Origin of the sequence: Paenibacillus nicotianae (assembly GCF_042681745.1) — a bacterium.
Lineage (GTDB): Bacteria > Bacillota > Bacilli > Paenibacillales > Paenibacillaceae > Saccharibacillus > Saccharibacillus nicotianae.
This window is the reverse complement of the sequence record NZ_JBHUGF010000002.1, coordinates 1-56,176: the sequence shown is the minus strand read 5'-3', so window position 1 is coordinate 56,176 and position 56,176 is coordinate 1. Positions and strand designations below refer to the sequence as shown.

Genomic DNA, 56,176 nt, shown 5'->3' with positions numbered 1-56,176 from the left:
GATGGCGGAGGGGTTCCACACGTACCCATCCCGAACACGACCGTTAAGCCCTCCAGCGCCGATGGTACTTGGACCGCAGGGTTCTGGGAGAGTAGGACGTTGCCAAGCAGCGAGCAAGACCGAAAGAGTGATTCCTTACTAAGGAGTCGCTCTTTTTTTGTGTTGAAAATCTTTTATTGAGTGGTAAAGCAGTGAGGGACAAGGGTCTAAGAAAGAGAGAGTGGAGTTGGGGAAGATAAGTTATAGGGCATGTGGGTAGGATGTTGTTGCTAGGTAGCTTACAACTAAGGTGGTACCCAAGCTTGTGATCTCTGGGATCTCTTGGTATGGGATGAGTAGGGCTCTGTAGTGTTGGGGTTATTGTTCTGTGTAGCTATGTATCCTGTGTCACTTACCTATGTTATCTCTTGTCTCTCTGCTTTTCTTGCTATCCTTACCTGTAGTATCCTCATTTCAGTATCTTCTATTGACTATTTCTTTCCTTATAGGTACCTCTGTAAGTACCTTGTAACGTTCTTTTGTCTTGCTGCTCTGGAGAGATTTCTATAGGCATCATTCGCTCTAATTATTATTCTTTCCTTTACTTTGATGGGCTTTTTGTTGTGCGGGAAGAGGACATCGATTTTTAATACAAGTTATTGTGATTAATCTTTGCAAATTACTCAGTAAATTGCTTTGTAAGTTGTTTGGAACTAATGATCAGCAGCCTATAAAAGTCAGTATTATGGTGATTATCATTTTAATTGAATTGGTTTGGTTTATGAAAAAGACACAGTAAGTCTAAAACAAAACGATAATTGATGGTAATAGACTGCGATAGAGTTTCAATACAGATTAAATAGAATTTTTCACATTTTAATTTCAAATAGCTCTTAATAGTAAGAACATTAAACGTTTCAGAAGATCTTTTAAGCGATAAATCAATACTTACTTAATATTAGAAGAAATATATAAGATTTTGTATCTTCATCTCTTAGAAGTGTAACTGTTTTGTTACAGAAGTTGTTGAAACAACAGTTATAATAGATAAAAGTAATAGATAGGTCTAAGGTCATGATGACTGAAAAAAGTATTTTTGAATTATGTACTGAAATTGTAGAATTGATTGAAAATAATCGGAAAATATTTAAAGCGTAATTACGTAGTATTTGAAATGCGTTAAGTGTATAATTATACATTATGCAATCGTCTTATTCATTAACGACTTATTAAGTAGAAAATGAACTGAATATAAGTGGATGATTGTGTTAGTAAGGGGGACGATGTGATGTGGGGGAAAAGCAAACATCGAATATGGAATATAGTATGGGTAGGTGTTTTTTTAGGAATATTAGCAGGTTGTTCTCAATCTAATATTTCATGGACTCATTATCAAGGTGCTTTTGTAGAGTCCAGCTTTCCTATTCCAGAAGAAGTTAAAGATATGGATACAATCATTAATAATAGTAAAATGAACTATGTACGTTATGAATTGCCAGGTATTGAATCTTCTACTTTGCCAGAATCATATTTGCAAGAGATCAAAAACTGGGGCTGGAAACAACAACAGGAAAGTGTAAGTGAAGGTAAGACTAATTTGGTATTTATTCAAGGGGATCGTACGTTACAATTGGTATTGCAAAAAAATTACTTAACAGTGATTGTACCTGATAAAAGTTCACGAGCACCTATTGCTGAAGCTACGATTAATCCATAATATGAAGAAGTGATTAAAGCTATTATGCTTGATACAAGGCATATAGAAATAGACATCAACAACAAAAGTAACACAAAAAAGACGGTATCTCTTTTGGTAGAAGATACCGTCTTTTTTATGCGTATTCTATGTAATTGTTATTTATGTTTGGACTACCAATCTCAACATGTACATAACAAACAGAATACTTTTTTCAAAGAAATGACTGTTTACTAACTACTATATTATGAACGTTTGATTTTATTATTCGTGTGCTATTGATACAGTAATCGAATATTAATATTGTATTATCTTATGAATTATATTGCTGTAGTATCCCGTTTACAACTTTACCTAAATGGATAGTTTTAGCTAAAGTGAAAATTGCTAGGCACCATGAATTAGTATGTGGAACGTTATTAATTATGATCATACAGGATGAATAAACAGTATGAATAAAATAGTAAAGCTACTGAATATAATAAGAGACTTCTTCTTTTGTTAATTTAATAATCCCATCTTTACGTTTACGGAATAAACGAATCAAGATAATCAAACGAGGCAAGCAAAACCAAATATGCCACATAACTAAAGAGATTGAGAAGTCGAGTGGAAGCCACATCCATAAAATAGCGGCAAAACAAAATCCGATCCACGTTGTATGTAATAACACTCTGCGGAATGTAGAATAGCCCATAAATTGATCTGGTAAGTAACCGATCCATGGAAATTGTATTTGAAATTTCCAACGTTTACGCAAATGATTAACCGTCATGATCAATACAGAGCGAGAAATGACATATTGAATCCATAACACTAACGGAAAAGAAAGTAACCAAAATCCAACACTAGACCATGAAAAGTAATACAGCTCAATGATTAACGTTACAATAGGTACTAATAAATAAATCCAGTTCCACACTCTAGTAACTGGCCATTTTTTGATAAGTTGGTATTGATAAAATGTTGCATTTTGTTGAGCTTCTGTTACCATTCAATGCGCCCCTCCTTTTAGTTATAATTTGCTATTAAAAATTACAATATCGGAATGTTTATTATTGGTAGTATTCGTAATAAACATCATGTATTGAAGTGACTGGTTATTATCATTATATCGGTCAAATATGTATCTTTTGAAATACACAAGCTTAAATTATAAGTCTTTTTGAATATCAAAGCGAAGTTGAGACGATATCTGTTATTTTGATTATAATAAGAATAGGGAACAATACACAATAAATATTATGGGAATGACGATATGAACAATACATGGATACCTTCTACAACGAAACAGTGCAAAGCTCCTTTATATGATGCTTTATCTCAGTATGCTTCTTCACCTCAAAAAAGCTTCCATGTACCTGGACACAAAAATGGTATGATCTATACTGATGTACTCCAGCAAATGGCGGGGCTAGAACTATTCTATCCTGTATTACAATGGGATGTTACTGAAATTAGCGGTACTGATGATCTTCATCATCCTGAAGGCGTTATTCAAGAAGCGCAACAGTTAGCCGCACAGTGTTTTGGCGCTGAAGAAAGTCATTTTCTTGTAGGTGGTAGTACGGTTGGTAATTTGGCTCTTATTTTAACAGTATGTAGTCATCCTGGGGATATTATTATTGTACAACGTAATGTACATAAATCTGTTCTAAACGGATTAATGATAGCAGGAGCCAAAGCTGTCTTTTTGACACCAGAGACTGATCATGCAAGTGGGCTAGCTGTAATTCCTAGTATGGAAACTATAGAAGCAGCACTTATACAATACCCTACTGCTAAAGCCGTTTTTCTTTCGTCTCCTAATTATTATGGAATGGGGAAAGACTTGAGTCATATTGCTGCTACTTGTCATCGTTATCAGATCCCTTTATTGGTAGATGAAGCACATGGAGCACATTACGGTCATCATCATCGTTTTCCTACCAGTGCACTAAATGCAGGGGCTGATGGTGTTGTACAATCAACTCATAAAATGTTATCGGCGATGACTATGAGTGCAATGGTACATGTACAGGGTGATCTACTACATCGTTCTTTATTGAAGCAACGGCTAACTATGGTTCAGAGTTCAAGCCCTTCTTATCCATTGATGGCTTCTTTAGACTTGAGTCGTTATTTATTAGATTGTTATGGAGAGCAAGTCTTTGACACCGGACTACAAGCTAGAGATACTTTTATTCATGAATTAGAGCATCAGCAAAGATTTGGTTGTTTATCGTTCTCCGAGGGAAATTATACACAAGATCCTTTTAAAGTAGTGATCTATGATCGGAATGGTTGTTTATCTGGTGAAGTCTTGCAAGAGCGGTTAGAGTATTATGGATGTGTGCCGGAGATGAGCGATGATCGCTATGTTGTGTTGGTATTTAGTATGGGTTCTACATTAGAAGATAGTTACTGTCTGTTAGAAGCTCTTACCAAGATTGCTCAAGAGCCTCTGCAATCGATGATGTCAGGCGATACTGCTTATACTGGACAGCATAGCAAGCTTATCATAGCAGAGCGTACAGACGGTTCTGAGGTTGCAAATGACAATTATGTCCAACAGAAAGACCATACAGTTTATACAGATCAACATCTAGCTAATCTATCTGAGCCTATTTTGTTTACACTGACACCGATTGCTGAAGATAAAATAGAAGTGATTCCTTTAGAACAAGCAGAAGGACGAATATGTGCAGAAATGGTGATTCCTTATCCTCCAGGCATTCCAATTTTGTATGCGGGAGAAACGATACATCCATCTGTATATGCTAGTCTATTAACGTTGCGAACACATGGTCATAAAATACAAGGTACTGCTGATGCTACATTAAATACATTGCGTGTCTATCAATAGAAGTCTACCCCAACGTAGTCTACAGAAAGCAGGAATAACAGTGAAGTCAAAAGGTTTATTTATTGTATTAGAAGGTATGGATGGTAGTGGTAAAACAAGTCAGCTTGAACATATTAAACGTTATCTAAATGAACAAGGCATTGATTTTTTATCGACTCGTGAACCAGGAGGAATCTCTGTTTCTGAACAGATTCGTGAAGTGATTTTGAATGTAGATAATCATATGAGTGGTCTAACCGAGTGTCTGCTATATGCTAGTGCGCGAAGAGAACATTTGATTCAGAAAGTGATTCCTGCACTGAATGATGGACGAATCGTAATCTGTGATCGGTATGTGATGTCTTCTTTGGCTTACCAAGGGTATGGACGTGAACTGGGTAAAGCTGTACTGGATATTAATCAATTGGCTATAGATGTAGATGGTCAGCAGTATTGGGCGGATATGAATATCTATATCGATGTTAAGCCAGAAGTAGGTTTAGAACGCATTATGTCCAAATCAGGTGAACGTGAAGTCAACCGGCTTGATCTGGAAACGCTGGAATTTCATCATCGGGTACATAAAGGATATATGGAACTGTCCGAGCAACATGCAGAGCAGTTTGTAATGATCAATGGTGAACAGGATGAGGACAGTGTTTTTGGCGATATTAAGCAGGTGTTAGATCAATTAATTCAAGAGTACCGCGTATAACAATAAGGAATATGCTTCTGATTTGGAGCAGTCGGTTACAATATGAATAAAGAGTAAATAGAGGTATTATCCGTACAGATGTCGAATAAACTAAACAGGGCTAGGTGCCTTACAGATCTGTAAAAGGAGGGCTATTATAATGAAACTGATTATTGCGATCGTGCAAGATAAAGATAGTAACCGTCTATCAGGCGAATTGGTAAAAGCTAATTTTCGGGCTACCAAACTAGCCAGTACAGGTGGATTTCTACGTGCTGGAAATACAACATTTATGATTGGTGTGGATGATAGCCAGATTGAAGCGGTTATGGAAGTAATTCGCAACAGTTGTAAAATTCGTGAGCAACTGGTTACTCCGGTCACTCCAATGAGCGGTACAACCGATTCATATCTTCCATTGCCAGTGGAAGTACAAGTGGGCGGCGCTACAGTATTCGTGATGCCTGTTGAACGCTTTGAGCATTTCTAAAAAATATTTTGATATTTATTTCAAAAAATACGCAAAAATCGTTATATCTTTAAACATAATAGAATAATAAAGAGTATAATTAAGAAATAAACAGAGGATCGGTTACGTTATTGAGAACCGGTCCGTCTTTATTATCTGCTCCCAATCGGTTATTGTTCAGCAAGCCAATACGTAAAAATTGAAGTTTTTTCATTTTACTATTCGCAAATCATACCATTTGAACGATACTAATTAATAACGACTCTGTTTAGCAACTGCTAATTGATATATACAACACCCAAGCATGTATACAGAAACGTCTGTCATATACAGCTAGAAGTCTAATGCCAGCAAAGAAAGGAAGAGAATAATGAAAATCAACCCCGGTTATCCTCCATTAAAAAGTAATCCAATCGTATCCGATACTCCCAATAAAGTTGTACAGCAAAAGAACTTTTCAGATGTTCTTCATAATCATGGTGCTCAAGCAACCCATGATGATATTCAACGTCAATTTAAAGAAATTCAAATGCAGGGTGACCGGCTTGCAAAATCAATGACACTACGCGAACTCAAATCGTATCAAATGTTAGTGAAACGTTTTTTGGAAGATACGGTTCGGCGCGGTGTTAAAGTAAAAGAAACGCAAAGCTTTGATCGTCGGGGTCGGGGCAAAAAATATAAATTGTTAGATGAAGTGGATTCGATGTTGCTGAGTATGGCAGAAGAATTGCTTCAAAGTGAAGAAGGAAGAATAGAATTATTACAACGCATGGGCGAAATTCGCGGTATGCTGATTAATTTTCTATATTAATAAAGTATAATAGATGTGTTGAAGTGAGTGGTTCAGTAAGGAGGCACCATGTCTTTTCAAGAAATTATCGGGCAAGATATTGCCAAGCAGATGCTCCAAAATGGTCTGCGTAATCAAAAGATTTCTCATGCGTATTTGTTTAGCGGACCGGCTGGTAGTGGACAAATGAAAATGGCTAACAGCTTTGCTCAAGCTTTGGTATGTATTCATAAAGGTGATGAAGCCTGTGGAGAATGTATCCAATGTCGCAAAATGAAAAATGGTAATCATCCTGATTTTCATGTGATCGAGCCGGATGGTGCTTCGATTAAAATTGAGCAAATCCGCGATATTCAGCGGATTTTTTCGTATCGTTCAGAATCGGGAAACCGTAAAATATATATTATTAAAGATGCAGATAAAATGACGATACAAGCGTCTAATAGTCTGTTAAAATTTCTAGAAGAACCACCCGCACCGGCAGTTGCTATTCTTTTAACCGAAAATGCACAGTCGGTATTACCTACGATTCGTTCTCGGACACAACCTATAGTATTTACGCCACCTGATCCTCAGAAAATGGCTCAAATCTTAGGAGATGAAGGATTTCCAATGCCTTTAGTACGATGTGTTGTTCATATTGCGTCTGATCTAGATGAATGCCGAGAATTGCTAGCAGAGAATTGGTTTGCAGAAATCAGAAACGTAATGTTACAATTAGGGAAGGAATCCGCAGGTAGAGGGAGTATGAGCCTTATTACCGCTCAGCAAAAGCTGTTCAAAGGCGGACTTGGAGATCATATTGAGCCTGTATTTGATCTTTTCCACCTATGGTTTAAGGATATGATTCATATCCAGATTGGAAGGCACGAGAGTATCGTTTTTATAGATCAGTTAGAGTCTCTCTCCAAAGTGGCTACCACTCGTGATATGCAGCATTGGATATCTTGTATGTCGCTTGCTGCAGAGTGTAAGAAAATGCTTCGTTCTCATGTGAATCCACAGTTATGCATGGAGCAATTTCTTATAGGCGTTAGCGGTTGAAGGAGCTTCATCACAGACCGGACGGTGTATAACATCATGCGGAGCGCACAAGCTTACCAAACGCACACTTTTTGAATACGTCATGTCAGGTGAACACAAGAAGTAATTCTTCAGATCGGAATTTTTGCCGTAGAGTTGAAAAACGGTATTGGCAAATGAGGGGGCTTATCTTTTGTATAGTGTAGTAGGAGTCCGCTTTAAAAAAGCGGGTAAAATATATTATTTCGATCCGTTAGACTTTCCAGTCGAAAGTGAACAACACGTTATTGTAGAAACTGCACGTGGGATTGAATATGGTAAAGTAGTGATTGGAAAAAAAGAGGTAAATGAGTCTGACGTTGTTCTTCCTTTGAAAAAAGTGATTCGGATTGCAGAAGATCATGATGCTCAAGTAGTTGAAGAAAATCGGATTGCAGCTAAAAATGCTTTTACAACCTGTTTAAACAAAATCAGAGAGCATGAGCTGAAAATGAAGCTTGTCGATGTAGAATTTACATTTGATCGTAATAAAATCATTTTCTATTTTACAGCAGAAGGTCGAGTCGATTTTCGCGAACTGGTTAAAGATTTAGCAAGCATTTTCCGTACCCGTATCGAATTGCGTCAGATCGGTGTGCGTGATGAAGCTAAAATGCTAGGCGGTATAGGCCCTTGTGGACGTATTCTATGCTGTTCTTCATGGTTAGGTGATTTTGAGCCGGTATCGATCAAAATGGCTAAAGATCAAAGCTTGTCCTTGAATCCGACCAAGATTTCTGGATTGTGTGGACGTCTAATGTGTTGTCTTAAATTCGAGCATGATAATTATGAGAGCGTGAAGGAAGAACTTCCGGCTATCGGTAAATTTGTCGTCACTTCGCTAGGCGATGGTAAAGTGGTCGGTATCAATGCCGGTTCGCGTACTGTACATGTTCAGATCTTTGATATTAGTAAAGTCAAAGAACTGCCATTGGATGACGTGGTCGTGAAGTAAACCCGATCAAGGCTGCTTTTGAGGTGGGAACTTGGAGAAGAAAAATCTTTTTACACACATTCACGAATTGGAAACAAAGATGGATCATATGCATGGCGATATGGGCAAAATGAAGCAGGCTGTGAAAGAGTTGTTAGAAGAAAATCAACGTCTAAGTACTGAAAATGAACAATTGCGTCGAGTTCTAAAAAAAGAAGTTCCTGTTATTGAACCGAAATCAGTAGGAACATACTCTTCTAAATTGTATTCAGACTTACCTGATCTCGAAGTTGTTGGAGAAGGTTATGATAATCTAGCACGTATTTATCACGAAGGCTTCCATATCTGTAATGTGTATTATGGACATTTGCGTACAGAAGGCGATTGCTTGTTCTGCCTTTCTTTTTTGAATAAATCTGAATAGTCTTATTATCCAAACCGCGGACAGCAATATGCCGCGGTTTTTATATAGTATAGCTCTAAAAGTGTAGAATCATTGCTAAACAAAGCAAGATCAGAAAGGAAATACCATGAACGAACAACCACTTCTGGCAGATGAGCGTATTGATGATCTGCTCACGTATAATCTTAAAATTATTCAAAGTCGAGAAGTATTTAGCTTTTCGATGGATGCAGTATTGTTAGCACGATTTGCAAGTATTCCGAAGCGCGGGAAAGTGATTGATCTATGTACAGGCAATGGAGTGATTCCTATTCTGTTGTCTACACGTACTCAGGCTAGTATTGAAGGAGTAGAAATACAAGAACGCTTGGCAGATATGGCAATCCGTAGTGTCATGATGAATGGCTTACAAGAACAAGTGAAGATTCGCGTCCAAGACCTTAAAGAAATGCCTCTTGTTGGCGAGCGAGAAGCGTATGATGCGGTAACAGTAAATCCACCTTATGCGCCTGTAACCGGTAGTGATATGAAATTGAATATCCATCATGCGATGGCAAGGCATGAGATTGGTTGTACATTAGAAGATGTCATTCGCACAGCTTCCAAACTGCTTCGTAACGGCGGTAAACTGTCTATGGTTCATCGTCCTCATCGATTAGCAGATATTATTCTGTTGATGCGTCAATATGGAGTAGAACCGAAGCGTATTCGATTTGTACATCCTCGTCAACATATGGAAGCTAATATGGTATTGATCGAAGGATTACGTGGAGGTAAGCCTGAAATGCGTATATTACCGCCACTGATCGTATATGATGAGCAGGAGCAATACACACCAGATCTCAAAGCAGTCTATTACGGGTTAAAGGAGTCACTATGAGCATACAGATTCAAAAAAGTTTTGCCAAAGGAGAGTCTGCTGTTCTGCATGAAGGAGCAGGTACATTATATTTAGTTGCTACTCCGATTGGTAACTTGGAAGATATGACTTATCGTGCAGTACGAACATTGCAAGAATGTGATATCGTAGCTGCTGAAGATACCAGACAGACACGTAAATTATTGACTCATTTTGATATTACTCCAGGTAAATTACTTAGCTATCATGAGCATAATAAAAAAGCGAGTGGGCCTGAGCTGATCCGTCTTATTATAGAAGGAAGTAATCTTGCACTTGTAAGCGATGCAGGATTGCCTGCTATTTCCGATCCTGGTCAAGAATTGGTGAAGTTAGCACTAGAACAGCAAATTGCGGTTGTACCTATTCCTGGAGCAAATGCGGCTTTGTCTGCTTTGATTGCTTCTGGATTATCGACAGATCGCTTTACATTTGTAGGATTTTTGCCAAGAGATAGCAAAGGTCAAGAAGAAGTACTGGGTAGTGTCAAACATGGAGCAGGTACATTATTGTTATATGAATCTCCACATCGAATTATCAAAACTTTACTGGCGATTGTACATCATTTAGGAAATCGTAATATAGTGTTAGCACGTGAGCTGACAAAGCGTCATGAAGAGTGGACACGAGGCAGTGTAGAAGAAGTACTGCAATGGTTAGAAACGCACCCACCTATCGGTGAATATTGCGTTGTGATTGAAGGGCAATCACTGATCGAAGCCAAAGCAGAAGCCAGTGAATGGTGGCAACATATGAGTATCGAAGAACATGTGATACATTACGAAAACAAAGAAAATATTTCACGTAAAGATGCTATGAAAAAAACAGCTAAAGACCGCGAAATTTCTAAACGTGACGTGTATCAAGTTCTTTTGCATGAACAAGAGTAAAATCTCTAAAAAAGCTGTATCAAAAGTCCATTTTAGATCATCTATTTATAATAGAAGAAACTCGTTATATCTATTGTTTTTTTACGAAAATAAATATCAAAATAAGTACTATCAAAAAGGAATCTTAACTGTTTAAGATTCCTTTTTGATGTGTAAATTGGAAGTACTATGCAAAAGGAAGTATAATAAACGCCAAGCCTTTTTTTGAAAACTAAAAGAAAGCAAAAAAATACCTTTACCCAGACAAAATGCTGAGTAAAGGCCCAAGGAGATATTAAAAAGGTTAGAATTAATAAGTTGATAGTTCTAGTATAACCTATTTTATTTATTTTGTCACAGGGACAGGAATTTCGGAAATACACTCATTACAAACGATTTTTCCTTTAAAATAAGTTACATTTTCAGCGTTACCACAGAAAATACAAGCAGGCTCGTATTTTTTAAGCATAATGCGTTCGCCATCAACGTAGATTTCCAAAGCGTCTTTTTCTCCGATACCTAGTGTACGGCGAAGTTCGATAGGAATTACTACGCGGCCCAATTCGTCTACTTTTCTTACAATACCAGTTGATTTCATCATTACTGATCAATCCTCTCAAATTTAAATATATTAGTTGTTATTGTTTTGTTTGATGTGCTATCATTCGACAAATTTCTATGTTTTATGATATTCATAATACCAACGTTTCCCAAATCAGTCAACCTATAAATTGAGAAAAATAGAGTTTTTTTCTGATTTTTTTGAAAAAATATTTTTATATAGCGGTATTATCAGGTATTATAAGCATAAAATTATTTTGTCGATTTGGAAATTCGTAACTTGTATATACCGACATCATTCGACATTATAGACGAATAAATTATTTTTAATTTTAAATAGTTATGGTTTAGAGATAGAAGGAGGAGTTTGTTTTGAAGCCTGTACAACCTTTAGGAGAAGAAAAAGTATTTAAAGATCCTGTACATAATTATATCCACGTGCAAGATCGTTTAATCTGGACATTGATTAATACACCTGAATTTCAAAGATTACGTCGTATAAGACAACTGGGAACTTCGTATTTAACTTTTCATGGAGCAGAGCATAGCCGCTTTTCTCATTCATTAGGTGTATATGAAATTACACGTCGTATTATTTCTCAATTTGAACGTGGTGGTTATGAAGATTGGCCACGAGATGAAAGTTTAGTTGCTTTGTGTGCTGCTTTATTACATGATCTCGGTCATGGGCCTTTTTCACATTCTATAGAAGAAGCATTCGATATGGATCATGAAGAATGGACATGTCGCATTCTACTTGGTGATACAGAAGTGAACCGGGTACTGGAAGAAGCAGAAAGTGGTCTGGCTGAACGAGTCGCTTCTGTTATTCGTAAAGATTATGAGAAAAAAATCGTTGTGAATCTGGTGTCGAGTCCACTGGATGCGGATCGTATGGACTATTTGTTACGTGATGCTTATTTTACAGGCGTTAATTATGGAACGATTGATGTGGATCGTATTTTGCGAATGCTTCGTCCTCATAATGGTAGAGTCGTTGTCAAAGAATCAGGGATGCATGCGATAGAAGATTATTTGATGGCACGTTATCAAATGTACTGGCAAGTATATTTTCATCCGGTGACTCGAAGTTCGGATATTGTTTTGCGACAGATTTTCCGCCGGGCGAAAGAATTGTTTGATCAAGGATTTGAATTTAAATTTTTACCTTATCCATTACCTGCTTTATTTGAAGGTAATATTCAAGTACATGATTATTTATTGCTAGATGAAGCATTAGTACAGACTGCTTTTATGCAATGGACACGAGAAGAAGATGAAATTCTTGCAGATGTGTGCCATCGATTTATGCAACGTAGACTGTATAAATATGTAGAAACCGATTTGATTGATTTGGAAACGATTGATAGTATTCGAAATGAATTTGCTAGAGTAGGATTGCATCCTGAATATGATCTAGAAATCGATTTTCCAACAGATCTTCCTTATGATGTATTCCGTCCGGGTGATCCTAAAAAAGAAAAACAAATTCTATTGTTAGATCGCCAAAATCGGATTCAAGAAATTTCAGAAGTATCGGATATTGTACGTTCGATCAGCGGTATTCATCGTGGTCGATATCATCTTTATTATCCGCAAGATAAATTGGAAAAAGTTATTCATCAGTTATCAGAAGAAGTAGCGGCGATATTTGAAAATAAAATCAATCCGCCTCAAATGGAGTTTGAAATCTAAAATAAAAGAAAAAAGTGTGTAAAACAGAGAAGGAGCGAGAAAAACATATGTTATTTGATACACATACTCATTTAGATTCGATTGAATTTGCTGATGATCGCAAAGAAGTCATTGAACGTGCTTATGCACAAGGTGTAACCCGTATGATCAATGTTGGCTTCAACCGCGAAACGATTCCAACTACGATGGAATTGGTAGAAAGTTACGAATTTATATATGCAGCGATAGGTTGGCATCCTGTAGATGCGATCCATATGCAACCTGGCGATCTGGAATGGATTGAATCGTTATGCAAACATGAAAAAGTAGTCGCTATTGGCGAGATTGGTCTTGATTATCATTGGGATACTTCTCCAAAAGAAGTACAACACAAAGTATTACGGGAACAAATTGGGCTAGCGCGTTCAATTAATATGCCAATCGTGATTCATAATCGTGATGCACACGAAGATATTGTGAAGATTTTGCGTGAAGAAAAAGCACATGAAGTAGGAGGCGTGATGCATTCGTTTTCAGGGAGCTGGGAAACAGCCAAAATGTGTCTTGATATGGGCTTCCATTTATCGTTTGGAGGACCAATTACTTTCAAAAATGCAAAGCAACCTAAAGAGGTGTTACAAAAGGTTCCTATGGACCGTCTTTTACTTGAAACAGACTCCCCATTTTTGACACCACATCCTTATCGTGGAAAACGAAATGAGTCCGGTTATGTGACACTTGTAGCCGAAGCGGCTGCGGAGCTAAAAGGGATATCACTGGAAGAAATTAGTACAATTACAACTAAAAATGCACTGGAACGATTTGGCATTCGATGAAAAACAGAGTAAATCACGCAAAAAACATCGTTAAATCGATATATGAATAAATTATCTTTAAAAAATCGGAGAATATGACAACTTTTTAACCATTTATTCAGAAAAACGTGCTTGCTGGTCGCTTTACATGAGGGTTGGGTTCGGGATATTATTTCATCAGTGATTTAATCTTGCTGTTATCACGCAAGATTCCATGATTCGGTCTCGCTGAGTTTCCTGCATAGGAAAACGGGGGAACCAACATATGTCTTCAAGCCATTATTATCAGAATACCGAAGTCATTATGTATGATTCCTTTTACAGGGTCTATGGGGTGAATTGGAGGTACTCGCGCCATGAGCGGAGGATCCTTCACAGGGCAGGCAATATGATATGTCCGAATCCGACAGCTAACCCCGTAAGCGATGCAGAGGCAACCTCGTATTTTCTAACGTTTTCCGAACTGTATTCAAATACGTCGGGAGCCAAGGAAAAGTTGCTCTTGCTCTTTTCCAGAGGCTTCTTTTGTTTTGGCTAAAAGGAAAAGATACAGAGATACGATATTTGAAGCTTGATCTTTCAGATATTAGGTATGTCCCTTAGACTGACCATGGCGCAGGCATTTTTGAACATCACGAAAGATTATCACACAGATTCGATAATCTTATGCTTACGATCAGCCTGTGAAAATTCTGTTATATAGTCGCGTCATATACTATTACGTCACAGCTAGACGGCGAGACTATGAAGGAGGACGGAAGAAGTGGCAATTGCTCCTTTCGAAAAAACCCATGGTTCGCGCTCATCCAGCATGTCTTACGCGCTGAGTTGGAAGCAACAAAACCTACGCTATGTATTGTGGGCTGCATTATTGGTCATCGCTCTTGCAGTGATGCTATTGTCCCTACTTTATAATCAAGCGGGTAAAAATATTTCTGTAGTCATTGACGGCAAAGCACAAACGGTGGAAACACGTAAATTGATGCTTTCTCAACTGCTTGATGAAAATCAAATTAAAGTCGCACCACAAGATAAAGTATCTATGCCGATGAATGGCGCGCTTCAAGATGGGGATAAAGTTTATATTAACCATGCGGTTGCAGTAAACATTACGGCAGATGGTGGCACTAAGAAAATCTATACCACCTCTAAAACAGTTGGTAACACATTGGAGCAAGCTGGATTAACATTGTCAGGTGAAGATCAACTTACACCAGCAATGGAATCTTCAGTTCATGACAATATGGATATCAAGATTGTTCGCACCAAATCTTTTGTAGCGAAAAAAGTTGTAAAGATTCCTTATCAAACGGTTAAAAAAACCGATGCTTCTCTGGTTGAAGGTAAAACAAAGCTAGTACAAAGTGGTCAAACAGGAAAAGTGGTTCAATACATCGAGAAAGTATACGAAGATGGAGAATTCGTCTCCAAACGTATGGTTGATAAAAAAACAACCGCAAAAGTGCAAGACAAGATTGTAGCAATAGGTACGAAAAAAGAAGAGCCTAAGCTTCTTGCAGCTGCTTCATCTAGTGGAGGTTCCAGTAATAGTACTTCCAAAGCAGGTGTAGATTTCTCTTATGCGAAAGTACTGAACAATGTATCTCTTACTGCTTATTCGTCTCAAGAACCCGGTCTAGGTACAGTGACTGCTTCTGGAGCACGTGTAACAGAAGGTCGTACGATTGCAGTCGATACGAGTGTCATTCCGATGGGATGGTGGGTATACATTGAAGGCATTGGCTTCCGCCGTGCTGAAGATACCGGTAGTGCTATTAACGGTAATAAAATCGACGTATATATAGACAGCTTGAGCCAAGCGAGAGCATTTGGACGTAAATCCGGTTACACTGTATATGTAATCGGTCCGGTTAAACCCTAAGTAGGGTGTTGATTGGGATAACGCCATTGCTTAAGCCCAGTCATCTGTTATATGATATAAATAATATTAACCATGAGCGTGAATAAGGAAAACAAAAAGAAGAGGAATATTCCTCTTCTTTTTGTTCTGTTAAGATCAATTTAGAGTGAATCGATAGAGGTCATTATTTACAGAGTGAAGGGAAGCGTACAATCAACGTGATTAAAGAAGTGATTGTGGTGGAAGGTAGAGACGATACAGTAGCCATCAAACGAGCTGTAGACGCAGATACGATCGAGACAGGCGGTTCAGCGATAGGAGCTCATGTAATTCGTCGGGTGAAGTTAGCTCAAGAACGTCGCGGTGTGATTATATTAACAGATCCTGATTTTGCAGGTGAACGGATACGGAAAATCGTCGCGCAGAAAGTACCAGGCTGTAAGCATGCTTTTATTCCTGAAAGCGAAGCGACGCTCAAAGGTGATATCGGTGTTGAAAATGCTTCTCCTGAAGCGATTCGTGAAGCACTGGCACGTGTACATTCGGAGATGCCAGAAGCGGAAGTTTTGATCGATTGGGAAGACTTAATTATGACAGGACTTGTGATGAGTGCTGATGCGGCAGAGCGAAGAATGAAAATGGGCAATTTGTTAGGGATAGGATATGGCAATGGAAAGCAATTCCACAAGCGTTTGCGTATTTTTGGCATTAGCCGTGAAGAATTTGCAGCAGCTCTTTCACAAATGGAAGCGGAGGAAGAATAATAATATGGATGAACGACTAGATATAGCGACACCCAAACGAACCAAAGAAATTATTAATAAATACGGCTTCTCGTTTAAAAAAAGCTTGGGTCAGAACTTTTTGATCGATTCGAATATTTTGAACAAAATTGTAGAAGCAGCCGAATTAACACCTGAAAATGGAGCGTTAGAAATTGGGCCGGGGATTGGTGCATTAACAGAACGTCTTGCTCAGGAAGCAGGCGCAGTCACAGCAGTTGAGATTGATCGTCGCTTAATTCCAATTTTGAAAGAAGTGTTAGAGCCTTATCCGCATGCTAAAGTACGTCATGATGATGTACTTAAAGTAGATCTACATCAACTATTTCGTGAAGACTTTAGTGAAGTCGAAAAAGTAAGTGTAGTTGCTAACTTGCCTTACTATGTAACGACACCGATCGTGATGAAGTTGTTAGAAGAACGTTTACCGTTAGACAATATCGTCGTCATGATCCAAAAAGAAGTCGCTCAGCGCATGGCAGCTCCTCCTGGAGGCAAAGACTACGGAAGTCTAAGTATTGCGGTGCAATATTATTGCGTGCCTGAATTGATCTGTATTGTGCCCAAAACAGTATTTATCCCACAGCCTAATGTAGAGTCTGCGGTAATTCGTTTAAAACTGCGTGATCGTCCGGCAGTCGAAGTGGAAGATGAAGCTTACTTTTTTGAATTAATGCAATCTTGTTTTGTACAACGTCGTAAAACGATTGCTAATAACTTGCGTAGTCGTTACTTTGAAGGCGGAGACCGTACGCAATTAGAGCAGCTTTTGGCAGAAGCAGGAATTGAACCTTCTAGACGTGGAGAAACGCTTAGTTTGCAAGAATATGCGACTTTGAGCAGTGTATTTTTGAAAGCAGGTATCCGCTAAAAAAATTCGTTGACAAGATAAATTTAATACTGCTATAATTTAATGTTCATTTGACAAACTATCTTTTCTTTGATATAATTAAGGAGGAAAGAGGTGGTTGTAGTCAATGGCTAACAATGCGCTTTTGGAAATCAAACGTAGTCTTGATGCTCATGTAGGGCACAAAATTACGTTACGTGCTAATGGTGGTCGTAAGAAGACCATCGAACGAACCGGAGTTTTGGAAGAGACCTACCCTTCTGTTTTTATTGTCAAGCTCGCTGAAGAGCATCAGACATTTGAACGTGTGTCTTACAGCTATGCCGATATATTGACAGATTCTGTGGAAGTCACCGTCTGTGATGACGATTGTCAGACACGAATCGAATATGTTGGGAATTGAATAACTGTTTTATCATAAGACAGTCTTTATCTCCTTTCGGGGTAGAGACTGTTTTGTTTTGTGACTACATTTTATAGATATGAACGGAACCCGATACCCATATTAATAGACTTTATACTTCATTTTTTTTATAATATGGATTATTCGCAATGATAAGCACAGGAACCCGTACGCAGCGTATCAAATCGTTCGGATGGAATGTTGAGGGTGGAGGAACAGCATGAAGATATATGAAAAAGCGCCAGCGAAGATTAACCTGATGCTGGATGTGTTACATAAACGACCGGATGGTTATCATGAGGTCGAGATGATTATGACGATGGTCGATTTAGCAGATCGGCTGACGATTACTGAATTATCTCGAGATACGATCCAAATTTCCAGTCAAGCCGGATATATTCCTTTGGATGAGAAAAATCTTGCTTTTCAAGCTGCTCAAAAAATCAAAGCAAAATATAATATTAAGCATGGCGTACATATTCATATCGACAAGCAGATTCCAGTTGCTGCGGGTCTAGCTGGAGGTAGTAGTGATGCCGCTGCTGCACTTAGAGGATTGAATCGTCTCTGGAACCTTCAGATTCCTCACAACGATATGATGGAGCTAGGTGCTTCAATCGGTTCTGATGTGCCGTTCTGTATTACAGGCGGTACAGCGTTAGCAACAGGGCGTGGAGAGCTGTTAACCCCGCTTACCAGTCCACCGGATTGCTGGGTTGTTCTCGCGAAGCCACCGATCAATGTATCGACTGCTGATGTGTACGGACGTTTCCGCGCTGATAAAATAGCCAAACACCCTTCTGCTATCGAAATGCAGAAAGCGTTAGAACATAAATCATTTGATGAAATCTGTCATCAGCTTGGCAATGTACTCGAAGATGTGACGCTGACTCACTATCCGCAAGTACAGCAGTTGAAGCAAGCGATGATCCAGCTTGGAGCTGATGGCGTATTAATGTCAGGCAGTGGACCTACAGTATTTGGATTAATTTCAAAAGAATCTAAAGTAGCTCGTGTATACAATGGGTTAAGAGGATTTTGTAAAGAAGTATATGCTGTACGAATACTAACGTAACTGATTTCAAATCGCAGTCTTTTTTACTCCATATGGTGCTCGATAAGAAGCCATAAGAGAAAAAGATTGCGATTTTCTTTTACAAACACGTACAAAAATGTTATATTCACTTTAATTATTCGGGTTTAGGGTATAAAATGTCAATATTTTGTAGATAGCGAGGCGTTACGGTGAAAAAATTAAAGAGAAGCGCGCGGTTAGTTGAATTAACTCAATATTTAACTTCACGACCACATACGCTAATTCCATTAACCACTTTCGCTGATCGATACGGAGCGGCCAAATCATCGATTAGTGAGGATCTGACCATTATCAAAGAAGTTTTTGAAGAAGATGGCACAGGAGAGTTGTTAACACTTGCAGGAGCAGCAGGTGGAGTGAAATATATTCCCAAGCTTGCTAAAGAAAAAGCATTTTCTTTTATGGAAGAACTATGCGGTCAATTGGGACAACCTGATCGTCTACTTCCAGGTAACTATATTTATATGTCTGATTTGCTAGGGCAACCTGCTATTTTGAATGAAGTAGGTAAGATTTTTGCTTCTGCGTTTGCAGATACGCCGATCGATGTGATTATGACGGTAGAAACAAAAGGGATTCCGCTAGCTCATGCGACAGGTACACAATTGAATTTGCCTGTAGTATTGGTACGACGTGATCATCAGATGACAGAAGGATCGGCTGTAAGTATTAATTATGTATCCGGTTCACATAAGAGCTTACACACGATGACGTTGTCGCGCCGCGCTCTAAAAGAAAAATCCCGGGTATTGATTATCGATGATTTTATGAAAGCTGGCGGTACGATTCAAGGCATGGTTGATCTTTTGGGAGAATTTAATGCAACTGTCGCTGGTGTAGGGGTACTACTGGAATCGGGTTCTGTCGACACTGATGATCGTTTGTGGGCGGATTATGTATCACTTGCGAAAGTAACAGATATTGATCCTAAAAACAAAAAAATTACGGTACAACCTGGAAACTACTTTGAAAATGATTCTAATTAAGCTTGTTCACCAATGATTTTCATTTTAGTAATGAGAACGAATATCATTAAAATCAGGTGAAATCGGTAGAAATCGAGCTTAAAAATAAATAAAATAAAAAAATACACAATTAATTTGGAGAAAAAAGAAGGAATTTGACTTCTGTGTGTGGAATTACACAATCTAAGTCTTTATAGACAAAGGTGGTGAACACATATGGAAATAACGGATGTAAGACTCCGCCGAGTGAATTCCGAAGGCCGAATGAAAGCAATCGCATCCATCACAATTGATAGCGAATTTGTCGTTCATGACATTCGCGTAATTGATGGTAATAATGGAATGTTTGTTGCAATGCCAAGCAAACGGACACCGGATGGTGAGTTTCGCGACATAGCGCATCCTATTTCTTCTGGCACTCGCGAGAAGATTCAGTTAGCTGTATTGGCTGAGTATGAACGTGCAGGAGTGGAAGAAGAAGAAGTGATCGAAGAAGGTGCTTAACGTTTACTTATTGGGGTTTGAAAGAAAAGGGAGCCACAGGGAGCTACATTGTGGCTCCCTTTTCTTTTTGTCTGGAATAAGATATATTCATTAGGGAGTTTTAACAACATATCTAATAAACAATGATCTAAATATATGAGTTTTACAAGGAGGTCTGTAGTGTTGGATTCGAAAAGAATGGCAATTATACTTGCAGCAGGTAAAGGCAAACGCATGAAATCCAAATTGTACAAAGTACTCCATCCGGTATGCGGTAAGCCGATGGTCGGTCATGTACTAGATGCTGTACAACAAGTACAGTGTGAACGAAGTGTAGTTATTGTGGGTCATGGCGCTGAAGCAGTACAAGCTTATTTGGGAGATCGTGCTGAATATGCACTGCAAAGTGAGCAGTTAGGAACAGGTCATGCGATTCAACAAGCGGAATCATTGCTTGGTACTGAACAAGGAACAACGATCATTATTTGCGGAGATACACCTTTGGTTACTCCTGAAACGTTAGAAAACATTATTGCGAATCATGAAAGTCAGGGTGCAGCAGTAACGATTTTAACAGCTTCGATGACTGATCCTACAGGATACGGTCGTATTATTCGTGGAGCAGATGGTAGTGTACAGAAGATTGTTGAGCAAAAAGAAGGTACACCTGAAGAATTAGCTGTTCAAGAAATCAATACAGGTACGTATTGTTTTGATAACAGTAAATTGTTTCAGGCGCTTTCTCAGATTACCAATGATAATGCGCAACAGGAATATTATTTGACCGATTGTATCAAAATTTTGCGTGAACAAGGCGAAATGGTCGCTGCTTACGAAACATTTGATCTGGCAGAATCGATCGGTGTTAATGATCGTCTAGCATTGTCTGAAGCAGAAGGCTTTATGCGTGCACGTCTTGCCAAAAAACATATGTTAAATGGCGTTACTATTATCGATCCATCTGCTACTTATATTGGAGCTGATGTGGTGATTGGTTCGGATACTGTACTTTATCCAGGAACGATCCTAAATGGTCATACTGTTATCGGTGAAGATTGTATCATTGGCCCGAATACAGAGATCGTAGATTCAACGATTGGACATGGTTCGACTGTACGTCAATCGATTCTTTCTGAAGCAGAAGTAGGGGCTGAAGGTAATATTGGTCCATTTGCATATTTGCGCCCGGGTACAAAGTTAAGCGATCAAGTGAAAGTTGGCGACTTTGTAGAACTCAAAAATGTAACAGTAGGACAAGGCTCCAAAATTCCTCATCTAAGCTATGTAGGTGATGCGGTTGTAGGTTCAGGAGTGAATATTGGTTGTGGAGCGATTACAGCTAACTATGATGGACTCAACAAAGCGATTACTGAAATTGGCGATAATGTATTTATTGGTAGTAATTCTAACTTAATCGCTCCTGTACGTGTAGGCGATGGTGCTTATGTAGTAGCTGGTTCTACAATTACCCAAGATGTAGAAGCAAACGATATGGCAATTGCTCGTCAGCGCCAAGAAAACAAATCAGGATATGCTGAGAAAATTCGTGCAAAAGCGAAAGCAATCCATGATGAAAAGAAATAATTAACAGTTATAGCAAAAAATAATGCGCTAGAACTAAAATTATTATCGATTCTTACCAACAAAATGCCACTATTCGCTAAAGAATTATTATATAATATGAAATATATAATGCTTGTTGTATGATTTGACGGATCTAAAGAGAAATGAACGCCGAGTTGATAAGCATTCCAATGAACCACCACGGAGGGTTTTAACCATTATGACTTATTGTGATTCTAAATTAAAAATTTTCACTTGTAATTCTAACCCTAAGTTGGCGGGACAGATTGCTGACTATATTGGTATTCCTATGGGTGAATCTCGTACGACTGGATTTAGTGACGGAGAGATTCAGGTGAAGTTGTCTGAAAGTGTTCGTGGTTGCCATGTCTATGTAATCCAATCTACTTGTGCACCTGTCAATGATAATCTGATGGAACTGCTAGTTATGGTAGATGCCTTAAAACGTGCTTCTGCTAAAAGTATTAATGTGGTAATTCCTTATTACGGATATGCACGTCAAGACCGTAAAGCACGTTCACGTGATCCAATTACAGCTAAATTGGTAGCGAACCTGATTGAAAAAGCAGGCGCTCACCGTGTAATCGCTATGGATTTACATGCTATGCAGATTCAAGGATTCTTCGATATTCCTGTAGATCATCTACTTGGAGTGCCGATTCTAGCTCAATATTTCCGTTCCAAAAAAATTGAAAACCCTGTTGTCGTTTCTCCTGACCACGGTGGTGTAGTACGCGCGCGTAAGCTTGCTGATCTACTAAGTGCTCCGCTTGCGATTATCGATAAGCGTCGCCCTGAACCGAATGTGAGTGAAGTAATGAACATTATTGGTAATATCGAAGGCAAAACAGCGATTTTGGTAGATGATATTATTGATACAGCAGGTACAATTGTGTTAGGTGCAAATGCTTTGATCGAAGGTGGAGTCAAAGAAGTGTATGCTTGTTGTACACATCCAGTATTGTCTGGTCCTGCGATGGATCGTCTGGAAAATTCACCACTCAAAGAAGTTATCGTAACTGATACGATTCCAATTACGCATCCTAATCCTACAAGCAAATTAAAAGTATTGTCGGTAGCACCTCTTATGGGTGAAGCGATTATTCGTGTTCATGAAGAACTATCGATCAGTAAACTATTTGAAATTGAATAAGCGTTGATGTAATAAAAGGGTTACTTGCCCCATCTGAGGCGAGTAACCCTTATCGGCGTATCTATTAATACCCAGGTCTTGAAAGAAACACATGACGTTGCCGATGATACAATACACGATTCACCTCGATAAACTGGTGATCATACGCCGTAATCATTCCGATATCGACAGGAATATCACGACGATAAATCTGCACAGGCACTTCCTGTTTAAAATGATCATAAAAATGACGGTTTTTCAGCAATTGCTGCCCAAAGGTGTACATGCTGAATCCCCCTCTCTATACTGGTTAGTCGTGAAGTTGATCATTTGCAGATAAGTATCAAAAGGATGATACGTATTCAATAATTTGATTTTAGCAAAAAATGTTAGTGACTGCACGATAATATAGCATCCTTTACATTTTGCATGATTGTATATTTCCAAAGAAAAGAGGATATGCACCAATGAAATGGATTGTAGGTTTGGGCAATCCCGGATCTGAATATGCCAAAACCCGTCATAATGTTGGTTTTATGGCATTGGATCGTTTAGCAGATCGACACGGGATCGCTATTAATCAAGCTAAAAGTAAATCACTGATCGGTGAAGGACATATTGATGGCGTAAAAGTCGTTTTAATTAAGCCAATGACCTATATGAATTTATCTGGTGAAGCAGTCAGAGGCTATATGGATTATTATAAAGTGGCTTTAGAAGATATGATTGTAGTCTATGATGATATGGACACCGAAACAGGTAAAATTCGTCTGCGCTATCAAGGTAGTGCAGGTGGACATAATGGGATCAAGTCTATTATTCAACATACAGGCACACAGACATTTGATCGTATTCGCATGGGTATTTCAAGACCAGCTCCTGGTTATGCGATTGTCGATTACGTGCTTTCTCCTTTTGCCAAAAAAGAAAAAGAATTGCTAGATGAAATGATCGAAAATGCTTGTAATGCGATGGAATATAGTCTGAAGCATACCTTTGAGCAGACAATGGCTAAATTTAACGGTTGATGCTATAATAAGCCTTAATTCATAAGCAATTACAGACATTGACAACTGTCCCAAATTCATAAGTACCGCCTTTGATGCTGATCTGTAATACAGGTTAGAGAAGAAGGCGGTTGTTTGTAGGCAAATCGAGATGAATCCGATTTGTCGTTTTACCGTTTTTACCTAAGGATAAGTGAGGTGCCGTTTTGTTAGAAACTCTGATACAAGCATTTGCCAAAGACAAGGATTTTGGTTCTGTTACATCTGGTATTGTGTCCGGGATGAAAGAACAACTCATCTCCGGTTTATCCGGTTCTTCACGCCAGATCATGATGGCTAGTCTGTTCACAGAAGTCCAAAGACCATTATTGGTCGTCACTCATAATATGTTTGCTGCTCATAAGCTTGCTGAAGATTTACAGGAAGCGCTAACACCTGAGCAGGTTTTGTTATATCCAGCTAATGAACTGGTAGCCGCAGAATCAGCCATATCAAGCCCGGAGACATTAGCACAACGTATCGATGTATTGATGAAATGTGCTGCTGGATTTAGAGGCGTTGTTGTTGTGCCTTTTTCCGGTATTCGACGTTTTGTACCTGCGCCAGAGTCATTAGCAGGAGCTGAGATTGAATTAAAAGAAGGCGGTACACTGGTTCTTGATACGTTTTTAACCCGTATGATTGAACTTGGATACGAACGCGTAGAACGTGTAGAATCGCGTGGTGAAATGAGTGTGCGCGGTGGGATTATCGACTTTTATCCTGCTACAGCGAGTTTGGCTTATCGGATTGAATTATTTGATGAAGATATCGATTCGATTCGTACATTTGATCCTGATGATCAGCGTTCTATCGATAAAGTGAAATCGATCACAATTACACCTTGTCGTGAAATTATTGCAGATCGTACCCGTATGAACAATGCAGCAGATTTGGCTTCTGCTCGTCTTGAAATGCAAATCGAAAAAATGACAGATCGCCAGGCGAAAATTCGTCTACGTGAAGAAATTGGTCGCGAGATTGAATTGATGCGCCAACATATTTATTTCCCGGAAATTTATAAATACATCAGCTTGCTTTATCCAGAGCAGGTCACTTTGTATAACTACATGCCTGAAGATACGATTCTAATTATGGAAGAACCTGCACGATTGCTGGAAACCGCTAAGCAATTAGAGCGTGATGAATCCGAATGGAATATGCATTTATTACAAAATGGCAAAAACTTACCTTCGCTTGAACTGGCTGGAGATACAGACGATATTATGTATCGCAGTGGCTTCCAAACGATCTGGACATCGATCTTTTTACGTCAAGTTCCGCATGTGCTTCCAGGCAATATCGTTAACTTTGTTAGTCGTACAATGCAGGATTTTCATGGACAAATGAACGTACTCAAGTCCGAGATGGAACGCTGGAAAAAAGCAGGCATTCAAGTATTAATGGTTGCGAATGGCGAAGAACGGATGGAGCGCGTACGCCGGGTACTTGATGATTACGATATTGAGACCCCTATTATGATAGATGGTAGTCTACAAACAGGATTTGAGTTGCCATCGATTAATCTAGCCGTTATTACCGAAGGCGAAATGTTCTCCAAAAAGCAACGCAAAGTTCGTAAAGTGAGCAAAAATGTAGATAATGCAGAACGGATTCGTAGTTATACCGAGCTTAAAGTGGGGGACTATGTGGTTCACCAGAATCATGGTATCGGTAAATATATGGGGATCGGTACGCTTGAAGTAGCCGGTATTCACAAAGACTATATGCATATTATGTATGCAGGTGGTGATAAGCTATCTGTACCGATTGAACAGATTGATCTGATCCAGAAATATGTAGGCTCAGAAGAAAAAGAACCTAAAGTCTACAAGCTTGGTGGTAATGAGTGGACTAGAGTCAAAAGTAAAGTTCGTTCTTCTGTGCAAGATATTGCAGATGATCTTATCAAATTATATGCAGAGCGTCAGGAAGCTTCTGGGTATGGATTTGAAAAAGATACGGCTGAACAGCAAGAGTTCGAAGATATTTTCCCTTATGATGAGACTCGTGATCAGTTACGTGCGATCGATGAGATCAAAAAAGATATGGAAAAAACGCGTCCAATGGATCGCTTGCTTTGCGGCGATGTAGGATACGGGAAAACAGAAGTTGCTATTCGTGCAGCATTTAAGTCTGCTATCGAAGGCAAGCAAGTGGCTATTCTTGTACCAACTACGATTTTGGCGCAACAGCATTATGAGACATTCCGAGAACGGTTTGCAGAGTATCCTTTTAATATCAGTGTATTAAGCCGATTCCGTACGCGTAAAGAGCAGAACGATACGATTAAAGGAATCAAACAAGGGACAGTTGATATTGTTATTGGTACCCATCGACTATTATCTCAAGATATTATTTTCAAAGATCTAGGTCTGTTGATTGTCGATGAAGAGCAACGGTTTGGTGTGTCGCATAAAGAAAAGCTCAAACGTCTCAAAACCAATGTCGATGTACTGACATTAACAGCGACACCGATTCCACGTACACTTCATATGTCGATGCTAGGTGTGCGTGATCTTTCTGTTATTGAGACACCACCAGAGAATCGATTCCCTGTTCAGACATATGTTGTTGAACATAGTTATACATTGGTTCGTGAAGCAGTAGAGCGCGAATTGATTCGTGGTGGTCAGATTTATTACCTGTATAACAAAGTGCAAGGGATTCACGAAATGGCAGCTCAAATCTCAGAACTGGTTCCAGATGCAAGAGTCGCTGTTGGACATGGACAAATGTCTGAGCAAGAATTGGAAAAAACGATTCTTGATTTCTTGGATGGCGAATTCGATGTACTTGTAAGTACCAGTATTATTGAGACAGGCGTCGATATTCCAAACGTGAATACGCTGATTGTACATGACGCTGATAAAATGGGGCTTTCTCAGTTGTATCAGTTGCGTGGGCGGGTTGGACGTTCGAATCGAATCGCGTATGCTTATTTTACGTACCAACGGGATAAAGTGTTAACTGAGGTCGCAGAGAAGCGTCTACAATCGATCAAAGAGTTCACAGAACTTGGTTCAGGCTTCAAAATTGCGATGCGTGATCTATCGATTCGTGGAGCAGGTAATCTACTGGGGGCAGAGCAATCAGGCTTTATTGCTTCAGTCGGGTTCGACCTGTATTCGCAGATGCTAGCTGAAGAAATTCAGAAACGTAAAGTAACTATGCTGGGTGAAGAAGATACCAAAGCGAACGATTGGAATACCGTTATTGATCTATCTATTGACGCGTATCTTCCAGCTGATTATATTTATGACAGTATCCAAAAAATAGAAATTTACAAAAAGGTCGCTGTACTGTCTGCATTTGACGATGTCGGCGAACTTGAAGATGAACTGTTAGATCGTTTTGGCGAATTGCCTGAAGCGGTATTACAGTTGTTACAAGTGGCAAGACTCAAGCTGTATGGCAAACGCTATGGTATCGAAAATATTTCGCGCCGTGGAGACGATGTGTTGCTGAAGTTCCATACAGGGCAAGAAAAAGCGTTCAATTTGAGCAAACTGTCCCAAGTTGGCAATCGCTTCGAAAGACGTGTACAATTTAATCAGGGTTCCAATATGGTTATTCAAGTCAAAGGTAAAGGACTAACGGATGGCGAGCTGCTTGAACTGCTTTGCCAATTCCTCGAGGCTATCATGGAATCATTCAAACTAAAGGGGGAACTACAGGATGTGGCCAATTAAAAAAGCTGCGCAGAAAACGACGATGTTAGCAGTAGTTGCTGTTCTGTGCATCAGTCTGTTAGCAGCTTGTAACAAAGGAACAACCGCGGAAACAAAGAATGATGAAACGAAAGATACAAGTCCGGTGGTTGCCGAGTATAAAGGCGGTACAATCACTGAGAACGAATTTAATCATGAAGTAAGTATGATGAAATTCTTCTCTCCTCAATACGCTCAAATGTTTGATATGGATGAATATAAAGAAATTTTGCTAGAGCAAGAGGTAGCTTACAAATCTCTTGATGACAGTGCAAGCGAAGCAGCAAAAACTGCTGGTGCTAAACAAGGTGAAGAACAACTGAAACAATTCAAAACCAGTGTAGACCCTGAACAACTTGCTACTATGCTCAAAGAAGCTAATTTGACAGAGCAAGATGTAAAAGACTATATGACACGCGTATTGACAGCATCTGAAGTAATGAAAGAAAAAGTTACTGATGCAGATGTTGAAAAATACTACAATGACAACAAAAAAGATTACACAACAGCTTCTGTACGTCATGTATTGATCGGACTACAAACTGCTGATGGTAAAACTCGCACAGATGCAGAAGCATTGAAATTAGCTAAAGAAGTAAAAGCTAAATTAGATGGCGGAGCAGACTTTGCAACTATCGCTAAAAAATATTCTGACGATACAGGTTCTAAAGACAAAGGTGGTCTTTACGAAAACTATAAAGTTGGAAACTGGGTTGAAGGCTTCAAAAATGCAGCATTGGAACAAAAAATCGGTGTAATTGGTGATCCGGTTAAAACAGATTATGGTTACCATGTGATTAAAGTAGAATCTCGTACCGAAAAAGCATTTGCTGATCTAACAGCTGAAGAAAAAGAAACAATCAAATCTCAAATTGCTTCTCAAAAATTCAGCGAATATATGTCTAAAGAAGTTCCAGGTATGATTACGAAGAAAAATCTACCTAAATCCGAAACAGCTCCGGCTGCTACAGCGCCTACAGAAGGTACAACAGCGCCAGCTACAGAGGGAACAACAACTGCACCTGCAACAGAAGGTACTTCTACAGAAGCACCGGCAGAGAGCAGTAAATAATATTTGATGACGGATTGGCTTCTATAGCAAAAAGTAGATTGAATGGGTAAAACAAATAGCGCGGAGTCTCCGCGCTATTTTTGTGTAATTTATTCCGAAAAAAGAATGCCACGACTGGCTAGAAAGGAGCACCGTGCATATGAAAGAATCCTCTCCATCTTCGCGTATGCTTAAAGGAGCATTTATATTAGCATTGGCAGCTGTATTATCTAAATTAATCGGTACGATTCAAAAAATACCGTTGCAGAATATCGGAGGAGATGGAGTATTCGGTATCTACAATGCGGTGTATCCTTTTTACACGCTGGTTCTTCTTGTCGCTACCGCTGGATTTCCAGCAGCAGTTTCCAAATTTGTAGCTGAACGCATCGCAGCAGGTAATGAAGAAGGAGCAAGGCGTGTTTTAACAATCTCATCGGTGATGCTGATTGTTTTAGGCGTAGTGGGCGGCATTCTTATGTACATAGGAGCACCTTTACTAGCAGATTGGATCGATAATCGTCATACAGAAGCCGCGATACGTAGTTCAGCGCTAGCTTTGCCTTTAGTGCCGATTATGGCGGGGTTACGGGGTTATTTCCAGGGAATGCATAATATGATCCCTACAGCGGTCTCTCAGGTCGCTGAGCAGACGATTCGGGTAGCAGCGATGGTTATTTTGCTATTGATGTTAGATCGCAATGGAGCCGCAGACGATTGGATCGCTGCTGGTGCTACATTTGGTTCTGCCGCGGGTGGAGCCGCTGGATTATTAGTCATGTTAATCTACTGGTGGATTTATCGTCAGAAATCAGCGCACAGATTATCGCCATCTTCGATAACAAATAGTGTCCATGAACCTGTATTTCCATTACTCAAAGCATTATCGCTTTATGCACTACCAATCTGCTTAGGATCATTGTCTGCTCCTCTAATCAGTCTGGTAGATACATTTACAGTGCCACGTCTATTAAAAGGAATAGGCTGGAGCGAAGCAGAGGCTATGGTACAATTCGGGATATACAATCGAGGAATGCCTTTAGTACAGTTAATGTCGATGCTAGCTACTTCATTATCAGTACTATTTATTCCTGCGCTTGCAGATGCTAGAGTACGTGACCGTATGGATCTGGTGCAATCCCAAAGTCGTCAGGCACTAAGCTGGTTTTGGTTGCTCGGGCTTGCTGCTTCAGCCGGGGTAGCAGTATTAGCTGTTCCTCTAGATATTATGTTGTATCAAGATGATGCAGGTAGTGAAGCGATGCGCTGGTTAGCTTTTACAGGTGTAGGAGCTACAGTATCTATCGTGACAGCAGCGTTATTACAAGGGATGGGTTCTGTTAAAGCGCCAGCAGTACATTTATTACTTGCCACTGTCGTCAAAGCAGTGCTTAATATTATATTGGTTCCTTATTTCGGTATTATTGGTGCTGCATTCGCTGGCATTATTGGCTATGCAGTAGCTGCTATTTTGAATACATGGTTATTAATACGATTAACCCGTCTACAAGTGACCTGGAAGCAAGATTTGGTCAAGCCGTTATTTTTGGTTCTTGTCATGTCCGGTGCTGTAATCGCATGGATGTTAGGTGCGGAATATCTATTTGATCGTTGGGGATTGGATGGACGTATTCAAGCATCACTGATTACATTAGGTGGAGTATGTATCGGTGGTCTCGTTTTTGCAGGCGGGATATTCCAATTGAAAATCATGACCACAGCAGAGATTATTGCTTTGCCGAAAATAGGTAAGAAATTAGCTAAATTACTGCAAAAATTCAAACTGATTTCATAACAAAATAAAGTCGATATACAATGGTTAGGAGGACAAATATGAGTGCAAAAATTACAATAGTAGGGCTTGGTTCAGGAGATGTGGATCAATTAACAGTCGGTATTTTTCGCAAATTAGAACAAGCTGAAAAGCTATTTGTTCGTACCAAAGATCATCCAGCATTAGAAGCATTACAGGCTGATTTTGTCACATTTGATGAGGTCTATGAATCTAAAAATTCATTTCCAAAAGTGTATGCAGAAATCGCTAATCGGTTGTTACAAGCAGCAATCGAAGGATTAGATACAGAAGAAATCATCTATGCTGTACCCGGTCATCCGATGGTTGCTGAGAAGACGGTTCAGATTTTGCGTGAACAAGGACAAGCGCTTAATATCACTGTAAATGTACTGGGCGGGGAAAGCTTTTTGGATGAAGCTTTTACACGTCTAGGATTCGATCCTATCGAAGGATTTCAGTTGTTAGATGCGGCTCAGCTCAATGCTCAATTGCTTCAACCTCAGCTTCATACCGTTATCGGGCAAGTCTATGATACTTTTACGGCTTCCGATGTGAAATTAAGCTTAATGGAGTTGTATCCTGACGATTTTGAAGTGATCGTATGTCATTATCTAGGAGTACAAGGCAAAGAAGTTATCGAACGCACACCTGTATACGAATTAGATCGTACTGAAAATTACGGCAACTTATCACTAATCTATGTACCTCGTACAGAAGATGAGCAGATTCGTAATCGCACGTTTGCTCGTCTGCATGAGATTGTAGGAATTTTGCGTAGTCCAGGTGGATGTCCATGGGATCAAGAGCAGACACACCAATCGCTTCGTCAAAATTTTATCGAAGAAACGTATGAAGTACTAGAAACGATAGATGATGATGATCCAGAACATATGCAAGAAGAATTGGGCGATGTATTGTTACAAATTATGCTTCATGCTCAAATTGAAGAAGAAACAGGTGCATTTACTGTCTATGATGTGATCGAAAGTCTGAACCAAAAACTGATCTTCCGTCATCCGCATGTATTTGGTGATCGTGAAGCCAATGATGCACAGACTGCGCTTCAAAATTGGGATGCGATGAAAGTCGAAGAGAAAAAACTTAAAGGCACGTTAGATGTTACTGCTTCTCTGTTAGATGGTGTTCCGCGTGATCTGCCTGCGCTACTTACCGCTTACAAAATTCAGAAAAAAGCAGCTAAAGTAGGCTTTGATTGGGAAAATGTTGAAGGTGCTTTTGCCAAAATGGATGAAGAATTACTAGAGTTAAAAGAAGCTGTACGCGAAGGTCATGATGCACTGGATCAGCAATTAGAACTCGGCGATGTCCTTTTCTGTGCAGTCAATATTGCTCGCTTTATCCACGCTGATCCCGAGCAATCTCTAGCACTGGTTAACCGCAAATTCAAACACAGATTTCAATATATTGAACAAGCCTTACACACGCAGGGCAAAGATATTCGTTCTATGACTTTGGTAGAACTTGATCAATTATGGGATGAAGCTAAATTGCAAAATAAAGGATAATCAATTATTTTGAAAAAAATAAGCAGAGCATACGTTCTTATGTTATGATCTTTCTAGCAGCGTTGAAGCACACGCTTACGGTATGCTATGATGCATATGGCACCAATGACTCCAGTAAAATAGAGGAATTTGGGATGTCACGAAGAATGTAATATACTGTAGGCAAGCAACTTTGCGTAAATAGATTGTTATCTAGATACAATCTGAATAACGCAGCTATATTTCTTTGAATATTTGGGAGGCTTTGAATAATGAATAAAACAGACTTGATTAACAACATTTCTACAAGCAGCGGATTGACAAAAAGAGACGTTGAAACAGTATTAAACGGTTTCCTTGGTGAAATCACAGACGCATTAACAAAAGGCGATAAAGTGCAATTGATCGGTTTTGGTACGTTTGAAACTCGCAAACGTGCAGCTCGTACCGGACGCAACCCGCAAACAGGTGAAGAAATCAACATTGCGGAATCCAATGTTCCTGCATTCAAAGCAGGTAACAAGCTTAAAGAAGCGGTAAACTAATGCGTCTGGACAAATTCCTGAAAGTATCGAGACTGATCAAGCGCCGTACTGTGGCAAAAGATGTGTCCGAGCAGGGACGAGTCCTGTTGAATGGACGTGAAGCCAAGCCTAGTGCTACGCTCAAAGTTGGTGACGAGATTACGGTTCAGTTTGGACAAAAGCTAGTCACTATACAAGTAGAACGTTTGGCAGATAGTACGCGCAAGGAAGAAGCAGCAACGATGTATACATTACTCAAAGAAGAGCCTATCGTAAGACAGGATGATATTTTTTCTAGAGAGTAATATTTGGTGAATATCCAAATCATACACAGGTTGCTTATTACTGAAAAAGGTTGTTCTTATGTCTGCGGACGTGAGGACAGCCTTTTTTGTTTTTTCTTTTAATTTGTCGACAAAGTGTTACAAATCATTATTTTGTGGTAATGTTAATTAAAATGTAATGTTGGTGATGTAATGACGACAGACCATCAAGGAGGCAACCCAATGATCTCAAAACCTACGCCGATTCGAAGCGGTAACTACAAAACAAACAATCAGTCATCTCAGGGAAACAATGGGGCGCGCAGACGGCTACGGATTTGGATGCTTTTCATGGTGTTATTCCTGGGCTGGGCGATTTATACGTTCATTATGCAATCTATACATTTAGCGGAGAAAAAAGACGAACTAGCTCAGCATCAAATCCAGAAGCAAAAAGCAGATGCAGCATTTGCTCAATCGCAAAGTGAAGTGAAGCGATTGGAAGATCCAGAATATATCGGACAAGTCGCTCGTAAGCAATATGGTATGTATTTACCAGGCGAAACACCGATTTGGGCAACCGATGCAACAGACAGTAAATGAATAATGAAGTGAAATAAGTCGTAAAACTGAGTATTAGTGAGTTGACCTTATTTTCGGCTTCCGTTATAATTTAATCAACGCAGATTGTAATCCGTAAGGGATTTTACTGTATATTTTAAGGGAGGATTATTTTACTCTATGGCAATTGAAGTGGGCACCAAGTTAGAAGGCAAAGTGACAGGAATAACACACTTTGGAGCATTTGTAGATTTGTCGGGAGGTGTCACTGGTCTTGTTCACATCTCGGAAATTGCCGACAACTATGTAAAAGACGTAAATGACCATCTTAAAATGGGCGACGTCGTTACTGTTAAAGTCATCAATGTAGACAAAGACGGTAAAATCGGACTTTCGATCAAACAAGCAGTTGACAAACCAGCAGAACCAGCACCATCTTCTAGACCACCTCGTCCAGAGCGTAGCTTTGAGCAACGCAACAGCGGTGGCGGCGGTAGAGATGGCGGAGAGCGTTCTGGAGGCGGCGGCGGATTTAATCGCGGCGGTGGCGGTGATCGTGGAGGTCGTTCTTTCAACAAGCCAGCAGTTGGCAAGCCTTCGTTTGATGATAAATTGACGCGCTTCATGAAAGATAGTGAGGAACGCATTTCTTCACTCAAAAAAAATACGGAATCCAAGCGTGGAGGCCGTGGTGCCAAGCGTAGTTAATCCTTACCTTGCATATAGAACATATCAATAATGACCGTAGGTGCTCTGGCATCTGCGGTTTTTTTGCTATTTTTTTGCTATAGGTATGGTACACTAAATTTAGACTGCCCTCAGAGGAGAAGGAGAAGCCCGGTGTCAATATCAACTAATTCGGAATTGCCGCCAGGTACTATGATTAGCGGAAGAACTAGAGGACAACAGTATATGGTGCAACGCGTACTGGGCAACGGAACCAATGGAACCGTTTATTTAGTGTCTGCTATAGTGAACGGCAATCTGTACGCTTTGAAAATGGGCACCTACAATCGTACGTTACAATCCGAGATCAAACTTCTTTTTTCGTTACATAAGCATTGGAAAGAAACAGGAAAAAATCAGGTGAACCGTTATCTGTATGATGCGGATGATTATGAAGAAGATGGATTAATCATTCCTTTTTATGTGATGAAATATGTAAAAGGTCAGACGCTAACCAACTTTCTACGTGCAAAAGGCAGTGAAAATCTCGGTAAAGCAGGTTTGGGTGTGCTCGATATTTTACGCGAATTGCATGAAGCTAACTGGGTATTTGGTGATCTCAAAGCCGAACACGTTATTATTACAGATGAAGGACAAGTAGAATTGATTGATTACGGTGGGGCGATTCAAGCTGGACGAAGTCTGCATCAATTTACAGAATGGTATGATCGCAAATTCTGGAAAGCAGGTAATCGAACAGGCGATTACGCGTATGATTTATTTGCTTTTGCTGTGATGTGTATCAAGTTATATAACGAGCAAGGCTTGCAAAAGATTATATCGACTCAGTTGCCACAAATACGAGGTGTTGCTGATCTTGTGTTACTGATTGATCAGACCCCCGGATTGACATTATATGCAGATTGGTTAAAACGTGCTTTGCGCGGAGAATTTAAAAGTACAAACGAAGCTTATCATGTATGGAAAGCAGTGAGTAGTTCACGCTTTTTAAAGGGAAAATCCAGTCATGGTGATCCGGTGACCAGACGTTTAAAAAATGCGTTTATCTGGTCGCTTATTATTTTGAGTATTGCACTATTTATCGCTTTATTTTTTAAAACGTAAAAAACGACCAAGAAACGGAGAGAGTGATGATGAGTGGACAGACATGGCAATCATTGCTAGAGCATGTCAGAACACTTGTACATGACCAGCAACTTTGGTCTAGCGGGGATACGATCGTTGTCGCTGTTTCAGGTGGCGCTGATTCTGTAGTGCTACTTCATGTTTTGCATGCTTTATCCGATGAATATCAATGGACACTGATTTGTGCTCACTTGAATCATGGATTTCGACCTGAAGAGTCTGCTCAAGAAGCGAAGGTTGTTCGGCAGATCGCTTCTGATCTAGGGATTGCTTTTGAGTTAGAAGAAGTTAATACCCCTGCGTATATAGAGCAGACCGGTCAAGGCCCACAAGAAGCAGCCCGTACATTAAGGTATGATTTTTTGCACCGAATCGCTACCAAATGGTCAGCACATTCTATCGCACTGGCTCATCATTTAGATGATCAAGCAGAGACCGTATTGATGCGTATATTGCGCGGAGCAGGTGCTGAAGGATTAAGCGGAATAAAAATGCGAAGAACTGAAAAAAATGTGGAACTTATACGTCCGTTCTTACGTATATACAAGACGACCTTGATTCGTGCCTGTGAAGAATGCCATTTTGGGTATATTACAGATAGCAGTAATCTTCACCGCAAGTATACACGTAACCGTATTCGATTGGATGTTTTACCATTTTTAGAGCAATTTAATGAGCAGCTTGTGCCGTCTCTGGCAAGGCTTGCTGAAATTGTTGGAACTGAAAATGATTATATTCAAGAGGAAACAGGGACGTTATACGCGGAATTGGTTAAAGAAGAAGAAGGATCGTTTTCATTTGAAGTTGCTTCTTTCGTCGAAGTGCATGTCGCTTTACAACGGAGGTTGATTAAACTAATATTGAGTTATCTGTCACCATCTTACGAACAATTTGATTTTTCCAAAATTGAGATGGTTCGGGGGCAGATTATGAAAAGTGACCTTACCACTTGGAGTTTGGATATCGGAGACAAAGTCATTTGTCGCCGGGAATATCAGAATATCCAATTTACGCAAGGTACACCAAAGCTTTATGAACCATATTGTATTCCGATTTTGCGTACTAATGAAGTGATATCTGTTCCTTTTTCACAAAAGCAATTAGATATCCGATTATTACCATGGAGTAGGAATGATTCAGATCAGATGGAACTTTCTTTGGAAGAAGCATTTTTTGATGCGGACTTACTGACTTTTCCGCTTTGTTTGCGTTCTCGTCGTCCAGGCGATGTTTTCAAACTAAACGAAAAAGGTGGTACGAAGAAAGTTAAAAATCTTTTTATCGATGAGAAAATACCATTATCTCAGCGTAATACTTTGCCTTTAGTAGCTGATGTGCACGGTCAGGTGCTATGGATTCCAGGAATTCGACGTTCGGGATCAGCCTTGATACACCCGGGTACTTCTTGTGTAGTACATATGAGGCAAATAAAAACTGAAGAAAATGTTTGATTATCGTCGATTCGGCTTGATAAGTATAATGTAGGAGGTTCAACCAAGTTGCGCAATGACATTGAAGAAGTACTCATCAGTGAAGAAGAGATTCAGCAGAAGATTTTAGAACTTGGCAATAAGCTAAGTGAAGATTACAAGGGTCGCAACCCGCTTGTGATTTGTGTATTAAAAGGTGCTTTTGTATTTATGGCGGATCTGGTTAAACGGATCGATGTACCGCTTGAGATTGATTTTATGGCGGTATCCAGTTATGGAGCATCTACCAAATCATCCGGCGTTGTCAAAATCATTAAAGATCTAGACGTTTCTGTAGAAGGTAGAGACGTACTGATTGTAGAAGACATTATTGACAGTGGACTCACGCTTAGTTACCTTATGGAGGTATTGCGCGGTCGTAGTGCTAGTAGCGTACGTGTAGTTACTCTTTTCGATAAGCCAGCAGGCAGAACGGTCAACTTAGAAGCAGATTATACTGGTTTTGTTATACCGGATGCTTTTATTGTTGGATACGGTCTGGATTATGCTGAGAAATACCGGAATCTACCCTACATTGGGATTTTAAAGCCGGCAATTTATTCAAACTAATTACCTATGCTCTGATAACAGTTATATCCAAGTGTCGATATATTGTCCGATACCCTAATATCTGTTATTTGACTTCGAGCTCTATTGAGAACGTAAGTCTTGCTATGGTAAAATAATTTAAGTGTCTCGAGAGGAGGTAGGGGATGAATCGGTTCATCCGGAATTCGGGTTTCTATTTAATTCTTTTTTTAGTCGTGGTGGGCATTGTTCGTTACGTTAGTGACGGAAGTGAAGCTACCGATAATCCAAGATATGATCAGCTTAAAGCAGCACTTGCTGCTGGTAATGTCTCCTCTGTTACGGTTCAGTTTGATAACTATGCCTATTTGGTTACAGGTGAATACAAAAATAAACCAGCAGATGCTAAATCTAATGCGTTTTCTTCTTACATCCCTGCCACTGATGCGGCGATCAACGAGATCGAAACAGCTAGTGACAATGGGGGTACACAAGTAACCATCAAGCCGATGGAAGGCGACAGCATTTGGTTGTCATTTATCACTTCGATGATACCGCTTGTGATCATGTTTATTCTATTCTTCTTCCTTTTCAATCAAGCTCAGGGTGGCGGCGGCAAAGTCATGAACTTTGGTAAAAGTCGTGCTCGCTTGTATAACGAAGAGAAGAAAAAAATTACATTTGAGGATGTAGCAGGGGCTGACGAAGAGAAACAAGAACTCGTCGAAGTTGTTGATTTCCTTAAAGATCCACGTAAGTTTAACGCAGTGGGAGCTCGTATTCCTAAAGGGGTACTTCTTGTAGGTCCTCCGGGTACAGGTAAAACATTGCTTGCTCGTGCAGTAGCAGGAGAAGCAGGCGTTCCGTTCTTCAGCATTTCCGGTTCTGATTTCGTGGAAATGTTTGTCGGTGTCGGTGCGTCGCGTGTACGTGATTTGTTTGAGAATGCGAAGAAAAATGCACCATGTATTATTTTCATCGATGAGATTGATGCAGTCGGTCGTCAACGGGGCGCAGGTCTTGGTGGCGGTCATGACGAACGTGAACAAACGTTGAACCAACTCCTTGTTGAAATGGATGGTTTTGGAGCAAACGAAGGTATTATTATCGTAGCTGCAACGAACCGTCCAGATATTTTGGACCCTGCATTGTTACGTCCAGGTCGTTTTGACCGTCAAATTACGGTTGATCGTCCAGACGTGAAAGGTCGCGAAGCTGTATTGAAAGTTCACTCACGTAACAAACCACTTACGTCTAACGTAAGATTGGATACAATTGCGAAACGTACAACAGGTTTTACAGGTGCAGATCTGGAGAACTTGATGAACGAAGCAGCATTGCTTGCTGCACGTCGTAATCGTCGTGATATTTCGATGACTGAGGTTGATGAAGCAATTGACCGTATCATCGTAGGTACAGAAAAACGTAGTCGTGTTATTAGTGATCGTGAAAAACGCATCGTTGCTTATCATGAAGCGGGTCATACGATTGTAGGTTACTTCTTGGAGCATGCGGATATGGTACACAAAGTTACTATCGTACCGCGTGGACGTGCTGGCGGGTATGTTATTATGCTTCCCAAAGAAGACCGTATGCTTGTAACGAAACAGGAATTGTTGGACAAAGTAACTGGTTTGCTAGGTGGTCGTGTTGCTGAAGAATTATTTATCGGCGAGATTGGTACTGGAGCATACAGTGATTTCCAACAAGCAACTGGTATCGTACGTAGCATGATCGTTGAATACGGTATGAGTGAGAAGCTTGGACCGATGCAATTCGGTACTGCTCAAGGTCAAGTATTCTTGGGTCGTGATATCGGACACGAGCAAAACTATAGTGATAAAATCGCTTATGAAATTGATCAAGAAATGCACCGTTTTATTACGGAATCTTACGAACGTTGCCGCGAATTATTGCAAAAACATTCAAGAGAAATGCATTTGATTGCTCAAACATTGCTTGAAGTAGAAACATTGGATCTAGAGCAAATCAAAGAATTGATTGAAACTGGATCTTTAAGTGATACAAATGGCGATGGTAACACAAGCGGTTCAGGGGAAACACCAGAAGGTGGCGAACCTACTGTAGATACAATTGGTGGTTCTTTGAGTTTGGAGAAAGATAACACTCCATCTACACCTGGATTAGGTAAAGACGGAGATATTCCAAACAGCCCGACCAATGGCCCTGGTGAAGATCGTGGACCAAATGGAACAGGTGGAAGCACACCTACTTCTTAATCAATAATGAAGATGCAACAAATATGAAAGCCCGAAGATGATAATCATCTTCGGGCTTTTTTGTGCGATTAGATCAATGTGCTAATTCACTGATTGACAAATAGCTATGCGATTGTGTACATTATTGGTTGAACATTGATCACAAATTAGACACAAGTTACACGATAGTACGAGATATTTTTCACAAACTTTATAGATAGTAATTTTCTATTCATCTAGAACCTACTTGTCTGTCTAACATTGTGAAATGAATCTCAAACAATGAAAAGGAGTGATTACGATGGAAGCGTTAGCAATGGAAAAGAAAGCAGAACGGGATGCAGAGCTTAAAGAACGTCTTTTACAATTAAAAAAAGAACGCAATGCAATTATTTTGGCTCATTATTATCAACGAGATGAGATTCAAGAAGTAGCTGATTTCCGTGGTGACTCTTTTTTGTTAGCGCAAAAAGCGGCTCAGACTGAAGCCGATACGATTGTCTTTTGTGGGGTTCATTTTATGGGCGAAAGTGCTAAGATTCTAGCACCTAACAAAACAGTGATTATTCCTGATGAGCGTGCAGGTTGTCCGATGGCAGATATGGTCAATGTAGATGGATTACGTCGATTAAAGGAAAAGCATCCCAACGCAAAAGTAGTCACTTATATCAATTCGTCTGCTGAAATTAAAGCCGAAACTGATATTTGCTGTACTTCGGCTAATGCAGTTAAAGTGATCCAATCCGTAGACTCTGATGAAATTATCTGGGTACCTGATAAAAATTTGGGACATTATGTACAACAACATACGGATAAAAAAATGATTATCTGGGAAGGCTACTGCAATACTCATGATATGTTGACCGTCAAAGACGTGATGGAGATGAAAGCGAAATATCCTCAGTCTGAATTTGTAGTTCATCCTGAATGTCGTCCAGACGTAGTCGCATTAGGAGATTTTGTAGGTAGTACTACAGCGATTATCAAATATTGCAAAGAATCACCTTGTCAGGAGTTTATTGTAGGGACAGAAGATGGTACAGGATATCAGCTTCGCAAAGACAGCCCGGATAAAACATTTCGTTTTGCGAGTAAATATTTAGTATGTCCGAATATGAAAGTAAATAATTTAAAAAAATTAGTCAATTGTCTTGAGCAAATGAAACCGCAAATTTATGTACCGCCTGTTGTTGCTGATCAAGCTCGTGTTTCTTTAGAACGGATGCTACAAGTATCTTCATCTTGAATGATTGAGAGGAACCCAAAATGATTCCAAATCGCCTAATCGATTATCAATTGAGTGAATATATTCACAAACAAGTAGATGTTATTATTATCGGTTCAGGAATTGCAGGGCTGTTTGCTGCTATTTTGGCAAGTGAATATAAGCACGTTCTTATGATTACCAAGAAATCGTTGTTAGAAAGTAATACCCGTTATGCTCAGGGCGGGATAGCGGCTGTGATTGCAGCAGATGATTCTCCTCTTTATCATCGTCAAGATACATTACTGGCAGGCGCAGGACTTTGTTCTTCATCTGCGGTAGATGTGCTTGTACAAGAAGGGCCCGCAGGGGTACAAGAATTGATTCGGCTCGGGACTTTATTCGATACGATTGATGGGCAGTTAGAGTTAACCAGAGAAGGAGCGCATAGTCACCGTCGTATTTTACATGCCAATGGTGATTCTACAGGGTATGAGATTGTTAGAGCACTATCTCAACATGTAGCTGAACATCCCCGTATTGAAGTATGGGATGAGCATTTCGCTATAGATTTAATAACAGAACATAATGAATGTACAGGTGTCATCGTCAAGCAACCGGATGATCGCCTAGTCTATGTCCAAGCAGAAGCAACAGTGATTTGTTCAGGAGGTAGTGGGCAGTTATATCAATATACGACGAATCCTGATGTTGCTACAGGCGATGGAGTAGCGATGGCATATCGTGCAGGCGCACAGGTACGAGATATGGAATTTATTCAATTTCATCCGACAGCATTGTGTTATCCAGGTGCACCACGATTTCTAATTTCAGAAGCGTTACGCGGAGAAGGCGCTATTTTACGGAATCGCAAAGGCGAAGCTTTTATGGCAAATTATCATCCGTTACTCGAATTAGCACCACGCGATATTGTAGCTAGAGCGATTATCAGTGAAATGGAAAATGAAGATAGTGCTTTTGTATATCTGGATATTACCCATGAGACAGAAGAAGTACTAAAGCGCCGTTTTCCAACGATTTATGAGACCTGTATGAGTTATGGTTTACAACTTGCTCAAGATTGGATACCGGTAGCACCAGCCGCTCATTATATGATGGGTGGGATCAAAACAGATCTTCAAGGAGCAACCAGTATACAGCGATTATTTGCTTGTGGTGAAGTATCTTCTACGGGTATTCATGGAGCGAATCGGTTAGCTAGTAATTCGTTATCAGAAGCAATTGTTTTTGGAAAAAGAGTCGTACAGCAAATTCTTCAACTGAATCCGCTCGATACTGTACACACAGATTCCTTTTTACCAACATCTAATTTTTTTTATAACAAGAATGTACCTGAATTCACAAAGTCTAGTGAGCAGTGGATCAGCTTGCGATTAGAATTACAACAGATTATGGGACAACATGCAGGGCTTCGTCGCACAGCATCTTCTCTTCAAGACGGATTGAATAAGCTAGAAGCATTAGCAGTTATTTTCGAATACCCTTTGCATACCCGCGAAGCGATAGAACTCGCTAATATGCTCACCTGTGCACTACTTGTTATGCGTTCTGCTCTTTACCGAGAAGAAAGTCGTGGCGGACATTATCGAGAAGATTTTCCAGAACGTAATGATAATCACTGGCAACAACATATTGTACAACAAATTGATCAGGAGCTAACAAAGGAGAGTAGTGATGATGTTTAATGGTTATCAGGAAAATCTTATACAATGGATCAAGTTGTGGCTTCAAGAAGATGTAGGCGCTGGCGATATCACAACAGCTACTACCGTTCCGCAAGGACATATTAGTCGCGCGGTTATTCATGCTAAGCAAGACGGTATACTTGCTGGACTAACGGTTGCAGAATTAGTATTTCATACGGTGCATCCTGATTTAACTTTTCAACCTATCGCTCAAGAAGGACAAAAGCTACACAAAGGTGATATCATTGCAGAAGTAGAAGGCAATACTCATCATCTACTCACAGGCGAGCGACTAGCACTCAATTTGTTGCAGCGAATGTCGGGGATTGCTACTCGTACGCGTGAATATGTAGATGCGATTCAAGCATTACCGGTACGATTAGTCGATACACGCAAAACCACACCAGGACATCGTATGCTTGAAAAATATGCGGTACGTGTTGGTGGAGGTCATAATCATCGTTTTGGATTATATGATGCAGTTATGATTAAAGACAATCATATCAAAGCAGCAGGCGGGATTACAGAAGCTGTGACTTCTGCACGCCAGCAGATTCCGCACACGATGACGATTGAAGTGGAGACTGAAAGTATAGAGCAAGTACAAGAAGCTTTGACTGTGGGCGCAGATATCATTATGCTTGATAATATGCCGATTGAACGTATGCAAGAAGCAGTGCGTATGATTCGTCAGCAAGCACCACATGTTAAAATCGAAGCATCAGGCAATGTATCTTTGGAAACTATTTATAATTTGGCCGCCACAGGTGTTGATATTATATCGGTAGGGAGATTGACGTATTCTTTTGAAAATCTGGATATTAGTCTGGATTTGGGTGCGAAGAAAGGGGAGTGACGCACTTTGATAGTTGTGATCGATATAGGGAATACGAATATTGTGCTAGGCGTGTATAAAGGAGAACAATTGCTTCATCATTTCCGCATCAGTACGAATCGACAAGCAACACCAGATGAGTACGGTGTGATGGTGCATAATCTTTTTCAAATGTCTAAAATTGAAATAGATCATATTCAAGGTATTATTATTTCTTCTGTTGTGCCACCAATTATGCATACGTTAGAAGAAATGTGTAGAAAATATTTATATCATACTCCTATGATTGTCGGACCGGGCATACGCACCGGTCTGAACTTGCGTTATGAGAACCCGCGTGAAGTAGGAGCAGATCGGATAGTGAATGCAGTTGCAGCTGTTGCCAAATACGGTGGCCCGGTGATTGTAGTTGATTTTGGCACAGCGACAACATTTGATTGTATAGATAGCAAAGGCGATTATTTAGGTGGAGCGATTGTACCTGGAATTGGTATTTCAACAGAAGCTTTATATCAACGAGCTTCTAAATTACCCAATATTGAACTCGAAAAACCTAAAAAAGTGATTGGACGCAATACCGTTCATGCGATGCAATCTGGTATTATATATGGATACGCAGGTCAAGTGGATGGTATCGTCAAACGAATTCATGCTGAAATGGGCGTTATTGGTAAAGTCATTGCGACTGGTGGTTTGGCAGAACTTATTTCCAGTGAAACCGAAACGGTAGATGAAGTGAATCCGATGCTTACTCTTGAAGGATTGCGTTTGATTTATGAACGTAATATAGTTACAACCAATATAGACAAAACTTTTGGTACGCCTAAAGCGTCTAAATAAAAATAGAAGAACATGCTCATTGGAATATACAGCAAGAGCAACGAGGGGAGCTATTACAAATGGAAAATCAAAATCATACAAAACCGGATCTTTTGGTTCGTGGTATAGCATTAGGTGGCAAAGTACGTGCATTTGCTATTCGTTCTACTCATTTAGTGGAAGAAGCACGTCAACGTCATGATACATGGCCTACAGCAACAGCAGCGATGGGTCGTACCTTAACAACAGCAGCAATGATGGGTGCGATGCTTAAAGGTGAAGAAAAATTAACGTTGCAAGTCAAAGGTGACGGGCCTCTTGGTCAGATCGTAGCAGATGCTAATGCTAAAGGCGAAGTTCGTGGATATGTCGATAATCCGCATGTACATTTACCAAGTAATGCAATGGGTAAATTGGATGTAGCTGGTGCAGTAGGTACAGAAGGATTTGTGTATGTAATCAAAGATTTGGGGCTTAAAGATCCTTACCGCGGAAGTGTACCGATTATCTCAGGAGAATTGGGTGAAGATTTCACCTACTATTTTGCGAAGTCTGAACAGACTCCTTCTGCTGTAGGAATAGGCGTACTGGTCGATACAGACAATTCTGTTATTGTAGCAGGCGGATTTATTATTCAATTGTTGCCAGGTCTTACCGATGCCGAGATTGATCAAATCGAACAATCGATAGGCGCTTTGCCGCCGGTAACTACTCTTTTAGCAGAAGGATTAGAGTTAGAAGAACTGTTACGCCGTGTTGTGCCTGATGCAGAAGTGATGGAAACATCGGATGTACGATTCTATTGTTCTTGTTCCCGTGAACGTGTAGAGCAGACATTGATGAGTCTAGGCGAATATGAGTTAACACAATTGATTGAAGAAGATGGACAAGCAGAAGTAGTATGTCATTTCTGTGGTGAAAAGCATTTATTCAATCGTCAAGATCTGGAATCTATTCTTGCTGAAGCTAAAAGTTAAGGAATACGAAATATATGACTAGAGGCAGATCACCTGTATGGACAGCCGTCTTGGTCTTATTATCTGTAATTATTATGCTGCTCGGTGCCTTTTGGGTGATCCGGGCAGTTCAACATTCTAGCTCTTCTACAGTAGCGATGGTAGGTAATGAGTCAATTAGTGAACAAGAATGGGTCGATGAATTAAAACGAAGATACGGCAAAGAAATTTTGACACAAATGCTCAATCATCAAGCCGTTAAGCTTGAAGTACAAGTACGCCATATTGCGGTTAGCGAAGAAGAAATTCAAGATGATCTAGCAGAGCGGATTAGCGGATATTCTTCACCAGCAGACTTTTATCAGGAAATGAATACTCAATTTGGATTGAGCGCTGATGACCTGAGACAAGAATCGGAATATCAGATTGAACTCGAAAAGATTGCCACAGCAGATATCAAAATCACCGATGCAGAAGTAGATGCGTATCTAGAACAATATAAGCAATCGATGACCAAGCATCAATTTGATTTGTCATGGATTGAATTGGACAATGAATCGTCTGCGCAACAAGCAATAGAACGTATCGATCAAGGTGAGGTTTTTTCAGCAGTTGCACAGTCCATGTCTGTAGATACATTTTCAGCACCACAAGGTGGAGCACTTGGATGGATTGATCAAGATGATCCTTTTCAACCACCTGAAGTATTAAAAGCGATTCAAGATATGCAAGCAGGTGATATCGTTGGGCCGATTGCGCTGAGTACAGGTCATTATGCGATTGTACAAGTCACCGATATTCGTCCTGCTCCCTCGTCCGAACAGACGTTAAGCCGGGAAACAGCAAGACGTAAAATCGCACTCGGGCAAGCCAAACCGTTAACAGAAATTGAGCAGCAATTACGAGAAAAATACAATGCGTATATTTTATCTGTAGCAGAGTAAAAATATTTACTCTATCTGCTCAATTTCCTATTGTTTTTGCTAAATGCTAGATTGACAACACTGTGACACATTGATAATATAAAAGTATATTAAAACCTACTATTTTACTCGGAATAGCGTAGATTAGACATATAGAATATAATTTATATTCGCAGCTACGTTCAATCATTTGAAGGAGGGCTATAGGCATGGCAAAAGTCGTCAATAACATTACAGAACTTATCGGAGGAACACCGCTAGTTAAGTTGAATAGTATCGTTCCTGAAGGAAGCGCAGATATTTATCTGAAGCTTGAATATCAGAATCCGGGTTCCAGTGTCAAAGATCGAATTGCAATCAGCATCGTAGAAGAAGCGGAAAAACAAGGTTTACTTAAACCTGGTGGTACGATTGTTGAAGCAACCAGTGGTAACACAGGTATTGGTCTGGCTATGGTCGCTGCTGCTAAAGGATATAAATGTGTAATTGTAATGCCTGAAACGATGAGTATTGAACGTCGTAATTTGCTTCGTGCATATGGAGCAGAATTAGTTCTTACTCCAGGATCAGAAGGTATGAATGGAGCTGTCAAAAAAGCAGAAACGATTTTGAGTGAAAATCCAGATTACTTTATTGCAGAGCAATTTAAAAATAAAGCAAACGTTAAAATTCACCGCGAAACAACAGGGCCTGAAATTGTTGAAGCGATCGGTTCAATCGGTGGAACGTTAGACGCGTTTGTAGCAGGAATCGGTACAGGTGGTACAATTTCTGGTGCGGGTGAAGTGCTAAAACAGTCTTTCCCAGAGATCAAAATTTATGCTGTAGAACCTGCAGCTTCTCCTATTTTGGCAGGTGGACAACCAGGTCCTCACAAAATTCAAGGGATTGGCGCTAACTTTATTCCTGAAATTTTGAACCAAAACATTTATGACGAGATTATTCACGTTGAAAATGAAGAAGCTTTTGAATGGGCTCGTCGTGTAGCCAAAGAAGAAGGAATTCTTACAGGTATTTCTTCAGGTGCAGCGATCAAAGCCGCTCTACAAGTAGCAAAAGAATTAGGTACAGGCAAGCGTGTAGTTGTTATCATCGCAAGTAATGGTGAACGTTACCTTAGTACACCATTGTATAACTTTGAATCTTAATCCTGATACCAGAATAATATAAAATAGTGTTGCTAGATGTACTGATGTTTCCGTATTGGAATTAAGTCATCTATTGATAATTATTTTATATTCTGATCAATATCTATAATAAGCTTCTACCCTTGTCTATATGGCTGAGGAGTAGAAGCTTTTTTATTTCTCGCATCTTCTCATTCGATCTACGCTTTAGTATACTAACGACAACGAATAGATCATGAAGTTGGAGGAAGATCGATTGACCAAAGTATATACATCATTTCAACAATGGATAGACTGGCAAGCAGCAGGATATACACAGTTGCCTTATATTGTGCAGATTCCTTTGCAAGATCAACTATTGCCGGATAGCTGGGAACAATTATGGCAAGAACAGATGCCATATTCGTTTATATTGGAAAATGGAAAAAACGGCAGATACAGTTATCTTGGACTTTCTCCGATCTCGATCCTGAGCGGTCAAGACGGGCAAGCACATATTCGCAATGCAACAAGCATCACTCCTATATTATCGTGGCAACATGTACAACCTGAATATGTAGCTGATGCATCGTATACAGGCAAGCCTTTAGATATACTGCGAACATGGATGTCTACCGATCGTGCACCTAGATTAGAAGAAGTGCCCCCTTTTACAGGCGGATGTGTTGGTTTTCTAAGCTATGATGTAGCTCGTTCTTTAGAAAAATTACCAGATCGGTTGAGTAATGATCTTGGAATGCCTGATTATCTATGGATGAAGTTCAATCAAGTATGGGTAATCGATCATATCGAAAAGCAATTGTACTGTTGTGTGCATACATTGATCAATGAACATACAGATCATCAACAGGATTATGATTATGCGGCTACATGTGCAATGCAAATGGCTGAAAAGTGGAAACATATGATCCAGCAGTCACAGTTATCTTCTACATTGGCACGTAAGCAATTTTTAGCTGAACATCCTGTAGCATTAAGCGATTCACGTACAGATGGTTATGGATTTGAGACTGGATTTGATCAAGTTCAATTTGAAAAAGCAGTGCAAACGATTCAGGAGTATATCCGTCAGGGTGATGTATTTCAAGTCAACTTATCTTTACGCAGTCAGCGACCGTTAACTTCAGCGCCGGAATCTGTGTATGAATGGTTACGTTTGACTAATCCTTCTCCATATATGGGATTGTTGCGTACACCTGATTTTCATTTAGTATCGGCTTCGCCTGAACTGTTAGTGCGTGTAGTAGATGGCAAAGTGTCTGCACGACCGATAGCAGGTACAAGACGCAGAGGAACAACAGACATAGAAGATCAGGCGATGGAAGACGATCTGTTATCCAATGAAAAAGAACGTGCTGAACATATTATGCTGGTTGATCTTCAGCGTAATGATCTAGGGCGAATCGCCAAATATGGTACAGTGCGCGTACCGGAATTGATGACGATTGAGCGCTATTCGCATGTGATGCATTTAGTATCGGGAGTCGAAGGAGAGTTAGCCGATTCCAAAGATGTGTATGATGTAATAGCCGCTGTATTTCCCGGTGGAACAATAACCGGTGCACCAAAAGTACGTACGATGGAAATTATCGAAGAGTTAGAACAGACACGTCGGGGTGCATATACAGGTTCGATGGGCTGGATTGACTATAATGGTAATATGGAATTAAATATTATTATTAGAACATTAACTGTTAAAGACAATATAGCTTATATGCAAGCCGGAGCTGGTGTAGTGATCGACTCGGTACCTTATCGTGAATATCGCGAATGTTTTAACAAGTCTAGAGCGATCGCTAGAGCAGTGATGTTAAGTGAACAATATGATCAAGTGCAAGCAGAGAAGGGGAGAATATTATGATACTCGTAATCGATAACTACGATTCATTTACGTATAACCTTGTACAATATTTAGGCGAATTGGGTGAAGAGGTTGTGGTTCGTCGCAACGATGAGATCGATATGGCAGGTATTCGTGCAATGGCGCCAGATCACATTTTATTATCTCCAGGTCCATGTACACCAACAGAAGCTGGTATTACGATAGACGTTATCGAAAATTTCAAAGGCGAAATTCCGATCTTTGGTGTCTGTCTCGGTCATCAAGCGATCGGTCAAGCTTTTGGCGGCAATGTGATTCGTGCCGAACGATTAATGCATGGTAAGACGTCACCTATTTTGCATGACAAAACATCTGTTTTTGAAAATCTACCGTCTCCGTTTACAGCGACTCGTTATCATTCATTAATCGTAGAACGTGAAAGTTTACCCGATTGTTTAGAAATTACGGCTGAGACGGCTGAAGGCGAAATTATGGGTCTGCGTCATAAAGAGTATGCAGTCGAAGGTGTGCAATTCCATCCAGAATCAATTGTGACCGATCATGGACATGAAATGTTGCGTAGCTTTTTGAGTCGTAAAGTAGATAAAGCACCAACTGTATGAACTATGTATCGTTAAATGGTCAAATTATTGCTACAGATCAAGCCGTGGTCTCTGTCATGGATCATGGCTTTTTGTATGGGATGGGATTGTTTGAGACGTTTCGTACCTATAATGGACAGCCTTTTTTATTACAACAACATCTAGCACGATTATCGGCAAGTTGCCAATCATTAGGAATCATCTGGGATCAGTCGATCAATGAGGTATCTGCGCAGATTCAGCAATTAATGATCGCCAATCAATTATCAGATGCTTATATTCGTTATACCGTTTCAGCAGGAATCGATATATTAGGTCTACCTTCAGGAGAATATGAACAGCCTACTATCGTGATCTATGCCAAATCATTACCTTCAGCACGTCCTGATTCTATTTCGCTTACTGACCATCTGTACAGTCATAGCAAGTCATTACGTCGCTTACACACATTACGCAATACACCGGAAGGTGATATTCGTCTCAAGTCGCTCCATTATATGAATAGTATTTTGGGCAAGCGTGAATTAATCCAATATCAAGATAACCCTGTTACCGCTGTAGAAGGATTGATGCTAACCAAGGAACAATATCTAGCAGAAGGCATCGTAAGTAATGTGTTTTTTGTAAAAAATCAACAATTGCACACCCCTGCTATAGATACAGGGATATTGCCAGGGATTACACGCGCTTTTGTAATTCAATTAGCAGAGTCTGCTGGAATCACAGTACATGAAGGTCATTATACATGGGAGCAGTTACTAGAAGCGGATGAAGTCTTTTTAACCAATTCGATTCAAGAAATAGTACCTGTAAATCAACTGTTAGAACATGCAGCAACATACAAGCTTCCTGAACTTCTTTCTAACTCTATTACTTTTCAATTAGCTTATGCGTACCAGAAGGAGGCTTATCAGCAGTGAAACAGCCTATTCGCTATACACGAACATATCATATGGGTTCTGCTACCGTAACACTTGGAGATTCAACATTACTGATGGGCATTTTGAATGTTACACCGGATTCTTTTTCCGATGGTGGACAATATACAGCAATAGATCGTGCAGTTGAACATGCTTTGCAAATGATGCAAGATGGAGCTGATCTAATTGATATTGGCGGAGAATCTACTCGTCCGGGGCATGAGCCGGTATCTGCCGAACAAGAATTAGAACGTGTACTTCCGATTATTGAAGCGTTGCACCGGGAAGCTCCACATATTCCGTTATCGATTGATACGTACAAAGCAGAAGTAGCCAGACAAGCATTACAAGCAGGTGCTCATATCATCAATGATGTATGGGGCGGACAAGCTGACCCTTTGATGTTACAAGTTGCCGCTTCTGCGCAGTGCCCGATTATTTTGATGCACAACCGAGACAATATGGATTATACGAACTTTATTGCAGATGTACGTCATGACCTTCAATATTGTATCGATCAAGCGCTACAAGCAGGTGTACAAGCAGAACATATCATTTTAGATCCAGGAATAGGATTTGCCAAAACAGCAGATCATAATTTACAGCTAATGATGGAGCTTAATCAACTATCCTCACTAGGGTATCCGTTATTGTTAGGAACCTCTCGCAAAAAGTTTATTCGGACTGTTCTAGATTTACCTGCTCATGATGTAGTGGAAGGAACTACAGCTACTACTGCTTTTGGAATTGCTCAAGGCTGTCAAATTATTCGTGTGCATGATATTAAGCAGAATAAGCGTATGGCAACGATGTGTGATGCGATGGTGCAGTCTACTCGTAATCACGAAAACGAACAATTTGATATATAGAAGGAGTATGTGTAATGGATAAAATGATTCTGACGCGTATGGAATATTACGGGTATCATGGTGTTTTTGAAGAAGAGCGTCGATTAGGTCAACGTTTCTATGTCGATTTAGAATTAGAAATGGATCTAGCAACAGCCGGTCAGACCGATGATCTCAGCACTACAATCAACTACGCTGAAATTCACGAAAAATTAAAACAAGTGGTAGAACAGCAATCGTTTAAATTGATTGAAGCTCTCGCAGAATGTATTGCATCCTCTTTATTGGACGCTTATACTGATGTACATGCACTAACGGTAAGAGTAACCAAGCCTCATCCACCATTTGATATTCATTTTCAAGGTGTTACTGTGGAATTGCGGCGTACACGAAAGTGAGAATCTGTCATGAAGTCATCTGTTCCCTCTGAATATTCAGAGGCTTATATTGCTTTAGGCGCTAACTTGGGCGATCGTGAGCAGACATTAACCGAAGCTATACAGATGCTGAATGATCATTCCGATATAGAGATTGTTCGTTGTTCAGGTCTGTACGAGACTGATCCTGTCGGATATATCGATCAACCTTGTTTTCTCAATATGGTATTGATGTTACGTACTACATTAGAGTCGGAATCTTTATTAATGAGTATGTTGGATGTCGAAAATCGGTTAGGTCGGGTACGAGATATTCGCTGGGGACCACGTACAGTAGATCTGGATTTGTTATGGATGGACAATCAACAACTGCATACCGAACGTTTAGAATTACCTCATCCACGAATGTATGAAAGAGCTTTTGTACTGGTTCCACTAGCAGAATTAGTATCGTCTGATCATCATCCCGAGTTATTTCAATCGATTCAGCAATCGTTAACTGATATTGAAGCTGAACAACAAGGGATTCATTATGTTAAAGCTTTTACTATGCCCTTATAGTTCAAAATTAAAATAAACCGCAGATCACAGAATCTGTTGCTTGATAAAGGGAATCAGTCGCTTGTTGGGATGCTACATTATGGATAGAGATACAAGGAGTGAACCCGAATGCTAAAAATCGGTGATATAGAAATGAAAAATCAGGTCGTACTCGCACCTATGGCTGGAGTATGTAATCCTGCTTTTCGTTTGATAGCCAAAGAATTTGGTACAGGTCTTGTCTGTGCTGAAATGGTAAGTGATAAAGCTATTCTGAATGGTAACAAGCGCACACACGAAATGTTATTTGTTGATGAGCGCGAGAAACCGTTAAGTTTGCAAATTTTTGGTGGAGATCGTGAATCTCTAGTGGCAGCAGCCAAAGTGGTCGATCAAGATACCAATGCAGATATTATTGATATCAATATGGGTTGCCCTGCCCCTAAAATTAACAAAAGCGATGCAGGAGCGAAATGGTTACTTGATCCGAATAAGATTAATGAAATGGTAGCCGCTGTAGTTGCCAACGTAAGCAAACCAGTTACAGTGAAAATGCGTATCGGTTGGGATAGCGATCATATTTTTGTTGTCGATAATGTCAAAGCGGTAGCAGATGCAGGTGGTAAAGCTGTGAGCGTTCATGGTCGTACCCGTCAGCAACTATATACAGGACAAGCCGATTGGTCTTATATCAAACAAGCCAAAGAAGCTGTTTCTATTCCTGTTATCGGGAATGGTGATGTCGTAACTCCTGAAGATGCGAAGCGTATGCTAGATACAACTGGTTGCGATGGAGTAATGATCGGACGCGGAGCATTGGGCAATCCGTGGATGTTATATCGTACGATTGAATTTTTAAAAACAGGGCAATTGCTATCCGAGCCTACAGCAGAAGAAAAAATCAGAATAGCGATTTTGCATATGGATCGTTTGATTAATCTCAAAGGTGAGCATGTAGCAGTAAGAGAAATGCGTAAACACCTTTCCTGGTATTTGAAAGGGATCAAAGGATCAGCCAAAATCAAAGACTCGATCATGGAAGAAGTTAAACGTGATGAAATGGTACAGATTTTGCACAATTTCTTAGAAGGATTACCTCAAGGTGAACTAAGTTCCCCAGGAAACGAATTAGAAGAAGTAGAGCAAGTGTGCAGTATCTAAATCAACACAATAAGTAGCAATTATAAAGGCAGGATACAGTGTTAGATACTGTTCCTGCCTTTTTATTGACATTTCGTAATCATTCCCATATACTTTTTCAGTATAAATTTGCCTGAACTAAAGGTTTAGATACAGTAATTAAGCCTCTTTGGGGAATCCCTAATCCAATCATCATTTCGACAAGAAACCCCGAAGCGCGATGAGCGAAAATTATTCACATGACAGGAGAATCGGTTGAGATGAGCGACAAAGAAGTCATTTTAACACAGGACGGTCTGAAGAAGCTGGAAGACGAGCTAGAAATGCTTAAATCTGTAAAACGACGTGAAGTAGCAGAGCGAATTAAAGTTGCTATCGGGTACGGTGATATTAGTGAGAACTCCGAATATGAAGATGCTAAGAATGAACAAGCATTTATCGAAGGACGCATCATTACACTTGAAAAGTTGCTACGCAACGCTCGTATTATCAATAGCGATGAGATTGTTACCGATATCGTAAGTATTGGCGCTACTGTAATCGTAGAAGATATGGAATTTGGCGATACGATGGAATATACCATTGTAGGTAGTGCTGAATCGAATCCTTCACAGAATAAGATTTCAAATGAAAGTCCTGTAGGTAAAGCTATTCTTGGTAAGCAAAAAGGAACAACCGTTGATGTTAGCGTTCCTGCTGGCGGTGTAATTCAGTACAAAATTCTTGAAATCAAAAAATAAGATTGTCTTATGTATGTTGAGATAAGCAGATCGTATTTATGTTATATCCTATGAAAAAGCTTCCTTTGGGAAGCTTTTTTCTTGAAATGAACACCTAATATATGGACATTTCACAAATGTTGCGCAGATATTATCAATTAAAATCGTTTTATAGATTTATGAATACAGTCAAATCAGGTACACTATAGTCATAGTGTATATTTCATAGCATGTATGTGAGATTATCAATAGATATGAAATATAGCCAACAGGTACTACTTTGAAGGAGTTGAAGTTCAGCAATGTCTGAAGAAAATGTAAACCCTAATCCAGAAGAGATGGATAATGAAAACGAAATAAGTGAGCTATTACAAATACGTAGAGACAAGCTAGATGAATTACGCGGTCTAGGTATTGATCCGTTCGGACAAAAGTATGTACGTACTTCTACAGCAGCAGATGTAATCAGTCAATACGATAGCTTAACCAAAGAAGAGCTAGAAGAAAAAAGTATCACAGTAAGTTTAGCAGGACGTATTATGGCTAAACGTGGTATGGGTAAAGCAAGCTTTGCACATATTCAAGATTTGAGCGGACGTATTCAAATCTATGTTCGTCAAGACAGTACACCAGAAGTGAAGTACCAAGCATTCTCTATTCTTGATCTTGGAGATATCGTTGGGGTAACAGGTAAAGTATTCAAAACCAAAACAGGCGAAACTTCTATTAAAGTAAGCGATCTAGAAGTATTGTCCAAATCACTTTATCCATTGCCAGAAAAATATCATGGTCTCAAAGACGTTGAATTGCGTTACCGTCAACGTTATGTTGATTTGATTGTGAACCCGGAAGTACAACAATCATTTATCACGCGTTCCCGTATTATTCAATCGATGCGTCGTTATTTGGATTCTCTAGGTTATCTAGAAGTAGAAACACCTACACTACATTCTATCGCAGGTGGAGCCGCAGCCAAACCGTTTATCACTCATCATAATGCGCTAGATATGGAACTATATATGCGTATTGCGATCGAGCTTCATTTGAAACGTTTGATTGTTGGTGGTCTTGAGAAAGTATACGAAATCGGACGCGTATACCGTAATGAAGGAACATCAACCCGTCATAACCCTGAGTTTACGATGATCGAATTGTATGAAGCATACGCAGATTACAAAGATATTATGAGCTTAACCGAAAATATGATTGCTCATATCGCTCAAGAAGTACTAGGTACAACACATATTCAATATCAAGGACAAGATATTGATCTAACTCCACAATGGCGTCGCCTTTCTATGGTAGATGCTGTTAAAGAAGTCAAAGGTGTAGACTTTGGCGTACAGATGACCAATGAAGAAGCTCATGCACTGGCTAAAGAACACCATGTAAAAGTAGAACCACATATGACATTCGGTCATATTTTAAATGAATTTTTCGAGCAGTTTGTAGAAGAGACGCTAATTCAACCAACCTTTATTACAGGACATCCGGTTGAAATCTCTCCACTTGCTAAACGCAATGTAGAAGATCCGCGTTTTACAGATCGTTTCGAATTATTCGTTGTTGCTCGTGAACATGCTAATGCATTTACAGAGCTTAATGATCCGATAGATCAACGCCAACGTTTTGAAGCGCAAATGGTAGAGAAAGAAAAAGGAAACGATGAAGCTCACGAGATGGATGATGACTTTATTCGTGCATTAGAATACGGTATGCCGCCTACAGGTGGACTTGGTATCGGTATAGACCGTCTAGTTATGCTTCTAACAGATGCAGCGTCTATTCGTGATGTACTACTATTCCCACATATGCGTAATCGTTCAGCAGAGTAATCACTAAGCGATCATAGGAAGATAGATACTTCTAACGGATACCGAATAAAGAAGGATAAGGCCGATAATAGACTCTGGCTTTATCCTTCTTTTTATTCTATAACCTTGTTATACATATAGTATGGCAGTATATAAATGCACCATCTATTAATTAATACTTTCAACAATATAAAAATAGTTTATAGAAAGTGTTGCACTAATGAAAAATATGTGGTATTCTATAAATCCAGTCAACAACTGGCACCACGGCGTTTAAGCGAGTTGCAAAAACAACTTAAAAAACTTTTTCAAAAAAAGTGCTTGCCAAGTGGTTGGAAACATGATATGATATAAAAGTTGTCAGCGAGAAACACAGATAACGAAAAATGAAATGTTTGATCTTTGAAAACTGAACAACGAGTGAGTAAAACAAAGGTCTTAGCCGACCTTTACAAATAGAGAACTTCGGTTCTCGCCAGTTTCAATTGAGCAAGTCAAACACTTTATGGAGAGT

The 56,176-nt window shown here is 39.7% G+C and carries 53 protein-coding genes, 1 rRNA gene and 1 riboswitch; of the genes, 51 read left to right on the top strand and 3 right to left on the bottom strand.

Features of this window, described 5'->3' with window-relative positions:
• A 5S ribosomal RNA gene (gene rrf, locus ACFSGI_RS01985) occupies positions 1 to 108 on the top strand; the annotation flags it as partial.
• A 1,159-nt stretch (positions 109 to 1,267) separates the two neighbouring features.
• Positions 1,268 to 1,696, top strand: coding sequence for a hypothetical protein (locus ACFSGI_RS01980; protein ID WP_204827283.1), 429 nt, complete (start codon positions 1,268 to 1,270; stop codon positions 1,694 to 1,696).
• A 448-nt stretch (positions 1,697 to 2,144) separates the two neighbouring features.
• Here the strand turns inward: ACFSGI_RS01980 and ACFSGI_RS01975 are convergent, their stop codons facing one another.
• The gene (locus ACFSGI_RS01975; RefSeq protein ID WP_204827284.1) at positions 2,145 to 2,669 is read right to left on the bottom strand and encodes a hypothetical protein; all 525 of its coding nucleotides are present in this window, start codon (positions 2,667 to 2,669) and stop codon (positions 2,145 to 2,147) included.
• A 264-nt stretch (positions 2,670 to 2,933) separates the two neighbouring features.
• Between ACFSGI_RS01975 and ACFSGI_RS01970 the strand changes: the two genes are divergently transcribed.
• From ACFSGI_RS01970 to rsmI, 9 genes are all read left to right on the top strand, one after another.
• Positions 2,934 to 4,520, top strand: coding sequence for an aminotransferase class I/II-fold pyridoxal phosphate-dependent enzyme (locus tag ACFSGI_RS01970; protein ID WP_204827285.1), 1,587 nt, complete (start codon positions 2,934 to 2,936; stop codon positions 4,518 to 4,520).
• Entirely contained in the window at positions 4,507 to 5,214 is a 708-nt protein-coding gene (gene tmk / locus ACFSGI_RS01965) for a dTMP kinase (protein WP_379282292.1), read from the top strand. Before ACFSGI_RS01970 ends, tmk begins: the two co-directional genes overlap by 14 nt.
• A gap of 139 nt (positions 5,215 to 5,353) precedes the next feature.
• Positions 5,354 to 5,683: a cyclic-di-AMP receptor gene (locus ACFSGI_RS01960; RefSeq protein WP_069326055.1), complete on the top strand. Its 330-nt coding sequence runs from the start codon at positions 5,354 to 5,356 to the stop codon at positions 5,681 to 5,683.
• Positions 5,684 to 6,032: 349 nt separating this feature from the next.
• Positions 6,033 to 6,476: a YaaR family protein gene (locus ACFSGI_RS01955; RefSeq protein WP_204827287.1), complete on the top strand. Its 444-nt coding sequence runs from the start codon at positions 6,033 to 6,035 to the stop codon at positions 6,474 to 6,476.
• A 48-nt stretch (positions 6,477 to 6,524) separates the two neighbouring features.
• Positions 6,525 to 7,499, top strand: a complete 975-nt coding sequence (gene holB / locus ACFSGI_RS01950; RefSeq protein WP_204827288.1) for a DNA polymerase III subunit delta' — start codon at positions 6,525 to 6,527, stop codon at positions 7,497 to 7,499.
• A 172-nt stretch (positions 7,500 to 7,671) separates the two neighbouring features.
• Positions 7,672 to 8,472, top strand: a complete 801-nt coding sequence (locus ACFSGI_RS01945; protein WP_069326058.1) for a PSP1 domain-containing protein — start codon at positions 7,672 to 7,674, stop codon at positions 8,470 to 8,472.
• Between the two features lie 31 nt (positions 8,473 to 8,503).
• Entirely contained in the window at positions 8,504 to 8,875 is a 372-nt protein-coding gene (gene yabA / locus ACFSGI_RS01940; protein ID WP_204827289.1) for a DNA replication initiation control protein YabA, read from the top strand.
• A 106-nt stretch (positions 8,876 to 8,981) separates the two neighbouring features.
• On the top strand, positions 8,982 to 9,734 hold the full coding sequence (locus tag ACFSGI_RS01935) for a tRNA1(Val) (adenine(37)-N6)-methyltransferase (protein WP_204827290.1): 753 nt from the start codon (positions 8,982 to 8,984) through the stop codon (positions 9,732 to 9,734).
• Positions 9,731 to 10,642 carry a 16S rRNA (cytidine(1402)-2'-O)-methyltransferase gene (rsmI, locus tag ACFSGI_RS01930; protein ID WP_204827291.1) on the top strand — a complete coding sequence of 304 codons (912 nt, stop codon included), beginning with the start codon at positions 9,731 to 9,733 and terminating at the stop codon, positions 10,640 to 10,642. The genes ACFSGI_RS01935 and rsmI overlap by 4 nt, the downstream gene beginning before the upstream one ends.
• A gap of 325 nt (positions 10,643 to 10,967) precedes the next feature.
• On the opposite strand, the gene ACFSGI_RS01925 is transcribed toward rsmI, so the two are convergent.
• A complete protein-coding gene (locus ACFSGI_RS01925; protein WP_017815545.1) occupies positions 10,968 to 11,222 on the bottom strand; it encodes an AbrB/MazE/SpoVT family DNA-binding domain-containing protein in 255 nt (84 codons plus the stop codon).
• 332 nt (positions 11,223 to 11,554) lie between these two features.
• Between ACFSGI_RS01925 and ACFSGI_RS01920 the strand changes: the two genes are divergently transcribed.
• The 11 genes from ACFSGI_RS01920 to ACFSGI_RS01870 all read left to right on the top strand — a co-directional run bounded on the left by ACFSGI_RS01920 (position 11,555) and on the right by ACFSGI_RS01870 (position 22,848).
• Entirely contained in the window at positions 11,555 to 12,877 is a 1,323-nt protein-coding gene (locus ACFSGI_RS01920) for an HD domain-containing protein (RefSeq protein WP_204827292.1), read from the top strand.
• Positions 12,878 to 12,924: 47 nt separating this feature from the next.
• Positions 12,925 to 13,692, top strand: coding sequence for a TatD family hydrolase (locus tag ACFSGI_RS01915; RefSeq protein ID WP_204827293.1), 768 nt, complete (start codon positions 12,925 to 12,927; stop codon positions 13,690 to 13,692).
• Between the two features lie 195 nt (positions 13,693 to 13,887).
• A riboswitch (cyclic di-AMP (ydaO/yuaA leader) is annotated at positions 13,888 to 14,111 on the top strand.
• A 323-nt stretch (positions 14,112 to 14,434) separates the two neighbouring features.
• A complete protein-coding gene (locus tag ACFSGI_RS01910) occupies positions 14,435 to 15,553 on the top strand; it encodes a ubiquitin-like domain-containing protein (RefSeq protein ID WP_379282286.1) in 1,119 nt (372 codons plus the stop codon).
• A 197-nt stretch (positions 15,554 to 15,750) separates the two neighbouring features.
• Positions 15,751 to 16,296: a ribonuclease M5 gene (gene rnmV, locus ACFSGI_RS01905; protein WP_204827294.1), complete on the top strand. Its 546-nt coding sequence runs from the start codon at positions 15,751 to 15,753 to the stop codon at positions 16,294 to 16,296.
• A gap of 4 nt (positions 16,297 to 16,300) precedes the next feature.
• Entirely contained in the window at positions 16,301 to 17,185 is an 885-nt protein-coding gene (gene rsmA, locus ACFSGI_RS01900) for a 16S rRNA (adenine(1518)-N(6)/adenine(1519)-N(6))-dimethyltransferase RsmA (RefSeq protein ID WP_204827295.1), read from the top strand.
• Between the two features lie 106 nt (positions 17,186 to 17,291).
• Positions 17,292 to 17,567, top strand: a complete 276-nt coding sequence (gene veg, locus ACFSGI_RS01895) for a biofilm formation stimulator Veg (RefSeq protein WP_069326066.1) — start codon at positions 17,292 to 17,294, stop codon at positions 17,565 to 17,567.
• A gap of 220 nt (positions 17,568 to 17,787) precedes the next feature.
• On the top strand, positions 17,788 to 18,642 hold the full coding sequence (ispE, locus tag ACFSGI_RS01890) for a 4-(cytidine 5'-diphospho)-2-C-methyl-D-erythritol kinase (RefSeq protein ID WP_204827296.1): 855 nt from the start codon (positions 17,788 to 17,790) through the stop codon (positions 18,640 to 18,642).
• A gap of 170 nt (positions 18,643 to 18,812) precedes the next feature.
• Positions 18,813 to 19,649 (top strand): pur operon repressor, encoded by an 837-nt coding sequence (gene purR, locus ACFSGI_RS01885; protein ID WP_204827297.1) that lies wholly within the window; start codon positions 18,813 to 18,815, stop codon positions 19,647 to 19,649.
• A 195-nt stretch (positions 19,650 to 19,844) separates the two neighbouring features.
• Positions 19,845 to 20,132: a septation regulator SpoVG gene (gene spoVG / locus ACFSGI_RS01880; protein WP_204827298.1), complete on the top strand. Its 288-nt coding sequence runs from the start codon at positions 19,845 to 19,847 to the stop codon at positions 20,130 to 20,132.
• Between the two features lie 177 nt (positions 20,133 to 20,309).
• Positions 20,310 to 21,695: a bifunctional UDP-N-acetylglucosamine diphosphorylase/glucosamine-1-phosphate N-acetyltransferase GlmU gene (gene glmU, locus ACFSGI_RS01875; protein ID WP_379282296.1), complete on the top strand. Its 1,386-nt coding sequence runs from the start codon at positions 20,310 to 20,312 to the stop codon at positions 21,693 to 21,695.
• A gap of 199 nt (positions 21,696 to 21,894) precedes the next feature.
• On the top strand, positions 21,895 to 22,848 hold the full coding sequence (locus ACFSGI_RS01870) for a ribose-phosphate diphosphokinase (RefSeq protein WP_069326070.1): 954 nt from the start codon (positions 21,895 to 21,897) through the stop codon (positions 22,846 to 22,848).
• 64 nt (positions 22,849 to 22,912) lie between these two features.
• On the opposite strand, the gene ACFSGI_RS01865 is transcribed toward ACFSGI_RS01870, so the two are convergent.
• Positions 22,913 to 23,113: a hypothetical protein gene (locus ACFSGI_RS01865; protein WP_069326071.1), complete on the bottom strand. Its 201-nt coding sequence runs from the start codon at positions 23,111 to 23,113 to the stop codon at positions 22,913 to 22,915.
• 181 nt (positions 23,114 to 23,294) lie between these two features.
• On the opposite strand from ACFSGI_RS01865, the gene pth reads away from it, so the two are divergent.
• The 29 genes from pth (at position 23,295) to lysS (ending at position 55,683) form a co-directional block, all read left to right on the top strand.
• Positions 23,295 to 23,855, top strand: a complete 561-nt coding sequence (gene pth, locus ACFSGI_RS01860) for an aminoacyl-tRNA hydrolase (protein ID WP_204827300.1) — start codon at positions 23,295 to 23,297, stop codon at positions 23,853 to 23,855.
• 185 nt (positions 23,856 to 24,040) lie between these two features.
• Positions 24,041 to 27,565: a transcription-repair coupling factor gene (gene mfd, locus ACFSGI_RS01855; RefSeq protein WP_204827301.1), complete on the top strand. Its 3,525-nt coding sequence runs from the start codon at positions 24,041 to 24,043 to the stop codon at positions 27,563 to 27,565.
• Positions 27,552 to 28,655, top strand: a complete 1,104-nt coding sequence (locus tag ACFSGI_RS01850; protein ID WP_204827302.1) for a peptidylprolyl isomerase — start codon at positions 27,552 to 27,554, stop codon at positions 28,653 to 28,655. The genes mfd and ACFSGI_RS01850 overlap by 14 nt, the downstream gene beginning before the upstream one ends.
• A 139-nt stretch (positions 28,656 to 28,794) precedes the next feature.
• Positions 28,795 to 30,429, top strand: a complete 1,635-nt coding sequence (locus tag ACFSGI_RS01845; protein ID WP_204827303.1) for a putative polysaccharide biosynthesis protein — start codon at positions 28,795 to 28,797, stop codon at positions 30,427 to 30,429.
• Positions 30,430 to 30,467: 38 nt separating this feature from the next.
• Positions 30,468 to 31,955, top strand: a complete 1,488-nt coding sequence (gene yabN, locus ACFSGI_RS01840; protein ID WP_204827304.1) for a bifunctional methyltransferase/pyrophosphohydrolase YabN — start codon at positions 30,468 to 30,470, stop codon at positions 31,953 to 31,955.
• A gap of 251 nt (positions 31,956 to 32,206) precedes the next feature.
• Positions 32,207 to 32,479: an HU family DNA-binding protein gene (locus tag ACFSGI_RS01835; RefSeq protein WP_204827305.1), complete on the top strand. Its 273-nt coding sequence runs from the start codon at positions 32,207 to 32,209 to the stop codon at positions 32,477 to 32,479.
• Positions 32,479 to 32,763 carry an RNA-binding S4 domain-containing protein gene (locus tag ACFSGI_RS01830; protein ID WP_204827306.1) on the top strand — a complete coding sequence of 95 codons (285 nt, stop codon included), beginning with the start codon at positions 32,479 to 32,481 and terminating at the stop codon, positions 32,761 to 32,763. Before ACFSGI_RS01835 ends, ACFSGI_RS01830 begins: the two co-directional genes overlap by 1 nt.
• A gap of 201 nt (positions 32,764 to 32,964) precedes the next feature.
• Positions 32,965 to 33,324, top strand: a complete 360-nt coding sequence (locus ACFSGI_RS01825; protein ID WP_204827307.1) for an FtsB family cell division protein — start codon at positions 32,965 to 32,967, stop codon at positions 33,322 to 33,324.
• A gap of 138 nt (positions 33,325 to 33,462) precedes the next feature.
• On the top strand, positions 33,463 to 33,990 hold the full coding sequence (locus ACFSGI_RS01820) for a S1 domain-containing RNA-binding protein (RefSeq protein ID WP_204827308.1): 528 nt from the start codon (positions 33,463 to 33,465) through the stop codon (positions 33,988 to 33,990).
• A gap of 132 nt (positions 33,991 to 34,122) precedes the next feature.
• Positions 34,123 to 35,073, top strand: a complete 951-nt coding sequence (locus ACFSGI_RS01815; protein ID WP_204827309.1) for a protein kinase domain-containing protein — start codon at positions 34,123 to 34,125, stop codon at positions 35,071 to 35,073.
• A gap of 29 nt (positions 35,074 to 35,102) precedes the next feature.
• Positions 35,103 to 36,545: a tRNA lysidine(34) synthetase TilS gene (gene tilS, locus ACFSGI_RS01810; protein WP_204827310.1), complete on the top strand. Its 1,443-nt coding sequence runs from the start codon at positions 35,103 to 35,105 to the stop codon at positions 36,543 to 36,545.
• 48 nt (positions 36,546 to 36,593) lie between these two features.
• Positions 36,594 to 37,133 (top strand): hypoxanthine phosphoribosyltransferase, encoded by a 540-nt coding sequence (hpt, locus tag ACFSGI_RS01805; RefSeq protein ID WP_204827311.1) that lies wholly within the window; start codon positions 36,594 to 36,596, stop codon positions 37,131 to 37,133.
• A 143-nt stretch (positions 37,134 to 37,276) separates the two neighbouring features.
• The gene (gene ftsH / locus ACFSGI_RS01800; protein WP_204827312.1) at positions 37,277 to 39,331 is read left to right on the top strand and encodes an ATP-dependent zinc metalloprotease FtsH; all 2,055 of its coding nucleotides are present in this window, start codon (positions 37,277 to 37,279) and stop codon (positions 39,329 to 39,331) included.
• A gap of 280 nt (positions 39,332 to 39,611) precedes the next feature.
• A complete protein-coding gene (gene nadA, locus ACFSGI_RS01795; protein WP_204827313.1) occupies positions 39,612 to 40,556 on the top strand; it encodes a quinolinate synthase NadA in 945 nt (314 codons plus the stop codon).
• Between the two features lie 20 nt (positions 40,557 to 40,576).
• The gene (nadB, locus tag ACFSGI_RS01790; RefSeq protein WP_204827314.1) at positions 40,577 to 42,220 is read left to right on the top strand and encodes an L-aspartate oxidase; all 1,644 of its coding nucleotides are present in this window, start codon (positions 40,577 to 40,579) and stop codon (positions 42,218 to 42,220) included.
• A complete protein-coding gene (gene nadC, locus ACFSGI_RS01785) occupies positions 42,210 to 43,076 on the top strand; it encodes a carboxylating nicotinate-nucleotide diphosphorylase (protein ID WP_204827315.1) in 867 nt (288 codons plus the stop codon). Before nadB ends, nadC begins: the two co-directional genes overlap by 11 nt.
• A gap of 6 nt (positions 43,077 to 43,082) precedes the next feature.
• Positions 43,083 to 43,895, top strand: coding sequence for a type III pantothenate kinase (locus ACFSGI_RS01780; protein ID WP_204827316.1), 813 nt, complete (start codon positions 43,083 to 43,085; stop codon positions 43,893 to 43,895).
• A gap of 59 nt (positions 43,896 to 43,954) precedes the next feature.
• Positions 43,955 to 44,851: an Hsp33 family molecular chaperone HslO gene (gene hslO, locus ACFSGI_RS01775; RefSeq protein WP_204827317.1), complete on the top strand. Its 897-nt coding sequence runs from the start codon at positions 43,955 to 43,957 to the stop codon at positions 44,849 to 44,851.
• A gap of 14 nt (positions 44,852 to 44,865) precedes the next feature.
• A complete protein-coding gene (locus ACFSGI_RS01770) occupies positions 44,866 to 45,774 on the top strand; it encodes a peptidyl-prolyl cis-trans isomerase (RefSeq protein WP_204827318.1) in 909 nt (302 codons plus the stop codon).
• Positions 45,775 to 45,962: 188 nt separating this feature from the next.
• Positions 45,963 to 46,901 carry a cysteine synthase A gene (gene cysK / locus ACFSGI_RS01765; RefSeq protein ID WP_204827319.1) on the top strand — a complete coding sequence of 313 codons (939 nt, stop codon included), beginning with the start codon at positions 45,963 to 45,965 and terminating at the stop codon, positions 46,899 to 46,901.
• A 214-nt stretch (positions 46,902 to 47,115) separates the two neighbouring features.
• Complete coding sequence (locus tag ACFSGI_RS01760) at positions 47,116 to 48,741, top strand: anthranilate synthase component I family protein (protein WP_204827320.1); 1,626 nt, start codon at positions 47,116 to 47,118, stop codon at positions 48,739 to 48,741.
• Complete coding sequence (gene pabA / locus ACFSGI_RS01755; protein ID WP_204827321.1) at positions 48,738 to 49,325, top strand: aminodeoxychorismate/anthranilate synthase component II; 588 nt, start codon at positions 48,738 to 48,740, stop codon at positions 49,323 to 49,325. The genes ACFSGI_RS01760 and pabA overlap by 4 nt, the downstream gene beginning before the upstream one ends.
• Positions 49,322 to 50,224 carry an aminodeoxychorismate lyase gene (gene pabC, locus ACFSGI_RS01750; protein WP_204827322.1) on the top strand — a complete coding sequence of 301 codons (903 nt, stop codon included), beginning with the start codon at positions 49,322 to 49,324 and terminating at the stop codon, positions 50,222 to 50,224. Before pabA ends, pabC begins: the two co-directional genes overlap by 4 nt.
• Positions 50,221 to 51,093 carry a dihydropteroate synthase gene (gene folP, locus ACFSGI_RS01745; RefSeq protein WP_379282272.1) on the top strand — a complete coding sequence of 291 codons (873 nt, stop codon included), beginning with the start codon at positions 50,221 to 50,223 and terminating at the stop codon, positions 51,091 to 51,093. Before pabC ends, folP begins: the two co-directional genes overlap by 4 nt.
• Before the next feature lie 14 nt (positions 51,094 to 51,107).
• Positions 51,108 to 51,470 carry a dihydroneopterin aldolase gene (folB, locus tag ACFSGI_RS01740; protein WP_204827323.1) on the top strand — a complete coding sequence of 121 codons (363 nt, stop codon included), beginning with the start codon at positions 51,108 to 51,110 and terminating at the stop codon, positions 51,468 to 51,470.
• Positions 51,471 to 51,479: 9 nt separating this feature from the next.
• Positions 51,480 to 52,010, top strand: a complete 531-nt coding sequence (folK, locus tag ACFSGI_RS01735) for a 2-amino-4-hydroxy-6-hydroxymethyldihydropteridine diphosphokinase (RefSeq protein ID WP_204827324.1) — start codon at positions 51,480 to 51,482, stop codon at positions 52,008 to 52,010.
• A gap of 108 nt (positions 52,011 to 52,118) precedes the next feature.
• A complete protein-coding gene (gene dusB, locus ACFSGI_RS01730) occupies positions 52,119 to 53,150 on the top strand; it encodes a tRNA dihydrouridine synthase DusB (protein ID WP_204827325.1) in 1,032 nt (343 codons plus the stop codon).
• Between the two features lie 239 nt (positions 53,151 to 53,389).
• Positions 53,390 to 53,869, top strand: coding sequence for a transcription elongation factor GreA (greA, locus tag ACFSGI_RS01725; protein ID WP_204827326.1), 480 nt, complete (start codon positions 53,390 to 53,392; stop codon positions 53,867 to 53,869).
• Between the two features lie 281 nt (positions 53,870 to 54,150).
• Positions 54,151 to 55,683 (top strand): lysine--tRNA ligase, encoded by a 1,533-nt coding sequence (gene lysS, locus ACFSGI_RS01720; protein ID WP_204827327.1) that lies wholly within the window; start codon positions 54,151 to 54,153, stop codon positions 55,681 to 55,683.
• The last annotated feature ends 493 nt before the right edge of the window (positions 55,684 to 56,176 follow it).

Bases quoted from the DNA above. Each gene is read 5' to 3' on its own strand.
- ACFSGI_RS01980 (WP_204827283.1), top strand. From the start codon at position 1,268: ATGTGGGGGAAAAGCAAACATCGAATATGGAATATAGTATGGGTAGGT.
- ACFSGI_RS01975 (WP_204827284.1), bottom strand. From the start codon at position 2,669: ATGGTAACAGAAGCTCAACAAAATGCAACATTTTATCAATACCAACTT.
- ACFSGI_RS01970 (WP_204827285.1), top strand. From the start codon at position 2,934: ATGAACAATACATGGATACCTTCTACAACGAAACAGTGCAAAGCTCCT.
- ACFSGI_RS01960 (WP_069326055.1), top strand. From the start codon at position 5,354: ATGAAACTGATTATTGCGATCGTGCAAGATAAAGATAGTAACCGTCTA.
- ACFSGI_RS01955 (WP_204827287.1), top strand. From the start codon at position 6,033: ATGAAAATCAACCCCGGTTATCCTCCATTAAAAAGTAATCCAATCGTA.
- holB (WP_204827288.1), top strand. From the start codon at position 6,525: ATGTCTTTTCAAGAAATTATCGGGCAAGATATTGCCAAGCAGATGCTC.
- ACFSGI_RS01935 (WP_204827290.1), top strand. From the start codon at position 8,982: ATGAACGAACAACCACTTCTGGCAGATGAGCGTATTGATGATCTGCTC.
- rsmI (WP_204827291.1), top strand. From the start codon at position 9,731: ATGAGCATACAGATTCAAAAAAGTTTTGCCAAAGGAGAGTCTGCTGTT.
- ACFSGI_RS01925 (WP_017815545.1), bottom strand. From the start codon at position 11,222: ATGATGAAATCAACTGGTATTGTAAGAAAAGTAGACGAATTGGGCCGC.
- ACFSGI_RS01915 (WP_204827293.1), top strand. From the start codon at position 12,925: ATGTTATTTGATACACATACTCATTTAGATTCGATTGAATTTGCTGAT.
- rsmA (WP_204827295.1), top strand. From the start codon at position 16,301: ATGGATGAACGACTAGATATAGCGACACCCAAACGAACCAAAGAAATT.
- veg (WP_069326066.1), top strand. From the start codon at position 17,292: ATGGCTAACAATGCGCTTTTGGAAATCAAACGTAGTCTTGATGCTCAT.
- ispE (WP_204827296.1), top strand. From the start codon at position 17,788: ATGAAGATATATGAAAAAGCGCCAGCGAAGATTAACCTGATGCTGGAT.
- spoVG (WP_204827298.1), top strand. From the start codon at position 19,845: ATGGAAATAACGGATGTAAGACTCCGCCGAGTGAATTCCGAAGGCCGA.
- glmU (WP_379282296.1), top strand. From the start codon at position 20,310: ATGGCAATTATACTTGCAGCAGGTAAAGGCAAACGCATGAAATCCAAA.
- ACFSGI_RS01870 (WP_069326070.1), top strand. From the start codon at position 21,895: ATGACTTATTGTGATTCTAAATTAAAAATTTTCACTTGTAATTCTAAC.
- ACFSGI_RS01865 (WP_069326071.1), bottom strand. From the start codon at position 23,113: ATGTACACCTTTGGGCAGCAATTGCTGAAAAACCGTCATTTTTATGAT.
- pth (WP_204827300.1), top strand. From the start codon at position 23,295: ATGAAATGGATTGTAGGTTTGGGCAATCCCGGATCTGAATATGCCAAA.
- ACFSGI_RS01850 (WP_204827302.1), top strand. From the start codon at position 27,552: ATGTGGCCAATTAAAAAAGCTGCGCAGAAAACGACGATGTTAGCAGTA.
- ACFSGI_RS01845 (WP_204827303.1), top strand. From the start codon at position 28,795: ATGAAAGAATCCTCTCCATCTTCGCGTATGCTTAAAGGAGCATTTATA.
- yabN (WP_204827304.1), top strand. From the start codon at position 30,468: ATGAGTGCAAAAATTACAATAGTAGGGCTTGGTTCAGGAGATGTGGAT.
- ACFSGI_RS01835 (WP_204827305.1), top strand. From the start codon at position 32,207: ATGAATAAAACAGACTTGATTAACAACATTTCTACAAGCAGCGGATTG.
- ACFSGI_RS01830 (WP_204827306.1), top strand. From the start codon at position 32,479: ATGCGTCTGGACAAATTCCTGAAAGTATCGAGACTGATCAAGCGCCGT.
- ACFSGI_RS01825 (WP_204827307.1), top strand. From the start codon at position 32,965: ATGATCTCAAAACCTACGCCGATTCGAAGCGGTAACTACAAAACAAAC.
- ACFSGI_RS01820 (WP_204827308.1), top strand. From the start codon at position 33,463: ATGGCAATTGAAGTGGGCACCAAGTTAGAAGGCAAAGTGACAGGAATA.
- tilS (WP_204827310.1), top strand. From the start codon at position 35,103: ATGAGTGGACAGACATGGCAATCATTGCTAGAGCATGTCAGAACACTT.
- ftsH (WP_204827312.1), top strand. From the start codon at position 37,277: ATGAATCGGTTCATCCGGAATTCGGGTTTCTATTTAATTCTTTTTTTA.
- nadA (WP_204827313.1), top strand. From the start codon at position 39,612: ATGGAAGCGTTAGCAATGGAAAAGAAAGCAGAACGGGATGCAGAGCTT.
- nadB (WP_204827314.1), top strand. From the start codon at position 40,577: ATGATTCCAAATCGCCTAATCGATTATCAATTGAGTGAATATATTCAC.
- nadC (WP_204827315.1), top strand. From the start codon at position 42,210: ATGATGTTTAATGGTTATCAGGAAAATCTTATACAATGGATCAAGTTG.
- hslO (WP_204827317.1), top strand. From the start codon at position 43,955: ATGGAAAATCAAAATCATACAAAACCGGATCTTTTGGTTCGTGGTATA.
- ACFSGI_RS01770 (WP_204827318.1), top strand. From the start codon at position 44,866: ATGACTAGAGGCAGATCACCTGTATGGACAGCCGTCTTGGTCTTATTA.
- cysK (WP_204827319.1), top strand. From the start codon at position 45,963: ATGGCAAAAGTCGTCAATAACATTACAGAACTTATCGGAGGAACACCG.
- ACFSGI_RS01760 (WP_204827320.1), top strand. From the start codon at position 47,116: ATGAAGTTGGAGGAAGATCGATTGACCAAAGTATATACATCATTTCAA.
- pabA (WP_204827321.1), top strand. From the start codon at position 48,738: ATGATACTCGTAATCGATAACTACGATTCATTTACGTATAACCTTGTA.
- pabC (WP_204827322.1), top strand. From the start codon at position 49,322: ATGAACTATGTATCGTTAAATGGTCAAATTATTGCTACAGATCAAGCC.
- folB (WP_204827323.1), top strand. From the start codon at position 51,108: ATGGATAAAATGATTCTGACGCGTATGGAATATTACGGGTATCATGGT.
- folK (WP_204827324.1), top strand. From the start codon at position 51,480: ATGAAGTCATCTGTTCCCTCTGAATATTCAGAGGCTTATATTGCTTTA.
- dusB (WP_204827325.1), top strand. From the start codon at position 52,119: ATGCTAAAAATCGGTGATATAGAAATGAAAAATCAGGTCGTACTCGCA.
- greA (WP_204827326.1), top strand. From the start codon at position 53,390: ATGAGCGACAAAGAAGTCATTTTAACACAGGACGGTCTGAAGAAGCTG.
- lysS (WP_204827327.1), top strand. From the start codon at position 54,151: ATGTCTGAAGAAAATGTAAACCCTAATCCAGAAGAGATGGATAATGAA.